Raw genomic sequence first — 57,671 nt, forward strand, 5'->3', positions numbered from 1 at the left:
CTCAGAACGCGTTGGTACGGCGGGTGATTTCGGCGAGGACGGTGCGTACGAGGATCTGGATGTCGAGGCGCAGGCTCTGGTTCTCGATGTACCAGAGGTCGAGGGCGGCGCGGCGCTGCATGTCGGCCAGGGTGGGGGTGGGCCCGCGCGAGCCGTTGATCTGGGCCCAGCCGGTGATGCCGGGCTTGACGGCGAAGCGCTGGCGGTAGGTCGGGATCTCGGCGCCGTAATAGAGGTCGTGGGCCAGGGCATGGGGGCGGGGACCGACCAGGGCCATGTCGCCCTGGAGGACGTTGAGGAGTTGGGGCAGCTCGTCGATGCTGGTCCGGCGCAGGAGGGCGCCGACGCGGGTCACGCGGGCATCGCCGCGGGTGGCCTGGTGCACGACCGCCCCGTCGTCCAGCACGCGCATGGTGCGGAACTTGTAGATCTGGAAGGCGCGCCCGTCCTTGCCGGTTCGGGTCTGGCGGAACAGGACGGGGCCGCGGCTGTCGAGGCGCACCAGCAGGGCGACGAGGACCAGCAGGGGGGCCAGGAGGACCAGGGCGAGGGCGGCCAGGACGGGATCGAGGGCGGGTCGCAGGGCCGCCAGGTTCGGGCGCGGCCGGGCCAGGCCGACGGTCTCCGAGGCGACGGCGACGCTCGTGCGGGCACACGTGCGGGCGGAAGTCGTGTCCATCGTGACGGTGCCCTCAGGATAAGCAGACATCGGTTCCCATCCACCCGCTGGCGCTGACGCGAAATGGGGCAGATCTGTCCCATTTCGCTTCGCTGCACGTCTATCTCTCCTAATGAAGCAGAAACCAAGCCAATTATTCGCGAGCCGGCAAATCGACCTTTCTGTCGTCGCGGACGGCATTGTTCAAATCAACGATGGGCGGCGCGTGCGACAATTGAAGGTTGTCTTGCTGAAATATAGAAAAGTTAACCAAATTTATGGAAGACGTATTCGTGATCTTCACAGAGGAGAAGCGAGCATTCTGAAAGATCAGTGTTCGGCTCTTTTGCTGCAATGCAGCATGTTGGTTGAAGCACACGGAGTGGATGAGTCTCGCGCGGCCGTGATCCTCGACGGGTCGGGATCGTGAACGTCGTGGAAGATTGGATGGAATCCGTCGACGTCCCTCAAAGCCGGTCCGGTTCCGGGATCGGGACCAGCGCCCCAAGGGACGCGCGTCAAATCCTGCGGCTGCGACTCGAGCCGGCATGCCTGCCTCCATCGCGCGTCGGCAAGCCCACGACGTCGGCGGACCGGCGAAGGATTCAGGCCCCGCCGCGCGATGCGGCCCGCACCGTGTGTGGAACCTTCGCGCTCACCCGGCCGCCGGGGGATCGGAAAGATCGGGAACGGCGTTCGGTCCGGGTGTACCGTCACGGGGCGGGTGGGTCCGGCTGGCGTGCCAGGGCGCTCGCCCGTGCGAGTCGGGCCCGCGTTCCGGCCTCGACCCGTGACAGCCCGACCGCCCGGGCCATCAGCCGCACGCGCTCGGCCTCGGAAGCATCCGGACGCACCGTGTCCGCCAGACCGACGAGTTCCGGCATCGGCGTATCGGCATGGCTGCGCAGGCCGGAGGCCGCCGGGCGGTAGGGATGGCGCGGGCGCGGTGCGACGTGAGGCGGCCAGAGGACGGGGCGGCCCTCTTCGTCGCTGCGGGCCACCGAGGTGGGAACCTGCGCGAGGACCGCCTCGCGAAGGACGGGGCTCGACCGCTGGAGGCCGTGAGCGCGGGCGATGCGCCGGAGCAGCACGTCCTCGTAGATCGGGCCCTCCACGGCGATCACGTGCGTCACCAAAGCCGCCAGAACCGGATGGTAGGACGAGTCCTGGAAGCGGCCCTGCGCCAGAGCGACCCCGAGGTCGGCCGGGTCGGCGAGGCGGTAGGCCGGATCAGGCTCCACGGGCGCGCCCGGCGCCTCGCCGCCCGGCTCCGGCGAGCGGTCCGAGCCCGCGGCGTCCGGCGCTTCGGAATGGCGCTTTCCGACCGCATCGGTGTCTTCCGCGTTCCCGAGGGGGGCGCGATCGGACTCCAGATCTTCCCGCAGACGCCGATCGAGCTTGGCGAGGGCGCCGTTCGCGTCCGCCCACCACTCGGTGCTCCAGACCCGCCGGATGCGCCAGCCGAGGTCCGTCAGCACGTGCTCGCGCAGGCGGTCGCGGTCGCGCGCCGTGGCGGACCGGTGATAGGTCGCGCCGTCACACTCGACGCCGGCGAGGTAGCGCCCGGGGGCGTCGGGATGGACGATGCCGAGATCGATCCGGAACCCCGACACGCCGATCTGCGTGTGCACGGCCCAACCCCTGGCCCGCAACGCCGCCAGCACGGCGGCCTCGAACGGCGATTCCACCCCGCCGCCCGTCGGCGCGCAGGCCTCGGCGAGCGCCCGCACGCCGCGGTCGGCGAATTCGAGGAAGTGCTTGAAGTCGCGCACGCCCCGCGCCCGGGTGCGGCTCAGATCGATCTGCTCGGGGCGGAGGGAGCTGAAGACCACGAGCTCCCGTCGTGCGCGCGTGATGGCGACGTTCAGGCGGCGGTGGCCACCGTCCCTGTTGAGGGACGACACCGTGCTCACCATCCGGCCGCCCGGGTCGGGCCCGACCGCGACCGAGAACAGGATGGCGTCACGCTCGTCGCCTTGGACGTTCTCGAGGTTCTTCACGAAGACCGGCTCGTGCCAGCGATCGCGATCGAAGTACGGCTCCAGCTCCGGAGACGACCGTCGCTGCTCGTCGAGGAGGTTCTCGATGAGCCGCTGCTGCTCGCCGTTGAAGGTGACGATGCCGAGGGAGCGCCGCGCGCGTGCGAAATCCGGATCGCGCAGGCGGCGCACGATGTCGGCGACTACCGCCAGGGCTTCGGGCCGGTTCACCCGGCCGGCCCCCCGCTCGTAGACGCCGTCCGGGACGAAGCTCAGGCGCACCGCCCGGTCCTCGGTCACCGGCGCGGGGAACGTGACCAGGCGCCCGCCGTAGTAACGGGCGTTCGAGAAGGCGATCAGGCTCTCGTGGCGGCTGCGATAGTGCCAGTCGAGGGTCCGCCGCGGGATGTTGGCCGCGAGGCACGCATCGAGGATCGATTCCTGGTCGGTGAAGTCGTCGGCGTCCTCGTTGTCGTCGACGCCGCGATCGCCGACCTGGGTCGGCGGCAGCTGCTCGGGATCGCCGACGACGACCACCTGGCGGCCTCGCGCCATCGCCCCGATCGCGTCCCAGGGCGCGATCTGCGAGGCCTCGTCGAAGATGACGACGTCGAACGGTGCCGCATCGGGCGGAAGGTACTGCGCGATCGACCGCGGGCTCATCATCACGCAGGGCGTGAGCCGCGTGAGCGCGTTCGGCATCTGGCTGAACAGCTTGCGTAGGGGCGGGTGCCCCCGCTTCCGCGTCAGCGCGTGCGAGAGCGCGCCCCATTCGGGATCGCGCCCGAAGGCCGTCGGCCCTGGAATGGCGCGGCCCAGCCGGTCGCGGACGACCTGCCTGGCGAGTTCGCCGACCCGCGCGTCGGCGGCGCGGTAGCGGGCGATCACGTCCTCGTGCCGCTCCGGCAGGAAGCGGCGCAGGGCCGGGTCGTCATCAACGACGCGGTCGATCCACCAGCGGGCATAGGCGGTCTCGAAGGCCGCCTCGGCCCGGTCGGGCGTGATCCGGCCCTCCTCCAGGGCCTCGATCAGCGGCCCGAGGCCGGCGCTCCGCGCCCCCTGGGCGGCCGCCTGCCAGGCGCACCAGCCCTGGGCACGCGCAAGACCGGAGGCCCAGCGCCGGGCCAGGGCGATGCTCGCGGCAATCCCGCCCGCCTCCGCCGTCGCCGGGGGACCGGACCGTCCGGCCTGTCGTCCGAGCGCCTTCGTCGCCACGTCCCCCCGGGCGTGATCCTGCGCGAAGGCGGCGTAGGCCTGGGCGATGCGCCCGCCCGTTTCGAGGTCCCGGCCCTGATGCACGACGAGCCGGACGAGGTGGGAGCGCAGGCCTGCGCCGCCGAGAGTGGGCGCCCCGAGGACGGGCAGGAGCCGCTCGACCCTCTCGGCCCAGGCCACGGCCGGCCGGAAGTCGGCGGCCGGCAGATCCGGGGCGCTCCAGGGCAGTCCCAGCCGGGCGAGGGCCGCCTCCTCGGGGCGATCGGCCGTCTCGTGCCGGGCGAGCGCGATCAGCCCGGCGAGGTCCGGCCCGACATCGTCCGGCAGCGCGCCCTCGGCATAGGGCTGGAGCCGCAGCAGGACTTTCCTCGCGCGATGGCGGCGGACGAGGATGTTCGCACTGCGTGCGGCGACCCACGCGGCGAGAAGACCCGCCAGGTCCTGGTCCAGGATGCCGGGCCGGTAGGTGCCGGTGAGCCGGCCGACGTGCTCGGCCCGGATGGCCTGGACGCGTTCGCGCGCGGCCACCGCCCGGCGCAGGTCCCCCGTGTCGTCGGCCAGGAAGGCGATTCCGCACCGGGCCTCGGGACGCAGAAGTTCACTGCCGAGGACCAGGAGGCCGCGGGTTTCCGCCTCGGTCACCGGATGCGACGAAAACCCGATCGCCTCGGCGAAGGCCCCGCCGCTCGCCCCGAGGGCGGTCAGCGCCTCGAGCGTGGCGGTGATCGCCGCATCCAGGCCGTCGCGCCAGACCGGCGACCAATGCGTGGATTCGATGCCCCGCAGCGGGTGGTCGGCGGGGGACCCCACCGCGCCCAGGATCGGTCGCAGGTCGCGGCAGGCCGCCCGCAGGAACGCGAGCGTGTCCGCCCCATGGGCGCGGTAGTCGGGCCAGGCGAGAACGAGGTCGGCCGGTTCGGACCCGGCCGCGATCACGCGCCCGAAGGCCTCGTAAGCCGAAAGCCCGTTCTCCCGCCGCCGGTGCAGGGCCTGAACGAGGCCGTTCAGCTCGGCGCGCAGGTCCGCGAGCGTGCGCGTGGCCTCCTGCCAGTCCACCTGCGTGGGGTCCGCGCGCTCGTGCCAGGCCCGGCGCAGCTGGCCGAGCACGGCCGATTTCTGCGCTCTGGCGGCGTGCACCTCCAGGCAGTGATCGCCCAGGCCGATCTCCTGCAGGCGCCGCTGCACCACTTCCAGCGCTGCCGTCTTCTGGGACACGAACAGGACGGTGCGCCCCTGGGCCAGGCACTGGGCGATCATGTTGCCGATGGTCTGGCTCTTGCCCGTGCCGGGCGGCCCGAACAGCACGAAGTCCTTGCCGCCGGCGGCGGCCAGGACGGCGGAGAGCTGCGAGGAATCCGCCGAGAGCGGCGCGAACACGGTCTCGGGCGGATGATCCCGGTCGAGATGGGCCGGATCGGGGAAGGGCGTGCCGTCGTCGTAGGCGTGCTTCGGCGTCTCGATGAGGTGGCGCACCACCGGGTTGCGCTTCAGGAGGTCGGCCCGGTCGACGAGGTCCTTCCACATCAGGTACTTGGTGAACGAGAAGGACGAGAGCACGACATCCGGCACCACCTCCCAGCCGCGCAATTCCTTCACGTGCTGGCGGACGATCCGGAAGATGGCGTCCACGTCGATGCCGGACCCGTCCCGCGGCAGGTCGCCCTCGAGGTCCGGGATCCGCAGCCGGAAGTCCTGGCGCAGCATCTCGATCAGGGTCGGGTTGATCCGGATCTCGTCGTCGTGCAGCGCCAGGTGGAAGCCGGCCCGCACGCTGGAGCGCCGGAGCGCGACCGGGACGAGCAGCAGCGGCGCAAGGTTCGCGGCCTCCCCCTCCTTGCGCCTCCAGGACAGGAACCCGACGGCCAGGAACAGGATGTTGGCTCCGCCCTCCTCGAAGCCGTTGCGGGCCAGCCGATAGAGATCGAGCAGGCGGCGGTCGAGATCGGCCTCCGTCGCGGTGGTGTGGATCTCCTTCCGGGCCAGGGCCGCCGCGAGTTCGGCGCCGCGCTCGCCGGGTGGGGCCGGCCCTTCGGAGACGGGCTTCAGCCGGAAGTCTTGCCCCGTCGCCAGGCCGTCCTCCAAAGCGCCGGGAGAGACGCATTCGAGGACGACCGAGCCCTTGCCGGGCTTGAAGTTGAGGAGTTTGTTGCGCAGCGACAGGTCGAGGAGCTTGCGCTTCCAGTGCTCCAGGCGCCCGGCCGGGGTTTCGGGGGCCTCGTCGACGGGCGGATGGATCGCCTCGTCGAAGGCCAGCGCCGCCGAGAGGGGCTGGTTCAGCGGCGCGGCCGGTGCCGCCGCCGCGCTCGTGCCGCCGCCGCCGAGATCCATCGGGCGAATGCCGCGCCAGCGGCAGCGCCGGATGTCGATGGCGAACTCCAGGGCGGCCGGAGCGGTGTCCTCGACGAGCCGCCCGCCGTGGTCGGTCGCGGTCCGGAACGCCGCCGGCGGATCGTGGGTCAGCAGCGTCGTCTCGACGAGGATCAGATCCTGCAGGTCGCGCCGCTTGCGCAGATGCTGCTGGTCGTCGACCGTCGCGCTCCCGAAATCCTCGTCCTGCAACCAGACGCCGACGAAGGCGTGGCCGACGGCGAGCACCAGCACCGGGTTGAGGCCGGCCTGCTCCAGGCAGGCGGCGTAGAGCAGGGAGAGGTCGAGGCAGGTGCCGGCCCGGGCCGCGAGCACATCGCCCGGGCCGTGCACCGTCTGCCCGGCCCGCTCGAAGCCGACGGGGGACCGGATGGGGGCGAGCCGGCGGTCGGCCAGGGCGGCCCAGATCGCCCCGGCGATGTCCCAGGCCCGGGCCTTGCGGCCGGACGCGTAGCCATCCAGCCCCATCTCGCGGCCCGCCTCCCCGAGCTTCGTGGCGGCCTCGCGCAGGACGGCGCCGACGGCCGGATCTTTGGGTCGGACGAAGGCGGCGAGGAGTTCCGGCGCGCTGCGGCCGCCCCAGTGCGCGGGCGGGAGCAGGCGCATCGTGGCGTCCGTCCGGGTCCGCTCGCCCTCCGCATCGTCCAGCATCAGGGTGAGTTCGAGGCGCCCCGCCTCGGAGACGCTGGCGAGCCGGCCGCCGTCGAGGCGGAGGTCCGGAGGCTCGACAGTGTGCTGCGTGCCGGCCGCCACCCGGTCGATGCGCAGCATCAGCGAAGGCATCACGGCCGGCCGGCTCTCGATGCGCAGCCGGAGGTCGACGAGGTCCTCCTCCGAAGCGTTCGCGACCACGATCTCCCGGATCACCGGGATTGCGTTCTCCTGATGGGCGAGGCCGACATGTTCCGAGACGGTACAGGCGAGGCGGATGCCGACTTTGGGCTCCGTGCCGGCGTCGGGTTCGTCCGTCGCACCGGTCATGCGGCGTTTTCCCGGCCGGCGCGGCGCGGCGCCGAAGCCGGCATCCGGTTCGCCTGCACCGCTACGGCGGCCGCTCCGTTCGGGGGAACACCGCGCCCGCTGACCCGCGCCATTTCCGTCGCCCACCATCCTGCCGCAGGCTTCTTCGCCTGTCAGGCATGGGTGTTCAAGGTTGCATGCGCGAGGGGCGATGAAAATCTACGATCGCAGGACCGGCCGGCGAACTGACCGGTCGCGCTGCGACAGCCCGGAGCGCGGACAGGCCTCCTCCCCCGGAACCACCCGGTGGTTCCGCATCGCTCCGGATAGATGGACCTGTCCTTCCGGTCGCAACCTCCTACGGCGGCGGGCGATAGGCCCGTGCCGGGAGCTCGCGAGCCATGAGGTCCTCGACCTCGGCGCGGTTCGTGGCCGGTCTCGGCACCGCGATCGCGACGGACCCGTCCGCCTGCCCCGCATCGGTGATGTAGCGTGGGCCCTGCCCCCCGCCCGGCGGCACCGGAACGGGAACCGCGGGCGCGGGCGGCGCCGTGCCGGGCCCCGGCACGAGGTAGCGCTGCGTCTGGCCGGACTGCTCCGCGGCCACGCGGCGCGGCGCGGCCTCCGGGCGCTTCTCCGGGCCCGGCCGCTCCATCGGGCCGGGCGGACGCATCGTGTTCTCCGGCACCTGCGCGGCTTCGCGGGGCGCCCGCGGCCGTGGGGCCGCCGCATCGCGCCGCCGCACCGGCTGCCGGCGAGCGGCCATCTCTTCCTGGGCGCGGGGCGCCGCGTTGGAATCGGCCGAGAACCGCAGCTGCTCCACCGAGCGGGTCAAATCCGCGAGACTGGCCGTCGCCGTGCGACAGAGCTTGATCCGCATGGAGGCGGCCGGTGCCGCGCCGTCGCTACCGAACAGGGAGGACGGCCGACGCCGGCCCGCGTCACCAAGGTCGATCCACTGCCAGGCGTAGAGGCAGTCGTTGCCGAGCGCGAGGCCGACCGGACCGTAGGCGTTGCGGTGGGCCTGGGTCGCGACCCGCATGGTCTCGCCGGGAAAGCGCGCCCGCAGCTCGGCCGCGATTCCCGTCCGGCTCGGCTTTGTCATGGCGAGGGCGGAGCCGGAGCCCCCCTCCCCGTTTCGGACGCTCACCTCGGCGACGCCGCGCGGGTCGTTCTGGAAGGTGATCCGCTGGGAATAGCCGTCGCGGGACGGGTTCTGCGCCACGTCGGACACGGGTCCGGCGCCCGGCAGGTCGAGGGCCGCGCGGCCGGGACGGGCGCTGGCGGGGAGCGCGGGCAGGAGCAGCAGCGCCGCCAGCGCCGCCGCGGTTCCGGAAGGCCGTATCCGACTCATGGCTGCTGTCCGGCGCTGGTGCCGGCCTCGACGAAGTTGGCGCGTTGCGAGCCCGGGACGCCGAAGCGGTCGGATTCGCGGCTCGACCGGGTCTGACCGTTGGCGCTTGCGGCCTGCTGGTCCTGCCACTGGGTGCCGGCGGGCGGATCGGACAGGGTGGAAGCCTGGGTCATGCCGTTGTAGCCCGGCAGCAGCGCGAAGCCGTAGCGCTCGTAGGGCATCGGCCCGGCGCCCGGCACCCGGCGGGCGACCAAGGGCGGCGTACCCGTCGCGGGTTCGGGCAGGAAGCCGCCCGCGCTCCGCTCGGGCGCTTGCCGGGCCATCGCGGCCGGCAGGTAGCGGAACGGGTTCTCGGAGGCGACGGACAGCGGAAACTCGCTGCGCAGGACCGGAAGCGGGCGCACCGCTCCATTGGCCGAGATGTCGGGCTTCGGCACCCGCCCGTAGGCGCCCGCCGCGCGGGCGGCGTTGGCGATCACGGCGGTCGGCGCGGGGCTCGCGGGCTGGCGCGCGCCGGCGGCCGCCGGTGCCGCCGCGACGCTGCAGGCGAGCGGCGGCCCGTCCGGGCCCTCGCGGAACAGCAGGTCGACCACCTTCGGGAACAGGCCGTCGTAGCGGTTCACGATCTCGAGGTACTCGCGCGTGCGCTTCAGGCGCTGCAGCGCCAGGGCATAGCCCAGCACCGTCGATTCGCTCGGGAGCCAGGCGATGCCGTGCTGAAACCACTCCAGGGCGGCGTCGAACTGGCAGGAATTGTAGGCGTACCAGCCCAGCGCCTGAGCGCCCTCGCCGGAACTCGAGGCCAGGGTCACCTTCGCGTAGCGGTTGATGCGGTCCAGGTCGATGAAGGCCGGGTTGGCCTGGGTCAGCTTGCGCTCCAGGAGCTCGATGAAGAGGATGTTGTTGCCGACGTACTTGTCACGCCAGGCATAGGCCACCTCCTCGGCCTCGCGCGCCATGCCGACGGCGCGCAGCGCGTGGGCGAGGCCGTGGGCGGTCATCGCGTCGCCGCCCCGGCTGATCGCGAGCTTGAACCAGTCCAGCGCCTCGCGGAACTGCTGGCGCTTGTAGGCGTACCAGCCGAGGAGCCCGGTCTCCCGCGGATCGCCGGTCTTGCGGGCTTGAGCCTGGAACGCGGCGATGTCGGTGGTGGTCGGCTCTTGAGCGGGGGCGTCGTGCAGGACGGCGACGATCCGCGCGCGGGTGATGTCGATGGCGATGCGGCGGAACTCGGAACTGCCGTCGGAATCCGTCCGGCCGAGGGCGATGAGCTGCTCGGCCGCGGCCATCGGCAGATTCGACATCGCCTTCTGGATGGTGGCCAGCCGGGCGCCGGTGTCGCTGCTGGTGTCGAGGACGGACTTGTAGAGCGTGAAGGCCTGCGCCGTCGCCTCCTCGGCCGCCAGGGCATCGGCGACGATCCAGATGCTCTCGACGTCGCCGGGATCGAGCGCGCTGGGATCGGCGCGGTAGAGGGCGATGACGTCGAGGTTGCGCTTGGCGCTGGCGAGCCCCTTCAGGCGGCTGCGGAAGCCGGCGCGGCGCAGCTTGCGCGCCAGTTCGTCCGAGGGTTGCCAGTTCGGGTCGATCGTGCGCCGACCGGCGATCGCCGCGTAGAGGTCGTCGAAGCGGCCGGCCGTGAAGAGGTCCCAGAGGGGCGCTTCCTCGGGAGGGCTCGGCTGCAGGGTGTCGAGGTCGGTGGGCTCGGTCCAGCCCGGATAGAGCTGCTTCAGCCGCGCGGCCTCCGCCTTCATCCGCGCGGTCTGCTTCTGCGCCGCGTAGTAGCGCAGCGCGCTCTCGTCGACCATGCCGTTGGCCGCCGACCCCGTGGGATCGACGACGATGGCGGGCGCCCGGCTGGCATCCTCGCCGGCCGGACCCTGAGCCAGGGCCGGCAGGGCGAGCACCGCGAGGGCCATGCCCAGCGGGACGCCGAGGGGCGCGGTGCCGCGGCTCAGCCGGCGCGCTAACGCTTCAAGCATGACGGTCCCCTCATCTGCGCGGCCACCATGGCCAGGAGATGCAGCGTGGTCGGATAGTAGTTCTCGTTGTCTTGCACCTGGCTGAAGCCGTCGGGGAGCGGGGTTCCCTTCACGGCACAGAGCAGCAGGCTGGACAAGGCGGCGTAGCCGCTCTCGCCCAGCCACTCGACGGTGCGCCCGTCGCCGGTGTCGACGATGGGCAGGCGCTCCCGGTCCGGCCCGGACCAGAGGACCACGAAGGGCTCGTAATCCTCCCGGCGACCCACATCGGCCCAGGCCATGTATAGGGGAATCCGAATCGCGTTGTAGGAGAACAGCGGCGGGAAGCCGTCGGCCGGGCGGGGCTGGTCACCCTTCAGGGAGATCCACTCGGTGGGTAGATTGGCGCTGCCGAAGCGGGCGCGGCGCAGGAGCCGCAGGCCGCTCCCGGTCAGGGCGGCCCAGTCGTATTCCGGAGCCACCAGGGGCAGGCGGGCGAAGGCCGGGAAGACCCAGTACGACAGGTTGATCAGGGGACCATCGGCGCGTTCCGCCGCCGAGAAGCCCGAGACCGCCGGGAGCAGCAACGCGCCGTTGGGGTCCTTGAACAGGATGGTGCGGCGACCGACCTCGACGGCGATGCGGCGGGCCGCCACGCGGTAGCCGGCATCGTCCCAGGCTTCCGCCGCCTCCGTCAGCGCCCAGGCGACGAGGATGTCGCCGTCGGTGGCGTCGTTCATGTCCGCCACAGCCGGGCGCTTGCCCGGCTCCCAGCGCCAGGCCAGGAGCGAATCCGGGCGAACCATCAGGTTGGCGCGGGTCCAGCCCCAGAGCCGCTCGAAGGTCGGGCGGTCGTTGGCCGCCACGGCGAGCAGCATGCCGTAGCCCTGCCCCTCGCTGTGGCTGATCCCGCCATTGGCGGTGTCGACGACGCGTCCGGCCTCGGTGACGAAGCGGGCGCGATAGAGGCGCCAGCCCTCCGCGCTCCTCAGGCTCCCGGCGAGGGGCTGAGCCGCGCGGGCGAGATCGTCCTTGGCCTGCGGCGCGGCCGGCAGCGCGATGGCGGGCGGGACGGAGGTCGGCAGGTCCGGCATGGCGGGATCGCGTGTCTGGGGATCGCGGGCCTGGCCGGCGGGAAGCGGCGCGGCGCCGCCCTGAGCCAGGGAGGGCCCGGTGACGGATCCGCTCGCGAATCCTACGGTCAGGACCGCCGCGAGGGCGGCGCCTCGGACCGTCGGGAAGGGGCGCCTCGGGGCGGGGCGTCTCATGCATTCCTCCGGCCGACATTGCGGACCATGAGCGTGGTGGTCAGGCCGAGGCAGAGGGCCAGGGTGAGCGCCAGCGCCGCGTAGACGACGGGGTTCATCGAGAGCCACCCGGCCACGACGAGCCGCAGGTTCCAGACCGAGGGCGCCCGCGTCTCGACGATCCGGACGGCGTCGGGCTCGACCGTGTCGAGGCGGCCGTCGGCCGCGTCGAGGAAGGCGAAGCGCCCGCTGATCCGCGACCAGACCTCGGGGTCGATGAGGCAGGCCACGGAAGCCTTGAGCAGGAGCGGGTTCGGGGCGGTGACCAGGGTGGTGGTCTCATCGAACCCGGTGCCCCCGCTCGCCAGGGCCTGTGCCAGGATGAGCGAGGTGCGGGGCGGGACGGCGGATCTCCGTTCCGACGCGTCGGCATCGATCCAGGTGCGCGTCTCGCCGAGCAGGCCGCGCACGGTGGTCGAGGCGCGCTCGACGAGGCCGTCGGCCGCCTCGACCAGGGGGTGACGGGCGCGCAGGGTCTCGTCCCACTTCGTCACGAGATCGCCATCGCTGGCGCGGGCCGTACCGCCGCGGGCTCCGGATGCGGCGTCCGGAGCGTTTCCGCGAGGCGTCACCGGACCGGCGACGCGGAAGTTGAGGTCGGGCAGGCTGCAGCGGGCCGGCACGTTGCGGCGCAGGCGGTCGAGGGTCGGGGCCGGGACCGAGCCGGACTGTCCCGCGGGCCGGGCCGTCTCGGCGCGAGCCTCCCAGATGCGCTGGATCTGTTCCGGATCGAGGCCGAGGCCGGTCAGGGTCGCGGGTGCCACGGCGCGCACCGGGGCCACCACCAGGGTCGGTCCCGTGCCGCCCTGCGCCTCCGTGGCGAGTTCGAAGTCGATCACCCGGCCGGCGGCGCTCGCGAGCCGCGCGGCGATCATGGCGCCCGCCGCCACGGTGTCGCGGTCCAGGACGGGCAGGACGAGGCGGGGCCGCTGCCCCCCTTCCAGGAAGGGGACGGCGCCGCTGGTCGTCGCTGCGAGGTCCGGGATCCGGGCGGCCCGGGCCAGGTTCGGAACGCTCAGGGTCGTGCGGTCGAGGAACAGGAAGCGTTCGCGCTTCGTCTCCGCGGTGCTAGCCGCGCAGGTGGCGTCGCCGGGGGTCGGCACCTGGGCCGAGATCTCGACGCGATTCAGGCCCGGCCGCCACAGGCCGAGGGGCAGCGGGATGGTGTTGTTCTCGAAGACTTCGCCGCGTGCCTGCGGCAGGGGTACGCTGGCGGCGTTGCGGCCGTTGAGGTCGACGAGGACGCGCGCCTCCGACGACAGGCCGGAGGCGTAGGCGCCCGAGAGGTTCAGGAGCATCTTGCCGTAATCGGCGGGCAGGAAGTCCGGCGGAAGCTGGACGTCGAAGCGGGTCGTCAGCAGGCGCCCGGAGAATTCCCGGGTCGCGACGCCGAGGGACTGCAGCGAGACGCGGTCGCCGCTGTCGAGGGGCGCGCCGCGCAGCAGCGCCGCGGCCTTCAGGCCGCGCGGCGTGCCGTAGGGCTCGGTGCCGCGCGCCAGGGTGGCGATGGCGGATTCGATCTCGTCGTAGCTGGTGCCGCTGACGACGAGGGCCGGGGCACGGTCCTCCCGCGGCGGCAGCATCGCGAGCCGGGGGCCGGTGATCGGGCCGATGCTCTCGATGTCCGGCGTGCCGCGCAGCTCCGCCGCCGTGCCGACGATGAGGTTGATGCCCGCGCGGCCGGTCATCACCGAGCCGAACTCCACCACCGGGCGGGCAACGCGCCCCACGAGGCCGATCGCCTCGATGGCGTGGAACATCCGCTCCAGGCGGGGCAGGCTCGGCTTGTCGTTGATCACGACGCGGACCGGCAGGGCGCCGCCGTCGTCGGGCTCGAGGGCGGCAAGGTCCTTCAGCTCGATCCCGGCGGCGGCGACGGGGGCCACCACGAGGCCGGAGCGCGAGGGATCGATCTGCGTCCAGAGCTCGTAGGTCGCGTCCAGGGAGCAGTCGACCCGGTGGCGCTGGCTCGCCGAGAGGTCGATGGCGTTGTAGCCGAGCTTGAGGCTGCCTTCGGGCAGCTCGAACTCCACCACCTTGACCGCGCCGGGGGCCTGGATCCGGGTGCGGCCGACCACGGTGCCGTTGACGCTGGCGACGAGTTCGGAGGTCTCGGGCGCCACGGAGATGGCCGAGAGGTAGGAGACGCGCAGGCGCGGGCGCCCGCGGCTCTGGGCTTCCGTCACGTAGACCGGGAAGCGCAGGACGTCCTCCTCGCCCTCCAGGCGGAACCCGCCGGTGGTGGCGGGCAGGCGTCGGGCGGGCCCGATCGGCGCCAGGGCGCCGTCCCGGACCGCCGGAGCCGGCGTCGGGGCGACGGAGCCCGCAGGGGCCGCAGAGGCTGCCGGCGCGCGCCCGCGGGGGGCCTCTGCCTCCCGGCGCAGGGCATCGCCCGCGGGGGGAACGGAGAAGCGCTCGGCCGGACCGGCCCCGATGAAGCTCTGGGCGCGGGCCTCGGCGGCTCCGCCCGCCAGCGCCAGCGCGAGGAGCCCGCGGGTGATCGTCGTGACACGCATGCGAGCCTCCCTCACGACCGGGCGTGGAGGTCGGCGCCGCGCCCACCGCCGCCCGCCGCACCGCCGAGCAGGCGATCGTTCTCGAATTCCAGCATCAGGCGGACCCAATCGGTGGTCGGCTCGCCGTCGCTGCTGCGCGCGAAGCTCTGCCGGGCCGGCAGGGGATTGTCGGCCGGGCGCGGCCGGGCGGCCGCGGCCCCGCCCGGGCTGCCGCCGGGCAGAAGCGGCGCCCGGGGCGCGGTGCGCGGAAGGGCGGTGTCGGTGGTGGGGGCGGCGGCGGCCTGCGGACGCGGCTTGAACAGGTAGCTGAAGGCGCGGACCGGCTCCACCAGGCCCCACCAGATCAGTTGGAGGGTGCCCGAGACGATGTTCTTGTGCCGGCGCCGGCCCTGCTGGAAGCGCAGCAGGGCGCCCGCATCGCCGTACATCAGGCTCGCCAGGCCGGCATAGCCCTGAGCGTCGAGAGGCTGGAAGCGCAGGGTCACCACCACGTCGTCGCCCGCATGGGCGATCGTCCCGACTTCGAAGGGCAGCACGCCGCCGGCGGGGGCGCCGTCGAGGGGCTGCACCGAGAGCTGGCCGGTGCGGTAGGTGCTGCCGGTACCGAACGGCAGGGCGTCGGCCCCGAACCGGACGGTGCAGCCGACGGACGAGGCGCGGTCCACCGCGACGTCGAGGGCGCGGCCGCCCAGCATCATCCGTCCCTGCCGGTTGATCGCCAGGGACGGGCTCGCCTCGGTGACGCGGCGTTCGGCCACCACGCCGAGGGCGGCGCCAGCCATGAGGAGGTTGAAGAAGTTCCACAGGCCGACGACGAGCATCAGGTTGGTGACGCCGGGCTCGAACAGGTAGCGGTAGAGGGCGGTGCCGCAGCCGAGCAGCAGAAGGCCGTAGACGGCGAAGAACGGCCAGGCCAGGGCCGAGAGGTGGTCCTGCTCCAGGGTGGTGCCCTTGGCGGTGACGTTGAAGGTCGGCCGACGGGGCGAGACGATGACCGAGGCGATGGCGCGGAACAGGAACAGGCCCTGGACGTACTCGTACAGCTCGGAGACGAAGGGCCAGCGGAACTTACCGTAGACGTAGTTCTGCATCATCAGGTTGATGACGACGTAGGTCGCCGTGTAGGCGATGGACTCGTCCACACTGGCGACGAAGATCTTCAGGTCGAAGAAGATGTGCAGCAGCGGCGAGAACATGAAGATCAGCCGCGGCACGGGGAAGAACCAGAACGTCATGCTCGACAGGTAGGCGACCTTCTGGATCGAATGCAGGCCGCGCTTGAACAGCGGGTTCTTCAGGAGAAGGATCTGGAACATGCCCTGGCACCAGCGTGAGCGCTGGCCGATGAAGGCCTCCAGGGTCTCGGGCTGCAGGCCTGCGATCAGCGGCTTGTCGACATAGATGCTGTTCCAGCCGCGCGAATGCAGCTCGAAGGCGGTCTCGCAATCCTCCGTGATGGTGACGCCCGAGAAGCCGCCCGCCTCGTCGAGGGCGCGCCGGCGCAGGAGCGCGGCCGAGCCGCAGAAGAACGAGCCGTTCCACTTGTCGAGGCCGCGCTGCGTCACCGAATAGAACATCTCGTTCTCGGAGGGCATGCGGTCGAAGGTGCGCAGGTTGCGCTCGATCGGGTCGGGATTCAGGAAGGCGTGCGGCGTCTGCACCAGGAACAGGCGCGGATCCTGGGCGAAGTACCCGATCGTGTCCCGCAGGAACGACCGGAACGGGACGTGGTCGGCATCCAGCACCACGATGATCTCGCCGTGCGAATGCTTGAGGCCGTTGTTCAGGTTGCCCGCCTTGGCGTGCTGGTTGCGGGCCCGGGTGCGGTACTCGACGCCGAGGGAGGCGGCCAGGGCCTGGAGCTCCATGCGCCGGCGCATCGCGCTCTGCGCCTTCACCGGATCGGGGTCGGCGCATTTCTGGTCGGTGCCGCCGTCGTCGAGGAGCCACACGGTCAGCTTGTCGGCGGGGTAGTCGATGAGGCGTGCGGCCGCGAGGGTCACCGAGAGGATGCCCGCATCCTCGTTGTAGCTCGGCACGAAGATGTCGACGGTGGGCAGTGCGTCGAGGGCCTCCTGGTCGTCGGCGGCCGCCATCGGCGGGGGCGCGCGCCGGAGCGGATCGGCATTGATGGTTAGGCTGACGAACAGGATGAAGACGCAGTAGAGCTCGCCCAGCAGGAGCAGGAGGCCGAAACCGAAGCTGACCGGGTCACTGACGGAAGGCAGCGTGTTCGTGACGCGCCAGAACATGTAGCGCAGCACGACGAGGCTTCCGAGGGCCAGGAACACGAAGCGCGCCGGCTGATTGTCGAAGAACACCCACAGCGCCACCATCGCCACCATGGCGCAGAGGCTCATGATCAGCTGATCCTGCGTGCTGACGGGTTGGCTCAGCAGGACGAGGACCGCAGCGGCCGACGCGATCCAGGCCACCCAACGAAATGCACTTGCCACGACCCTGCCCTTCCGCAATCCGCGCCGCCCGCGTTCCTTGCGGACCGCCCTGCGCCCAGCGGGCCTTCAGGGCAGCGACCTGCTCGGGAACGGGACGGCGTAATACCTGAGAAACACCTGAGCGATTTGCCTGCCAAGAGAATCCGGGCCACGCGTCGCGGGAATTGCGCATTTCAGGGATTGAACGCGCTCAACTGTTGTAAGATGGCACATATGAAAAAATTGAATTGGCGCGCGACGAAACGTTCCTAACGAGATCTGAAGATCTGGTTAGAATGCGGTTCTCGCTTCGACGGTCGAATAGTATCCGCTGCCCTGGATGCGATCCTTCACGTAGCCGACGCCGACGGCCATCTTGATCGGACCAAAGGAAAAGCCTGTCAGGTGCCCGCCGATGCGGTACTGATTGAAGAAGTTGTCGCCGAGGAACATTGCCTCGGGACCGACATAGACCCCATCGGCGACCATGTAGCCGACCCGGAAGCGTGAATAGTAGGCATTGAACTGGGTCGAGTACGAGCCGTAGGCCGAGACCATCGTGTTCTCGGTCGGCCGGGCATAGAAGTTGGCCGCGAACTTGGCGCCCACGCCGGTTCCGACGACCGGATTGCCCGGGTCGAGGATCGACAACTGGTTGCTGCGCACGTTGAACCCGACAAAACCCGCCAGGGCGGCGTCGCGCCAGATCCACTCGTAGCCACCCGACAGGGCCCCTTCCTGCTGGTAGCCCGTCACCCGCTGCCCCACTTTCTGACCGGGATAGCTGTAGGTGCCGGCCACGCCCTCGACGCGCAGGCGGGGACCGCTCTCGAGGAGCGTGCCCTCCGTGGCGATCGTCCCGGTGACGGAGCCGAAGGCGGAACTGTTGGAGGTCACGGCGACCGAAGCGTCGACCGCCACCGTCCAGTTCTCGTCCAGGATCACCGGTTCCGCACCGGTGTACCAGTCCGCAGCGATCGCGGTGTGCGACAGGACCATAGCCAGGGGCAGGGTCGAGGTGAGAAGGGCGATGCGCGACATCGATGCGGATGATCCGTTCCGGTGAGGCATTCGCGCGCGATGGCATGAAGATCGACGCGTCCGCTCGCGGCAATTCATCGGCCTTCGGGGTTAATCAATTCTTAACGCGCCCGCGAAAGCTGGATGTCCCAAGTCGACAGGCCCAACCATGTGCCCCTAGGCAACACATGTTGTTCGTGCCGAAGACGCATAATCTCTGTCTTGCTGATTATCGTGACAATATAATAAGCAATCGCGCAAATATGTGGCTGCTCGATTCAGTCGCTGCAAGGCTAATTTTGCAGCATCGCGATACGCGGGAGGCGCGGTTTGTCGGACTTATACAACTGGGGCGCGTGACCTGAAGGTCCGCGATGGGTCCGCTTGGCCGAAACCTTGCCGATACGGGTTTGCTGGTCCCTGAAACCGCCTCTCGAAGCGTCGCAGTCGCGACCGAGGCGCGTCCTGATTTTTTCGCGCGGATGGCCCTGTGGATTGTTCCGGCGCGGAGGCCACCGAGCCGCCGGGGCGGTCCGGATTCGCTTCGCGCGGGCCGAAGGGCCGATCGAGCCGTGCGGATTCGGTTCGCCGGGTGATCGCGCGATCGTCCCGCCAACCCCGTCCCGTCAACCCGCTGCACTCCGCTGGATCCCGCGCAGTGCGCAGCGTGCCCCTGCGCAGGAGGTCTCGGATCGAGCCGGGTTCCGATCGGAATCCGGGGGAGCCCTGCCCAGGGCGGCCTCAGGCCGCCTTCGCCGCGGGGTCGTGGGCTGCACGACGCATCACGGCGGCGAGGTCGCCGTACCGGAACGGCTTGTCGATCTGGAGGAAGGCCCGGGCGCTCTCCGGCAGGTGTCCCTGTGGCCCGGCGAGGACAATGCGGATGCCGGGATGGTGGCGGACCACCGTGGCGGCGAGTTGGAGCCCGCTCATCACCGGCATGCGCTGGTCGGCGATCATGACGTCGAACCCTTCCGGCGCATCGAGGAGCGCCAGGGCGTGCTCGGCCGAGCCCGCCTGGGTGACGTGGTGACCGAGGTCCGAGAGGGCCTCGGCGAAGCTCTCGCGGACCAGGGTGTCGCTGTCGACGAGCAGGACGTGCAGGCGCGGCTGGACCGTGGCCGCCTCCTCGTGCCCGGTCTCGCCCGGCGCCTCTCCGGCGGGGATCCAGAGCTCGGCCAGGAAGGCGGATTCGCCGCGGCCGTCCGCAACGAGGCGGAACCCGCCGCCGATCCCGCTGAGGAGGTTCGCCACGGCGGCCGTGGAGCGCTCCTCGCCGGGCGGGGTCGCCAGGGGGGTGACCCGCCCGGGCGTGCCGCTGGCCAGCACGAGGCGCACGTAGCGACCCGGCCGCAGGGCGATCCCGTCCTCCTCCGACAGCACCCGCTCGTCGGCGCCGATCGCGAAGCCTTCGGAGCCGAGATCGCGGACATGGAAGGCGAGGTTCAGCAGCACGGCTTCCAGCATGCCCTCGCTGCACAGGGCGCGGGCGAGCCCGGGGCGGACCCGGATCTTGATGGCGGCCTGGTTCAGCACGTTGGCGCTGAGGAACGGCGCGAACGCCGTCAGGGCGGTCCCGATCTCCGTCTCCTGCAGGGCGGAATCGTCCCGGCGTACGAACCGGACGAGGCGGCGGGTCAGACTCGAGCCGCGCTGCGAACCGGCGAGGGCCGCCTCGACCAGGCGCACCTGCTCCGGGTTGAGGCCACGGCGGCGCTTGAGCGTTCCGAGGTTGCCGCTGATGACGGTGAGCAGGTTGTTGAAGTCGTCGACGATCCCGTCGATGACTTGGCGCAGCATGTTCTCGCCACGCCGCTCCGGTGTCTTGACCCCGGCATCGGCCGTCTCGGTGCCGTCCTGCGCCCCTGTGGCCAATCCCGCTGGAACCTCGCGGCTGAGGGCGTGGAGGCGGGCCGCGCCCGGCGCGGAGACCTCCGCACTGCCGCGGATGAAGCGGACGAGGAGGCGACGCGCTTCCTGGCCGTCCGTCGATTCCGCCCGGCGCAGGACCACGTCGTGCGGGCCCTCGCCGTCCAGGGCGGCCTGCATGGTGAACCGCATCAGGTCGCGATCCTGCGGCTTGATGCCGTCCGTGAGGTCGGTCAGCGCGACGGCACGGTCGGTGGCGGCGACGCCGGGGGGGGCGGAATCCACCCAGGTCACGTTGCCCGCCTCGGTGTCGATCTCCCAGTAGGTCCAGCCCGACATCGCCTCGAAGGTGCGCAGGCGCTCGCGCACCCGGGCGAGCGCAGTCCGCGCCTCGGCAAGGGCGCGGCCGCGGCTGCGCTCGCGGGCGGCGAGACGCTCGGCGCCCGCGCGGAACTCCGCGATGCGTGACGGCACGTTCTCCTCGCCGTCCGAATCCATGATCTTGGCCAGCCGGTGCGTCAGACGTCCGGTGAGGGCGTAGGCGAGGGCGGCCGCGAGCAGGGCGGTGGCGAGCCAGAGCGCGCACAGGCGCGGATCCGGCAGGCCGATCCCGGTGGTGCGCGGCTCGGACGTACGGGCGACCGCGAGCCAGCCGGAGGGGCCGAGGTCGCCGTAGCCGGTACTCGGCGTGGCGTGCTCGACGTTGCGGGCGCCGCCGCCGGCCTGCGGTCCGCCGTTGCCGGCGAGCGCTCGGCCGTCGGGCGCCAGTACGGTGAGGGCCAGGGCGGAATCCGCGGCCGGTCGGGCGCGCAGGATTCCGCTGCGGAGATCGCCGAGCCAGGTGTCGGCCAGGCGGGCGACGAGGTACTCGGCGTTGCGGGAACCCGACCCGACGACGGGAATCGAGACCTCGAAGGGGACGGGATCGCGCGGTGTCGCGGAGGCCGTGACGACGGTGGAGGCCGCGTTGCGCGCGTTGGCGAACCAGGGCTGTCCCGAGACGTCGCGGCCGATCATGTCCTCGCGTCCGGCGGCCCGGATGCGGCCGTTCGCACCGACGAGGAGGATGTCGGCATAGGCCGGGCGCAGATCGGCCCAGGCGCGCAGAACGGCCTGGGGATCCGCGTCCATCAGGCCGGTGCCGGTCTGGCGCAGCGCGACGGCCGCGGTGCGCAGATCCTGCGACACCTCGAAGAGGCTGCGATCCAGGGCGCCCGCGAAGGCTTCGGAGGTCCGCCGGAGCTGCGCGGTGTCCGGTCCGGACCCGCGCGGCGCACCCGTCAGGGCGAGGCTGCTCCAGACCACGACGGCGCTGAGCAGGGCGACGGTGCCGGCCTGAAAGGCCGCCACGGACTTGAGAGAAACGCGATCCATTCCCAACATGTCGCTGATCGCTCTGCTGCCTGCATATCCAGAAACACATCACAAGACGGACGGGTCTCTCGTCGTCTCTGCGGACAAGATGGTTAATTTTCCTTTAACCATCTTGTCCGGGGAAGCGCGGATACAATCGGCGGTCGTGGCTCCGGGACGGGCCTTCAGCCCTCCCGGGAGCGTGCCCCCTGCCCTCCCGCCAGGCAGCGCGATCGGGTGCCGGGAGGGACGGGACGCGCCGGCTTCGGGCTCAGCCCTTCACGAAGGCGAGGAGGTCGGCGTTCAGGACCTCCGCATTCACCGTGAGCATGCCGTGGGCGTAGCCCGGATAGGTCTTGATCGTTCCGTTCCGCAACAGCTTGATCGATTTGAGCGCCGCGTCGGCGATCGGGACGATCTGGTCGTCCTCGCCGTGCAGGACGAGCGTCGGGACGCCGATGGCCTCGAGATCCGCGGTCTGATCGGTCTCGGAGAAAGCCTTGATCCCATCGTAATGAGCCTTCGCGCTACCCATCATGCCTTGACGCCACCAGTTCTGGACCACCCCGGGCATCACCGTCGCCCCGTCGCGGTTGAAGCCGTAGAAGGGGCCACTCGCGACATCGAGGAAGAACTGAGCGCGGTTCCCGGCGGTCGCCGCGCGGAATTCGTCGAAGACGTCGAGCGGCAGCCCTTCCGGATTGGCGTCGGTCTTCAGCATCAGGGGCGGCACCGCCGAGACCAGCACCGCCTTGGCGACGCGTCCGGCCGGCTCGCCGTGCCGCGCGACGTAGCGGGCGACCTCGCCGCCACCGGTGGAATGACCGATATGCACGGCGTTGCGCAGATCCAGAGCCTCGACCACCGCGAAGGCGTCGGCGGCGTAATGGTCCATGTCGTGGCCGCTGCCGATCTGGGCGGAGCGGCCGTGTCCGCGCCGGTCATGGGCGACGACGCGGTAGCCGTGCTGCAGGAAGAAAAGCATCTGCGCGTCCCAGTCATCGGACGAGAGCGGCCAGCCGTGGTGGAACATGATCGGCTGAGCATCCGTGGGACCCCAATCCTTGAAGTAGATCTCGACGCCGTCCTTCGTGGTGACATAGGTCATAGTGATAGCCCCGATCTGAAAGGGAGGGCGATCTTAGCAGTGGCGGGCGGATCAAATCCACGCGTATCAGGAATGGGAGCGCGCGAATCCGGGACGACTGCTTGCATACCTGTCGGTGCGCCAAGCATGAGATCCGCGCGGATGCCACCGGCACCATTGGGCGCTGCCGCATCCGTAGGGACGACGGCGGCGTTCCCCCCGAACTCAGTGAAGGCGCGCGCGGGCCTGCTCCCCCCCCCGGAAGGGCTGCCGGCGATCACCCCGGCCAACGCGCCGGGACGCTCCTCCTGCCCATCGCGATCGAGGATCGTGGAAGCGCCGAGCCCGACGGCGGCGAGACCAGGATATCGTGGTCACACCTCGTGGTCACACCGCTGCATCGTTCGTTGGCGTGGCGAAGGACATCTGCGGTCAGAGGTCGATCTGGGTCGCGATGCGACGGAACCTGGGTGCGAGGCCAAAACAGGCGCCCGCCCGGAGTACCGGGAGGTCGACGATGCCGGCAGGAATCCGAAGTTTGGAAAAATATCAGATGCCGAGGTCTGTGCTTTGCGGACCTTCAAGGCATTCGGACAACAGAAAAAGATTTCTTGATGCGTATGTACCGCGATCGAGAGGCGCGGTGGGCGATGCGCCCGGGTTCCCTCCCGAGCGCATCGTCGTGTCAGCCCGTCACGCACCGGCCGGAGACCGGTGCGAACGGAGCCGGATCAATAGCCGTATCCGTAGGCCGGGTAGCCGTAGCCGCCACCGTAGCCATAGGCGGGCGCGTACCCATAAGCGGGTGCGTAGCCGTAGCCGCCGCCGTAGTAGCCGACCGGCCGTCCGTACCCGTAGCCGCCGTAGCTGTTGGCGACGATGGCACCGGCCGCGAGGCCCGCGATGCCAAGGCCGATGGCCGCGCCGGGACCAATGCCGCGACGATAGCCGTAGCCGCGGCCGTAACCGCCATAGCCACGGTAGCCGCCATAGCCGCCCCGGAAGCCGACGCCGCGATAGCCGCCACCGTGACCGTAACCGCCGTGGCCGTAGCCGCCACCGTAGCCCCAGCCGCGTGCTTCGGCGGGCGCCGACGCCAGCAGGCCGAGCCCAAGCAGGGCGGTCGATGCAAGTGCGAGCTTGCGCATGCGATCTCTCCTATCGTGTGGGATGTAGCCTCATAACAGCCTCGCGCTCCGCGTGTTCCGAGCCAGGCCGTGGTTCAACACGTCACAGGGTCGGTCGCTGTTCCAAGCGCGGCAGGCATCGCCACCCATAACGGGTGCAGATCCTTCACTTTCACGATGGCCTGCGATCGATCGCGGGCGGTTCAGGGATCGAACGGGGGCCGGCGCTCCGAAGCACCGCCCTGCTCCGATGTCCCGGGCGGCTTCAGGAACTCGCCAACATGCTCGTAGATTGAAACACCACGAAGACCAGCGTGACGAGGGCCGCCGCCGCCAGGTACGTGATCGATTTCATGAACTTGGACATAGTTTCGAAGGCTCCATCTGGATATTCTCGTGGACGCGCGGCGGCTGATCGCCAGCGGAGGTTCCGCTGCGCGCGGCCGAGGTTCGAGAACCGGAGCCCCGCGCAGCGTCACGCTGATCGGCTCAGGTCGGCAGTCGGCCGTCGGGCGAGTAGCGGTCGATGGCCGACGGCAGCTCGCGCGACAGCCGGGAGAGGAGCGCGCTGCGGCTCAGGCCGGTCTGCTGCGTGAGGTGGTCGAGGGTGTCCGACCCGATCGCGCGCTCGAGATCCGTTTCGGGGAGGTCGCGATTGGGTCCGTGGTTGACCCAGGACGTCGCCGCCTCGCCGTGGCCGCCCTTGGTGAAGTGGTCGACGAGTTCGCTCAGACCGCTGGCGATCAGACCGCCGACGCCCGCCGTCCCGACGCCGCCGAGGAGGCCGGCCAGGTTGCCGAGGCCGCCACCGCTGGCGGACGTGCCGGTCGCCGATGCGTTCGCGATCGACGGGACCGTGCCGTGCGCCGGGGTCGTCTCGTGGCCCTTCAGCAGCTCGGCGAGCTTGTCGCGGTTCTGGTAGCCGGCCACGGCCAGCAGGCCCAGAAGCGCGGTCATCGAGGGGTAGCCTTTGCTCATCGTCCGTCTCCGTTCGTCGTGGTGGAAGGCATCCGGGCAGACATCTGCCCGAGATCTCGTCGTCAGCCCGCCGCAGCGGTCTGCGTCGATGTCGTGCGCCCGGCCAAGTCGCTCGATTCGGTGGCGTATTGGCTGGCGGCGATGGTTCGTTTGACTGTCGAGCGGGCCGCATCGATGGCGATGGCCGCCGCCGACATGGTGCGGGCCTCGGTCGGGCGTTCGAGGGCGTGCTTGGCGATGTCGCCGGCGAGGTCGTCGATCTCGCGGGCGAGCTGCTCCAGGCGCGGTGCGTCGGCGCTGTCCTGGGCCTCCTGCCGGATCTCCAGCAAGCGGTCGGTGGCCTCTTCGATGCGCTCGCGGCGCAGGCGCGACAGGCGCTGCCCGACCCAGGCGAGCGCCGAACCGATGCCGCCGCCGAGGAAGGCGACGAGATAGATCCAGGTCTCGTAGCGCTCGACGAAACCCTGCTGCTCGCGCTCGAAGAAGTCCACGGCGCCGGGATGGATGGGCAGCCGCGCGCTCGTGGCGCCCGCCGTGCTGTCGTAGCTCGGCGCCTGCACGTAGTCCGCGGCCGGGGTCACGTTGGCCATCCCGCTGCGCATCTCGAACAGGTGCTGTGTCACGTCGGCGGCGACCGAACGGGAGAGGCTGGTGCGGGCCATCAGGCGATAGGAGGCTCCCACGGTGTGGACATCCTCGGCCGGCACCTTGGGACTGCCGCCGAAGGTCTCGGCCGGCATGGTCACGGCCTGGAGGCGCGGCAGGCGCGCGATGATGGCGTCGACGTTCTCCACGTCGACGAAGGCGACCTTCCCAGTCCGGTTGACCGCCTGGACGATGCCGACGATGCGCTGGGCCGTGGGCGAGGTCGGTGCGATCACCGAGACCACCGCGTCGATCCGCTTGCGGGCGAAGGCGCCGGCGAGATCCGCCTCCGTCATCTCCACCAGTGCCACGTGGCGTGGTGGTATCGGACCGTCGGGCTCCTTGTCGAGGAGGGTGAGACCGTAATGCTCCACCATGGCCTTGATCAGGGCCTGGTCGGCGTCGCGGTGGGCCAGGATGGCGAGGCGCTTGCGGTCGAGCTGCGGGAAACGGGTCAGCCCGGAGCCCTCCGGCGAGGCGATGATCATCGCCTGGTCACGCAGGATCGCCAGGGTCAGGCCATTGTCGGGCAGGTCGACGTCCGGGCGCACCACGGCGAGGTCGGCCCGTCCCTCCTGCAGGGCGGCGGCGCTGTCGCGCACGTCGTCCAGGGCCAGGACCTTGAGCCGGATCTCCTTGTGGCGCTTGGCGAGTGCGTCGGCATAGGCCTGGATCAGGGCCGGCTCGGTCCCGTCCCGGGGCGCCACAGCGATCGTCAGCACCGTGGCGCGGGAGACCCAGTAGGCTGCCCCCGCGGCGAGGCCAAGGAGGACGGTGAGCAACAGGAACGCGAGTTCCGGACGCAGAAGGAACTTGGCGAACTTCATCGATGGTCGCTCCCTCCCTCCCGCCGCATTCCGCGAACCGGTCATGCTATCCGCTACGGGCAGGGATGCCACGCGCCGTCGGTGCCGATGAGGCAAGTCCCGCTGGTCGCGTCGCAGGAGCGGAAACGCCGGGCGCAGGCGGCCAGGTCCGGGATGCCGCGCAGGGCGGCCTGGGCCTGCGAGTGCGCGAGGGCGCTGCCCATGATCGCACCGGCGGCCACGCGGGCTCCGACTGCCGCGCCGGCCCGCGGGCCGCGCCGACATCCGCAGCCGGGACGATAGCCACGTCCCCCGCGCCGGCCGTGGCGATGGCCGGACCGGCGATCCCGCACGTAGTCCGTGGGCACCGCGCCCCGCATGAGGGCGGCGACGGCGCCTTGCCTGTTCGGGGCAGCCGTGGCTGGCGGGCTCAGCGGCGATGCGGCCGGGTCGGCTGCGTAGACGAGGGGCAGCTTCACTGGGGAGCCTCGTTCTGGGGGCGAGCCCGGGGTCGTCCCCCGGGACTCGGTCAAGTTCAACCGCGCAAGCTCAACCGCGCAAGTTCAACCGCGCAAGCTCAACCGCGCAAGTTCAACCCCGTCGGCGCGGCGGTGCGGCAGCGCGGCCGCCGAAGCGGCGGCCGGCATAGGCGATGAGCTTCGGCAGCAGGAACGCTGTGAGGATCTTGCGGATCATGGTGTCTCTCCGAAATCGGACGGATCAGCGACGGGGCCGGGCGAGCCAGCCGACCGCGAAGGCCACGGCCGCCAGGCCGAGCAGGGCCGAAGCACGGTTGTCGTCGGCGTAGCGTGCCGCCCGGCGGCCATAGGCAGTGCCGCGCGTGCGGGCGTGGCGAGCCAGGCCGCGCCCCTCCTCGATCAGGTGCCCGGCCCGGTCGCGGCCTTCCTCGATCAGGTGACCTGCGCGGTCCCGAGCTTCGTAGGCGAGGTCGCGCCCGTCCTCGGCCAGGTCCTCCGCGCGGTCCCGGGCCCGGCCGTAGGCGTATTGTGCGCCGCCGGCTACCTGGTTGACGGCTCCGCGGACCTGACGGGCGGGATCGCCGGTGACGCCGCCGAGGGCGGTCTGAGCCCGGCCCTTGAGGTGGCGCGTGGCGCCACGGAACTCGTCGCGATTCATGAGATGTCTCCTGGATTGGCGTGGAGTTGGTGGGTGCGGTCCGGTTGGACCGGCACCCGTGGCGTCAGCGCTTGCCGGTCAGCTTGTCGACCAGCGAGGAGGCGCCCTCCTTGGCCTCGCCGATGCTGCGCTGGGCCTCGCCCTTCAGTTCCTGCGCCTTGCCCGCGACCACGAGGCGGTCGCTGCCCGTAACCTTGCCGGCGGCCTGCTTGACGTTGCCGGCCGCCTCGTTGGCGAGACCCTTCAGCTTGTCGGTGGTGCTGCTCATGAGAAGATCTCCTGCGGTTCTGAGGACCGGCCGATCGCGAAGACCGGCCGGGGCTTGGTTCAGGCGCGGCGGGCGTCGTATCCGGCCACGAGGGTTGCGGCCTTGGGGGCGCCGAGGCGGCCGCCCAGGAAGCCGGCGAGCGCGCCGAGGATCAGCGCCAGCGCGCCGTAGAAGGCGCCCTGCGTGGCCGCCGACCTCGTGGCCAGAGCGGCGGCCTCGGCCTTCTGCTTGGCGCTGGCCACGGCCGCGTCATACTGCTTGCGGTAGTCCTGGATCTGGGTCCGAGCCTGCTCGGCCGGGATGCCCTGCGCCTTGGCCAGCGCGTCGGCCGCGCGGGTCTCGGCCTCGGCCTTCCGGGCCGGGTCGCCGGTGAACAGCGCGCGGATGGCGGCCACCGCCGCGTCCTTGGCCGCCTGCGGGTCCTGGCCGGCCGCCTGCTGGCGCACCGTCTGCTCGATGCCGTCCAGCGGGTTGGTGATCTTCGACAGGGAGGGAGCTGCCGCCTGGGCGGCCGTCTGCACCGTGCCGCCCACCAGCGAGCCGGCCCCGCCGAGCGTGCTGGTCACGCCCGAAAAGGCGCCCCCGATCAGCCCGCCGGCCGCCGAGGTCAGGAGGTAGAGCACCACCAGGGTGGTGACCGCCCAGGAGACCAGCCCGTGCAGGCCGGCCGCGCCCGCGACGGGCTTGCCCGAGAGGCGCCCGGCGATGAGGCCGCCGGCGAGCGCTGCGACCACGCCCGAGGCCACGAACCAGAGGCCGGCGCCCAGCGAGAGGGTGGAGGCGGCCGGGTTGTCGGCGGCGGTGGCGCCGACGCTGGACAGGCCGACGCCCACGCCGACCATGTTGAGGATGACCTGACTCACCAGGGCGGTGACCGCACCGGCGAAGATCGCGCCCCACGACACCTGGTGGAGCAGAACCGTGCGGATTTCGGCTGAGGCGGCGGGAGTCGAGGTCGCGAGAAGGGGAGAGGTGGACACGTAGTGGTACTCCGGATCGTCGGTCGTCCGAGAAGCTCGGTCGTTCGAGAGGTCAGTCGGGGTGGAAGTCCAGGCTCCGGCCGCGCTGTGGGCGCGAGGGCGGCCGGACGCGTTTGCGCGCGGGTCCGGCGCTCAGTCGCGGCCGTGAATGAGCAGGCCGAGGCCGTAGCCGAGAAGGCCGGCCACCAGCAGGGCGGCGATCGGGTGCTCGGCGACCTGATTGCCGACCTCGCGCCCGCCCTGGCGCAGGTATCGCCCACCGTTCTCGTAGGCGTCCTCGGCGCGGTCGTAGGCCTCGTCGGCGGCGTGGCGCACGGCGCGCTCGGCCCGCTCGTAGGTGTCGCTGGCCGCGCCTTGCGCCCGGCGGGCGCGATCCTCGACCTCGCCGGACCCGGTCAGGTTGCCCACCGCGTCACGGACCTGGCCGCCGATCTCGCGCGCCGTCTCGGTGACGTGGCCGACGGCCTCGCGCACACCGTCCTTGGCCTGGCCGTAGAGAGTCTCGGCCGCCCCTTGCGCTTCGCGCGCCCGACCCTCGAGCGAGTCCCGCTTCGAGCCGGTGAGGTCGCCGACGGCGCCCTGAACCTTGCCGCCGAGCTCCTGGGCTGCGCCCGTGATCCGATTGGTATCGACCATGATCCTGTCCTTGTTCGTCGTGGTTGTGACGCGTGTGCGCCGAGGCTCGACGCGGGGGTTGCGAAGCTAGACTTGGGGAGTGACTGCGGTCGGTGACGCGGGGCGAGAGCGCGGGTGCGGACGCCCCTACGGCTTGGCCGGCCTGACCAGCTTGGCCGGCCGCGCTGTCCCGCCAACCTTCGAGGTCTCGGTCTCATCCTCGGATCTGGCGGCGGACGTGCCCTCGGCCTCGCTGCGGCCCTCGGCCTCGACCCGGCCGTCACCGGTCAGCTTGCCGATGGCTTCCTTCACCGAACCTTTGAGCGCCTGGGCGGAGGTGGGCGGCTTGGTGGCGGTCATCGTAGCCTTCTGGCGTGGCGCAGGAGCCGGACCGGACGAGTCGGGTCGTGGCGGACGAAGTTCGGGCGGCGGGATCGTCGGCCCAACGCCCGTTGCTCGAGAGATGGCCCCTGGTCGCGCTCCATCAATGATGCAGACGTACCAGTAAAATGATTTTTTCTACCCGGATGGCGCAGTCGGAAAGCCGTTGTTGCGGCCCCAAACGATCGCCTCGGAGCGCTTGTGCACGTCGAGCTTGCGATACAGCGCGGCCGCGTGGTTGCGGACCGTGTTCTTGGACAGGACGAGGCGCCGGGCGATGACCTCGTCGGAGAGTCCGGCGCAGATCAGGTCGAGGATCTGGCGTTCCCGCACCGTCATGTTGGGTGAGACCGCATCCTGGTGTCCGGCACCGGGCTGGCGCAGATGGGCCAGTTTCTCGATCAGCCCCCGGCTGAACCAGGAGGTGTCGGCCATCACCGCCTCGATGGCCTCGAACAACTCGCGCTCGCTGCGCTTGCGCTCGGTGATGTCCTGCAGGACGAGGAGCGCGAAGGACTCCGCGCCGATCTCCACCCGCTCGGCCGAGACCAGGCAGTCGAGGCTGCTGCCGTCCTCGTGGCGCAGGCAGACCTCCAAGCCCAGCACGTAGCCGGTCCGCACCAAGGCAGTCTCGAACCGATCGCACTGGGCCTGCGAGATCCACAGATCGAGATCGGCCGGCGTTCGGCCGGTCACCGTCTCGGCGGCGAAGCCGAAGACTCTCGTGAAGGCCTCGTTGACGCCGGTGATCGTCAGCCCATCGGCGCGAGCGAGCAGGGTCGGCACGGGTGTGAGCCGGAACGCCTTGGCGAAGCGCTCCTCGCTCTGGCGCAACGCCGTCTCGGCCTTCCGGCGGAGCTCCAGGTCGGCGAACGTGAAGAGCATGCAGGGCTCGTCGCCGAACTCCATCGGTTGACCCGCCACGATGACGAAGCGTGTGCCGCCGTCTGGCAGGTCGAGGCAGGCCTCCATCTGCGGGATGGTCCCGCCCTCGTTCAGCCGCGAGATCGCAAGGTCCCGGCTTCGGGCATTGGCCAGGACGTCCACCTCGTAGACGCTGCGGCCGATGACGGCGTCGCGCGTGTAGCCAGTCATCTCCAGGAAACCGAGATTCACCTTTACGAAGCGCAGATCCGCGAGCCGACAGATCACCGCCGGGGCGGGGTTGGCGTTGAAGGTGGCCTCGAAGCGCGCCTCGGCCTCGAACTGGTCCGAGACGTCCTTCAGGATGAGGGCGAGGCAACTCGGCTGGCCGTCGCGGTCGGTGGCGACCAGGCTGCGCAGGGAGTGCACGAAGTCGGCGTCGGGCCGGTCGGTGCGCGTGACCTCCACGACGACGTCGTGGAAGCGCTCCCCGGCCACCACACGCTCGATCGGGTATTGGTTGGGGGCGTGGTTGTTGCGGTAGCGCAGGGAGAAGCGAGCCCGGTAGGCATCCACCGTCCCGCCGAGCTCCTCCAAAGTCTCGGCGCCGTGCATCTCCAGCGCGGCGGCGTTGGCATAGGCGATGGTCTGGTCCGGCTCGACGAGGATCACGCCCTCGCTCAAGCCCGCCACGATCTGCCGGAGTTCATGCCTGTCGACGCCGAGTGTCACCGGGGCTCCTATGGCGCGTCGCGCCGCTTTGCAAAGTCCAGCTCGTAACAAGTGCGTGGAAGGCCGGTTCCGGGTCCGATAAGCGATTGTCTGGTATATTCGGATCATTGACGTGAATGTGATTGCCCAATCACAAGCCTTCGGATGACCTCCCCTCGTGGAGGGTCGCGCAAGTCATCGCCTATTCGAGACAGGAGGGCACTCATCCGTGCAGCCAGACCTCAAAGTGTTCAGCTCTCCTTCGGATGGCGAGGAAGCGCAGCGCCGGATTCCCGACTGGATCGGCCGTCGGCTGAACGAGATTTTTCCGTTTCCCGACGGTGTCGAGGAGCCGTCCAGGCTCGGCCAGGTTCTGGTCCGGCTCGAAACCGCCTTGTCGGCGGCGCAGGCCGACGGACAGGTGTCCGACTCGTTCCGGGCCGCCCTGATCGCTGCCGTTCCGCGCCTGCGCCGGTACGCCTTCTCCCAGTGCGGGAATGCGGCCGAGGCGGACGATCTGGTTCAGACCACCCTGATGCGCGCCTGGGAGAACCGGTCGCGGTTCGAACCGGGGACACGGCTGATCGCCTGGCTGTTCACGATCCTGCGCCATGCCTTCCTCAACCAGCGCAAGCGGCTTCGCCGCGAGGTCGAGGATGTCGACGGCGCCTTCGCCGCCACCCTGCGCCTGGAGCCCGAGCAGGAGCATCGTGTCGGCCTGATCCAGCTTCAGGCCGCCCTGAACAGCCTGACGCCGGAGCACCGCGAGACCCTGCTTCTCGTGATGGTCGACGGCCTTCTGTATGACGAGGCCGCCGCCGTCCTGGGCTGCCAGACCGGTACCGTGAAGAGCCGCGTCAGCCGTGCCCGCGAGCGTCTGGTCAAGGCCATGGGTACCGCGTGAGCCCGCCGGACGTGGCTTCGCCGCCCTTCGATCCAGCCCCCATTGGCGCATGGGTCGGCGCGGCCATCGACGGGTGCCTGCGCCAGCGCGCACCCGACCAGCGCGAAGCCTTCCGGAGGGCCGTCGCCCTCGGCTACGGCGGGATCTCGACGCGTCCATCCGCATCGCCCCCCGCGAGGTCCCCTGCCCCCGACGGCGTGCCGCCCGTCGCCGGTCAGCCCTGAAGACCGCGCGCGAAGCCCGGCGTGCCGCCACGGCGCGACGGGTCCCAGACCACGCACGGGGCCCGGGCCGCGGATGTCTGTCCCGACAGGGGACCGCTGTCTTTGTCCGCGCTCGCAGCGCGCTGGGCTATGGGTATGGCTGAGAGGGCGGCACGATTCCGTGTGCCGATGCCGAAGTAATCCGCCACGCGAAGTTTCCCAAACCGGGGATCGGCTTCCTCGGCGTCGGCTTCGCCTTCGGACTCACGGTCCTGACGATGGCCTGCACGGTCGGGCACATCTCCAGCGGCCAGTTCTAACTCTGCCGTGATCGTCCTGAAGCCGGGGCGCCCGTCCTCAACCAAGCGCCCTTCCCCGCCTCGGAGACGGTGTCGGACCGACCGGCCGTGTTCCGAAACCTCTCATGGCCCTCCTCGCCGAGGTCGGATGGGTCTCGGCCTGGCAGGCCTTACGCCCCGGAGAAGCCGAGCGTCCGGTCCATCAGACCGTATCCGGGCCGTGGATCGTCCACGGCTCGTCGAACACGTATTCCTCCAGATTCGCACCGAGGCCGCCGCGGTCGACGACGAGGAAGTTCTGGGGGGCGCCGAAGGGGGTGAGCACCCCGTGCCACGTGCCGACGGCGTAGCACACGCCCTGGTCCGGCGCGGTGACGAAGGCGTGCGGCCGGCCGGGGCGGCCGCCCTCGTCGGGGCAGACCACCACGAGGAACGGCGCGGCATTCAGGGGCAGGAAGGCCTGCGCGCCGAGCGGATGACGCTCGACGAGGCTCACCGCGAGAGGCAGGCCGTAGGGTTCGGCCTCGACGTAGCCGATGACCACATGCCCGTCCTCGCCCGCCACCCGCACCTGCGCGAGGTCGTGGAAGCGGCGGGCCTTGCCGCCGTTCATCGGGCGCGGCGCAACGGCCGCCTTGTCGATCACGGTGCCGAACGGAGCGAAAGCCTCGGCCGTCAGCGGCGCGGCGGCGATCCGGCGGCCGCTCATCGGGCTGCCCGGAAGGGCGCGAGCGGGGCGTGCCGGTTGACGTCCTTGTAGAGGAGGTAGCGGAAGGGGCCGGGGCCGCCGGCGTAGCAGGCCTGGGGGCAGTAGGCGCGCAGCCACATGAAGTCGCCCGCCTCCACCTCGACCCAGTCGCGGTTGAGCCGATAGACCGCCTTGCCTTCCAGTACGAACAGGCCGTGCTCCATGACGTGGGTCTCTTCGAACGGGATCGAGGCACCGGGGCGCATCGCCACGATGTTGACGTGCATGTCGTGGCGCACATCGTCGGGGGCGACGAAGCGGGTCGTGGCCCAGGCGCCGTCGGTGCCGGGCATCGGCGCCGGGGTGATCTCCGATTCATGGGTGACGAAGGCCGGCGGCACCTCGATGCCGGGCACCCGCGCATAGGCCTTGCGGATCCAGTGGAGGCGGGTCGGCCCCGCCCCGTCGTTGCGCAGGCTCCAGGTGGCCCCGGGCGGCAGGTAGGCGTAGCTGCCGGGGGTCAGGTCGTGCGCCCGGCCGTCGAGGCGGAGGCGGGCTCGGCCCTCGACCACGAACAGCACGCCTTCGGCTTCCGCGTCGGGCTCGGGCCGTTCGCTGCCGCCGCCGGGGGCGAGCGCCACGAGATACTGCGCGAAGGTCTCGGAGAAGCCCGAGAGCGGGCGGGCCAGCATCCAGGCCTGGGTGCCCTCCCAGAACGGCAGCACGGAGGTGACGATGTCGCTCATCACGCCCTTCGGGATGACGGCGTAGGCCTCGGTGAACACGGCCCGGCCGGTCATCAGCGCGGTCTGGGGCGGCAGGCCGCCGCAGGGCGGGTTGTAGGGCGATGTGGTCATCCGCGGGCTCCGGTGTCGGGCCGATGTGGCGAACTTCGCCGCGGCGCGTCAAGGCGCCGGTGGGCCGGAGGCCCTCGCGAACCGCCGCGGGAAAAAACCTCCGGGACCGTGGATCAAGACACGACGATCAATGCTGATCGCGATCGGAAATTGCTTTGCCGTGACCTGATCGGCGAGCAGATCGCGGGTTCGATTTGCTTTCATCGATCTGTCACGTGGCGGATCTATTGGCTGCCTGAGCCTGATCTGTCCTGATGCGGCGGAGCGGACGTCCTTCCGGTGGCGTGAAGCCCTCGGGAAAGGCGGCCCGCTCGCGCGCCGCCGACCGGACATGCGGGCTCGCGACCAGGTCGCCGGTCACCGGCGCGTCCGCCTCCGCAGAGTGTCCGCATGACCACGACGCCGCACGTTCTCGCGAACGATCCCCTGCTCCAGGCCTGGACCGATACCGGCGCGATCACGACGAACGACGACTGGAGCAGGGTCCCCGCCATCGTCGGATATCTGGGTCAGGACCTCACCACCGTCACCGGCACAGACCCGCAGGGCATCACCGGCGATTCGGCCCTGCCGAACGATGCGGACGTCGTCGCCAACCAGACCAGTCCCGCTACCCTGGGGTCCGGCGGCGTCGCCGAGTTCGAGCTCGCCGACCCGACGATCGCCCTGCAGGGCTCGGGCACGGCGGATGCGCCGAGCCTCGTGCTCTACCTCGATGCCACCGGGCGACGGGACATCACGGTGGCCTTCAACGCCCGCGACATCGACGGCTCGGCCGACAACGCCGTCCAGACCGTCGCCCTTCAGTACCGGACCGACGGCGGCGCCTGGAAAAACCTGCCGGCCGGCTTCGTGGCCGATGCCAGCACCCAGGGCAGTGCCACGCAGGTGACCCCCGTCAGCGTCGCCCTGCCGGCCGATGCCGACGGCGCGGCGGGCCTTCAGGTTCGCATCCTGACCGCCAACGCGGTGGGCAGCGACGAGTGGATCGGTATCGACGACATCGCGGTCTCGAGCCTGAGCGCGTCGGCTACCCTGCCGGCCCTGTCGATCGCCGATGCGCAGGTGATCGAGGGCCAGGCGGGCACGGCCAGCCTGACCTTCACGGTCTCGCTCAGCGCCCCCGCCCCGGCCGGCGGCGTGACCTTCGACCTCGCCACCGCCGACGGCACCGCCCAGGCCGGTTCCGACTACGTCGCCATCGCCCTGGCCGGGCAGACGATCGCGGCCGGCGCCACCTCCGCCACCTTCGGCGTGCTGGTGACCGCCGACGGGGTCTTCGAGGCCAACGAAACCTTCGCCCTGCGGGTGACGAACGTCGTCGGCGCCACCGTCACCGATGGCGAGGCGGTCGGAACCATCGTCAACGACGACGCCGCCACCGTGATCAATGGCGTGGCGGTGTTCGATGCGGCGCCCTCCCTCCAGGGGTTTCAGGGGGCGACCGCGACGACCCCGCCCTCCCCCACCGGCGCGCTGCAACTCGTCCGTCTGGGCAGCTACGCCACCACCAACGACCCGAGCACCACCGCCGCGGCCAATGCCGAGGTGGTGGCCTACGACCGCACCACCGGCAGCCTTTACATCCAGAACACCAACGAGAACCGGATCGAGATCGTGGGCATCGGCGCCGACGGGCAGATGGCCAAATCCGGCGAGATCAGGCTCGCCTGCCTCGACCAGTATGGGTCCGTGAACTCGGTGGCGGTCTCGAACGGCCTCGTCGCCGTGGCCTACGCCAATGCCACCGGAGATCAGCCCGGCCGCGTCGCCCTGTTCGACCGGGCCGGCACCCTGCTCAAGTCGGTGACGGTCGGTGTCGGCCCCGACCAGATCGTCTTCACCAGCGACGGCACGAAGCTCCTCGTCGCCAACGAGGGCGAGCAGTTCACGAGCGCCGTCAACCCGGTCGGCAGCGTCTCGATCCTCGATCTCTCCGGGGGCGCGGCCAGTGCCGGCGTCAGCGCCACCGTGGGTTTCGATGCCCTCGACGGCAGCGAGGCGGCCCTGCGCGCCAAGGGCCTCGCGATCACCGCGGGCAAGAGTGCCGCCGCCGACATCGAGCCCGAATACATCGCCCTCTCCCCCGACAACCGCTTCGCCTACGTGACCCTTCAGGAGGTCAATGGCATCGCGGTGATCGACCTTACCAATCCCGGCACCGCCCCGATCGCGATCCAGCCGCTCGGCTCCGTCAACCATTCGCTGCCCGGCAACGAATTCGACGCCTCCGACCGTGACGGTGCGGGCGGCACGGCCTCGATCCGCATCGCCAACACGCCGGCCAACGCGCCGATCTACGGCCTGCTCCAGCCCGACGGTGCGGCGAGCTTCGCCCTGAACGGCGTGACCTACGTCGTCACCGCCAACGAGGGCGACCAGCGCGTCATCGGCGGCGCCGACGATTCGGCGGACGTGGCCCGCCTCTCCAGCATCGCCAACAGCCGCCTCACACCCGAGCTGCAGGCGCTGAAGGCCGATCCCGCCTATGCCCGCCTCAACGTCCTGCTGCGCACGGGCGACACCGACAACGACAGCGTCATCGACCAGCTCAACACCCTCGGCGGCCGCGGCATCTCGATCTTCCGCCAGGAGGCCGACGGCGCGCTGATCAAGGTGCGCGAGACCGGCGGCGAATTCGAGAAGATCTTCGCGAGCCTCAACCCGCAGCGCTTCAACAACGACCAGGTGGTGGCCAACACCCCCGACGACCGCTCCGACAACAAGGGTCCCGAACCCGAGGGCGTCACGATCGGCACCGTCGCTGGCCGCACCTACGCCTTCGTGGGCCTCGAGCGCCAGAGCGGCGTGATCGTCTACGACGTCACCGATCCCGAGAACGCGGCCTACGTCTCCTACGTGCCGCCGCTGCCGGGCGTCTCCGCCGATCTCGGCCCGGAGGTGCTGACCTTCATCGCCGCCGACCGCAACCCCACCGGCACGCCGCTCCTCGTCACCACCAACGAGGCCGGCGGCGGCGCGACCCTCTACGCCGCCCTGCCCCAGGGCTACGCCCAGGCGATCGCCTTCCAGCCGGGCTCCTTGGCCGTCGCCAAGGCCGAAGGCGATGCCGGCACCACCACCTTCGCCTTCACGGTGGAGCGCACGGGCGGCACGCTGGGCAGCCTCGCCTTCACGGCGGAGCTCGGCGGCGCGGGGGCGGACGGCGCCGATTTCGCTGGCGGCCCCAGCCTGCCGGCGACCATCGCGGGCACCATTCCGGCGGGCGCGGCCTCGGCTGTGGTCACCGTCACGGTCCAGGGCGATGCGCTTCCGGAGGCCAATGAGGGCTTCACGGTCACGCTGAAGGGCGCCAGCGCCGGCCAGAGCGGAGTGACGGCAGCCCTGGCTACGACCGGCATCGTGGCCACCGGCACCATCCTCAACGACGATGTCACCCTGGTCTCCGCCGTGCAGGGCACGGGCAGCGCGAGCCCGATCGCCGGCCGCACCGTCACGGTGGAGGCGATCGTCGTCGGCGACTTTCAGACCGGCGATACCGACGCCAAGCGCAACCTCGGCGGCTTCTACCTTCAGGAGGAGGCCGCGGATGCGGACGGCAACCCGCTGACCTCCGAGGGCGTGTTCGTCTACGAGGGGGCCGGCAACCTCCTGAAGGATCTCCAGGAAGGCGATCGCGTCCGGGTCACCGGCACCGTCGGCGAGTTTAGCGGCGAGACGCAGATCACGGTCACCGACGCGGCCCAGATCCAGGTCGTCCAGGCCGGTGCGCTCTCGGTTGCCGCCCTCAAGGCCGCCGCCACGGTGGTCGACCTTCCCGCCGCCGCCACGATCGGCACCGGCACCACGGCGCAGCCCGACCTCGAGCGCTACGAGGGCATGCTCGTCCGGTTCGGCCAGGCGCTCACCATCACCGAGCAGTTCAACCTCGACCGCTTCAACGAGATCCGCCTCGCGGCCGGCGGGCGCCCGGAGACCTTCACCAACGCGTTCGAGCCGAACGCCGCCGGCTACGTAGCCTACTTTGCGCAGGTCGCGGCGCGCTCGATCACCTACGACGACGGGCTCAACGTCCAGAACCAGCCCGTCGATCTCCTCGACGGCTTCGGCCCGGCCTATTCCACCGCCACCGCGCCCCGGATGGGCGACACGGTGACGGGCCTCATGGGCGTGCTCGGCTACGGCCCCGCCAATGCCTACCGGGTCCGAGCGATCGACGACGGCGACAATGCTTTCGTGCACGCCAATCCCCGCCCGGCCGCCCCCGACGATGTCGGCGGCAGCCTGAAGGTCGGCAGCCTCAACGTGCTGAACTACTTCCGCACCCTCGACAGCGACGGCTCCGCCACGGGCGTGAAGACCGCCATCGGCCTCGACCCGCGCGGCGCCAACAATGCCGCCGAGTTCGACCGCCAGACAGCCAAGCTCGTCACCACGGTGATCGCCTCCGGGGCCGACGTGTTCGGCCTGACCGAGCTGGAGAACCAGTTCCAGCCCGGCAACCCGGGCAACGCCCTCGAATACCTCGTCGGGCAGCTCAATGCCCGCGCCGGCGCCGGCACCTACGACTGGGTCCGGCCCGGCGCCCAACTCGACCAGGGTCAGTTCCTCGGCGGCGACGCCATCGCGGTGGGCTTCGTCTACAAGCCCGGCAAGGTCTCGGTGGCGCTGAACACCACCGTCGAGAAGCTCGACGACTCGGACGTCCAGGTCTTCGATCCTGCCCTGCTCCAGCAGAGCACGATCGGCCACATCTTCAACGGTGCCAACACCAGCCGCGCCGCGCTCGCGGTGACCTTCCGCGAGACCGCCACGGGCGAGGACTTCACGGCGGTCATCAACCACCTGAAGTCGAAGAGCGGGGCCGGTACGGGCGCCGATGCCGACCAGGGCGACGGCCAGGGCGGCTGGCAGCAGCAGCGGGAGCTGGCTGCCACCGCACTCAAGGAATGGCTCACCCTCAAGCCGACGGGAACGCAGGACGGCGACGTCGTCCTGCTCGGCGACTTCAACGCCTACATCAAGGAGGACGCCCTCGACGTCCTCAAGGCCGGCGGCTTCACCAACCCCGCCGAGGACCGCCTCGCCAACCCGTATTCCTACGTCTTCGACGGGGCCTACGGCGCTCTCGACCACGCGCTGGCCAATGCGAGTCTGAACCGCCAGGTCACCGGCGTCACCGAGTGGCACATCAACGCCGACGAGGCGGATGCCATCGACTACAACCTCGATTTCGGCCGCTCCGCCGCCTATTTCGACGGGCTCGTTCCCGCCCGTGAATCCGACCACGACCCGATCCTGGTCGGGCTGCGCCTCGACCAGACCGCGCCGCGCCTCGTCTCCGCGACGCCGGCCGACGATACCCTCAAGGTGGCGGTGGGCGCCAGCATCGTCCTGACCTTCAGCGAGGCGGTGCGGGCCGGCAGCGGCACCCTCACGATCACGGACGGGACCGGCGACACCCACGCCATCGCGGTCGGCGACACCTCCCAGGTCTCCATCAGCGGCACCACGGTGACGATCGACCCAGGCACCGATCTCAGGGCCGGTACCGCCTACGACGTGATCGTCCCGGCGGGCGCCCTCCTCGACACGGCCGGCAACGCCTTCGCCGGCATCCCTCAGGACCAGCTCGACTTCACGACGGAGACCCCGCCGGCCATGACCTACACGCTCCAGATCCTGCACGCCTCCGACTGGGAGGCCGGCCTGCTCGCCACGCAGCGCGCTGCGAACTTCGCCGCCATCGTCGACAAGCTCGAAGACGCGACACCGAACTCGATCACCCTCTCCACCGGTGACGGCTGGATCCCGAGTCCGTTCTTCATCGCGGGCGCCGATCCGCAGCTCGCCGCGACCTATAACGGTGTCTACAACCAGCTCTACGGGCTCACCGGGTCGGCCGCCTACACCAAGCTCGCGGCCTCGGTGGGCCGGGCCGACATCACCATCCAGAACATCATCGGCGTCCAGGCGGCGGTGTTCGGCAACCACGAGTTCGATTCGGGGCCCACCGAGGTGGCCAACATCATCGGGGCCAATCTCGGCACTGCGGCGGGCAATGCCGACGACACCTGGGTCGGCGCGCAGTTCCCCTACCTCTCCGCCAACCTGAACTTCTCGCGGGAAGCGGCGCTCTCGGGGCTGGTCAACCCGAACCTCTCGAACGCCACCTTCGCCCAGACCGGCCCGGCCTCGACCCAGACGGGCACGGGGGCGGACAAGATCGCCAAGTCCACGATCCTTGTCGAGAACGGCGAGAAGATCGCCTTCGTGGGCGCCACCACCCAGCTTGAGCCGCTGCTGACGACCCTCGGCAACGTCACGCTGGACGGTTTCACCGGCCAGGACAACATCGCCCTGCTGGCCCAGCAGATCAACGCCGAGGTCGATCGGGTGCTCGCCGCCAACCCGGACGTGAACAAGGTCATCGTCGGCACGCACCTGCAGCAGCTCGCCAACGAGCAGGCCCTGGCGCCGCTGCTGCGCAACGTCGACGTGCTCATCGGCGGTGGCTCGCATACTCTGCTGGCCGATGGCGACGACCGCCTGCTTCCCGGCGACACGGCCGCGGGCGGCTACCCGCAATTCTACACCAATGCCAGCGGCCAGACCCTGCTCCTGGTGAACACCGCCTCCGAATATTCCTATCTCGGCCGCCTCAACGTCACCTTCGACGAGCGGGGCAACGTCATCCGCGAGTCGGTGAACCCGGCCACCAGCGGTGCGGTCGCGGTGGACGACGCCACCGTGGCCGGGCTCTACGGCTCGACGGCCGCCGCGTTCACCCCCGGATCCAAGGGTTTCCTCGTCCGCGAGGTGATCGAGGGGCTCGACGCCGACAACGACGGCGTTCAGGAGACCGCCGGCATCGCCGACGTGATCCGCCAGCAGGACGGCAACATCCTCGGCCGCACCAGCGTCTATCTGGAGGGCCGGCGCGGCGAGGTCCGCACCGAGGAGACCAACCTCGGCGACCTCTCGTCGGATGCGAACCTCTGGTACGCCAAGCAGTTCGATGCGGGCGTCACGGTCTCGATCAAGAACGGCGGCGGCATCCGCGATTCGATCGGCTCCTTCTCCACGGCCGGCGGCGGCACCAGTGAGCTGCCCCCGGCGGCCAACCCCTCGGCCGGCAAGCAGGCCGGCGATATCTCGCAACTCGACGTCACCAACTCCCTGCGCTTCAACAACAACCTCGCGGTCGTCACCGTCACGGCCGCCGAGCTGGAGCGCATCCTCGAGCACGGCGTCGCCGCGGTGGCGCCGGGAGCGACCCCGGGCCAGTTCGCCCAGGTCGGCGGTATCTCCTACAGCTTCGATGCCACGAAGCAGGCCCAGACCCTCGATGTGAACGGCAACGTCAGCCGTGAGGGCCAGCGCATCGTCAACGCGGCGATCATCGATGCCGACGGCCGCGTCCTCGACACCCTGGTCCAGAACGGCCAGGTGGTGGGCGATGCCGGCCGCGCCATCAAGGTCGTGACGCTCGACTTCCTCGCCACCGGCACCGCCTCGGCGCCGGGCTTAGGGGGCGACAACTATCCCTTCCCGGCCTATGGCGAGAACAAGATCGCCCTGCGCGACGCCGCCCCGGTCACCCTTCCCGACACCGAGACCTTCGCGGCCAAGGGCTCCGAGCAGGACGCTTTGGCCGAGTACCTGAAGGCGTTCCACGCCGTCACGCCCTACGGCACCGCCGATACCGGACCGGCCGGCGACCTGCGCATCCAGAATCTCTCGGCTCGGGCCGACACCGTGTTCCAGCGCGGGACCGCCAAGACCGGCACGGACGGCGGGGACACCCTCCAGGGCACGGCCTTCAGCGACATGCTGGCGGGCGGCGCCGGGGACGACATCATCGTCAACAGCCTCGGCGACGACATCTTGATGGGCGGTGGCATCGCCGGCGCGGTCGGCAACGACACCTTGATCTTCCAGTCGCGCCTCGCCGACGCGCAGGTCACGCAGGACGGCAACTTCACCATCGTCACCGGGCCGGAGGGCCGCGACACGATCGGCGGCTTCGAGCGCATCCTGTTCTCGGACACGACCATCGTCCTCAACGACGCCAATCCGCTGGTGAACGACCTCTACTACCTCGCCCGGTACAAGGACGTCCTGGCCTCCGGCCTGGACGCCGACGACCATTATGCCCAGTTCGGCGCCCGCGAGGGCCGCGACCCGAACGCCTTCTTCTCGACCAAGGGCTACCTCGCCGCCAACCCGGACGTGGCCGCCTCCGGCGCCAACCCGCTGACGCAGTACGCCCAGGGCGGTTGGAAGGAGGGACGCGACCCGGGCGCCGCCTTCGACAACGAGGCCTACCTCGCCCGCAATCCCGACGTGAAGGCGGCCGGCGTCAACCCGCTGGCGCACTACCTCGAGTTCGGCCAAGCGGAAGGGCGCGCCACCTTCGCGGCCGTGGGCCGGCCCACCGACATCAAGGGCGGCTTCGATGCGGAGTACTACCTGCTCGCCAATACGGACGTGGCCCTCGCGGCCTCACGGGCGGGCGGCGACACCTTCGCCTTCGCACGCCAGCACTTCGACGCCACGGGCTGGAAGGAGGGCCGCGATCCCAACGCGATCTTCGACACCAAGGGTTACCTGGGGGCCTACACCGACGTGGCCCGGGCGGGCATGAACCCGCTCGACCACTACGAGACCTTCGGCGTCAAGGAGGGCCGGGATCCGGCGGCCGACTTCGACACCAAGGCCTACCTCAAGGCCAACCCGGACGTGGCCCAGGCCGGCCTCGACCCGATGCAGCACTTCCTGCAGTTCGGCTTCGTCGAGAACCGCACCGTTCTCAACGACGGCATCTTCGGCTGATCCGGGGCGTCCACACCGAACCCCGAACCTGCGTTTCGGCCGGGCTAAGCCCCGGCCGATCGGCCTGCCGCCGGTCAGCCGGCGGTGCGCGGATCGGGCGGAAACACCGGCGCCGTCGGTTCCTGCCGGACCGTGGGATCACGACTCTCGAAATCAGGATCGATCGAGATAGGTTGACCGACGCAGGACTTCGTCGGCGTCCAGAGTCTGTCGGTCGATGGGCGATAGAGCTTCGTGTTTCAACGTAGCCTGCGACAGAAAATCCCGGATGATCAGCTGAGGATATCTTGGCAGATCCTTTTGCAGAACGATCCGTCGCGGCCGGGAACCGAACTCCCAGTGCGGAATTATACTTCGCGATACCATCTTCGGAGGAACGCCAAGTGAAATTCTCGACGATTGCCGGCGCTGCTGCCATCTTCGCGCTCACCGCCGGGACCGCGCTCGCCGCCCCCTGCAATACCGGTTCGACGAAGGGCAACAGCCCCGGTCAGCAGGCTGCGAACGACAAGAGCTCGGCCGCCGATCAGGGCAGCAAGAACCTCGCCGGTGGACAGCAGCCCGCCTCGCCCGGAACCGTCGGCGCCATGAACAACGTCGGTGCCAACCAGATGGTGGGCGACAAGCCCGGCGCGGACGCCAAGAACGATCAGGGCGGCGGCGTCGGCACGTCCAGCAAGAACCTCGCCGGCGGCCAGCAGCCCGCCTCGCCCGGGACCGTTGGCGCCATGAACAACGCGGGCGCGAACCAGGAGCTCGGTAAGAAGGGCGACGATTGCTGATCGCCTGATCGTTACGGTTCGATCCCGATGCCTGCCCGGTCTCTGATCGGGCAGGTTTTTTTCTTGGGCGATGCCGCCTCCCAGACCTTCCTGTCCACGAGTGGCGTCTCTTCAGGTATCCCGCGTATTGCCGACCAAGGCATCCGTCCTGCTGCGCAGGGCCTGAAGGCTCCGGTAGCCGACCGATGCCGCGACTTGGCGCGGGTGCCGGCCGTCGGCGGCCAGGGCCAGGGCGCGCACCACGCGGGCCCGCGCCCGCCATTGTCCGAAAGTCAGGCCCGTCTCCCGGCGAAATCCCCGCGTCAGGGTCCGACGGCTCAGGCCCGCCTGCTCGGCCCAGGCGTCGAGGTCGAGCGCTCGGGCAGGATCGCGGATCAGGCCGAGGCAGACCCGGCGAAGCCGAGGATCGCGCGGCAGGGGCAGGGTCAGGCGAGTCTCGGTGGTGCGGCCGATCTCATCGAGGATCAGGGCCGCCAGGTGCCCGCCCCGCCCGGACTCGTCGTAGAGCACGGGCTCGTTCGTCAGGGCGACCAGGGCTGCGGCCAGCAGTGCCGAGACCTCGATCACCCGGGCCCGGCGGGGAAAGCCGGAGATCGCCCCCTCCGCGAGGTAGGCCGAGCACATCGCCACATCCCCGTGCATAACGACCGCGTGCGGCAGGCCGGGTGGGATCCAAAGGGCATGCCCCTCAGGCACGACCCAGGTCCCGTCCTCGGCGGTGGCCATCATCAGGCCCGCGGTGGCGTAGAGCAGTTGCGCCCGTGGATGCTGATGCAGGTCCGTAATGCTGCCGGCCGCGAAGGTCTTGGGCATCACCGCGACGGCGCGCGGGACATCCTGGTAATCCTCCGCCCGGATCGAACGCACGGCTCCCCCCCCCCCCCCCCCCTGGCCCGATTGCGTACATCTTCGGCCCGACGCCATTCAACGGGTCAGTTAGACAGGAGGCAAGCCCCCCGCAGAGGGCGGCCGGAGTCGGGATTCGAAAGGGTCCCTGCCAGAGGAGATGTCCGACCGATGGATGCCGAAACCCTGTCCCGTCGCACCCTGCGCTTCGTCAACGTGGCGCATGCGCTCGATCATTTCGTCCTGCTGATCTACCCGACCGCCGTGATCGCGATCGCGGCCCAGACCGGCCTCGGCTACGGCGAGCTGATCAAGCTCGCGACCGGCGCCTTCGTGGCCTTCGGCCTCTGCGCCCTGCCGATGGGCTGGCTCGCAGACCGGTTCGGGCGCCGCAACATGCTGGCGGTCTTCTTCTTCGGCTACGGCCTGTCCTGCCTCGGGGTGGCCCGTGCGACCAGCCCGACGGCATTCACCGGGTGGCTCTGTGTGCTCGGGCTCGCCTCCGCGATCTACCACCCCGTCGGTTCGACCATGCTGGTGACCCATGCACGCCGCCTCGGCCGCGACCTCGGCGTGAACGGAGTCTGGGGCAATCTCGGCGCCGCCACGGCCTCCGGAGTGACGGCGCTCCTCGCCACGGCCTTCGGATGGCAGGCAGCCTTCATCGTGCCGGGCCTGTTCTGCCTCGCCTGCGGGGCGGCGTTCCTGGCTCTCGTGCCCGGGGACGGTGCCGGATCGCAGGGCAAGGCCGGGGCGAAACCCATCATCCCGGTCGCGCGCCCGATCCCCCTCCTCGTGGTCTTTGCCTTCGCGATCGTGGCGGGCGGAATGACCTTCAACATCACCACGATCGCCTTGCCCAAGGTGGTCGACGAGCGCGTCGGCGACGGCCTGCCCCTCGTCCTGATTGGTTCCGTGGCCACCCTGGTCTTCGTCTTCGGAGCCCTGACGCAGCTGCTGATGGGACGCCTGATCGACCGCTACAGCTTGCCGGCGCTCTTCCTCGGCCTGTCCGTCCTGCAGCCGCTGGGCCTCGGCATTGCGGCGTCGAGCACGGGCCTGCCGCTCCTGGCCGGCCTCGTGCTCACGATGGCGGCCCTCTACGGGCAGGTCGTCATCAACGATGCGATGGTGGCCCGGTACGTGCCCCCGCTCTACCGAGCCAGAGCCTACAGCGTGCGCTACTTCCTCGGATTCACCGTGAGCGGGTTCGTGGTGCCGATGATCGCCCTTCTGCACGACCGCGGCGGCTTCAGCTTGGTCCTGGGGATCGCCGCCGCCTTCGGCGCGGTGATCTTCGCCGCAGCCCTGAGCTTCTACGCGCTTGCGCGACAGGCCGGATCTCACGCGATCGCTCCAGCGGCTTAGGCGGTCTTACAGCGTCGGAGCCGGAACGCTGTCAAACGGGGCCGTCGCTTCACTCCGTCCCCACGACGGAGCGGAAGCCAGCGTGGGCGTTTTAGGGGATTCCCTCCTGAATGAAGGCCCGGGTCGCTCGCCGAAGAGGCTGAGCCGCCGTCCAAGACGCACCATCAACGCGACTGGGCCGTCTCCCGGCCGAAAAATCTGTTCGACGCGACGAACAGCCCAATCTCGCGAAACCGGGACATCACCCGACCGCAGAAGCCCCGATCCCCGACCTTTTGACGCGGCCCGGACCCAACCCCGGCATACACCTGCAGGTGGCGCGGCCCGATTGCGGACCTCAGTCATCGGACCTCGCAGGACATGGGACCGAGGCGAGATCCTTTGGGGTTATCGTCGCGGCAGACTGTGCAGGCCTTTCAGGAACGCATCGACATCTGCACGCGTGTTGTAGAAGGCCAGGGAGGCCCGCACCGACTGATCGACGCCGAAGCGGCGCAGGGCGGGAAGGGCACAGTGATGGCCCGAGCGTACCGCGATGCCGCTTGCGTCGAGGTGGCGGGCCACGTCCTCGTTGGCATGGCCATCGATGACGAAGGACATCACGCTCGCCTTCTGCCGTGCGGTGCCGATGAGGCGAAGTCCCTTCACGTCGACAAGTCCGGCCTGGGCATATTCGAGGAGGTCATGCTCGTAGGCGGCGATGCCGGGAAGCCCGACGCCCTCCAGATAGTCGAGGGCGGCGCCGAGGCCCACGGCGCCGGCGATGTCGGGAGTGCCGGCCTCGAACTTCTCCGGCGCGCCCTTGTAGACGGTTCGGGCGAAGGTGACGTCCTCGATCATGTGGCCGCCGCCCTGCCAGGGCGGCATCGCCTCGAGCAGGTGTGCCTTGCCGTAGAGGGCGCCGATGCCCGTCGGTCCGAACACCTTGTGGCCGGAGAAGACGAGGAAGTCGGCATCGAGCGCCTGAACGTCGAGGGGGATGTGCGGCGAGGACTGCGCCGCATCCACCAGCACCGGCACGCCGTAGGCATGGGACAGCGCGATGATCTCCGCCACCGGATTGATGGTCCCGAGCGCATTGGCGACATGGGTCACAGAGACGATCTTGGTGCGGCCCGAGAGCAGAGCGGCGAACTGCTCGAAGATGATCTCGCCGCGGTCGTCGACCGGGATCACCCGCAGGGTCGCGCCGGTGGCCTGGGTCAGGAGCTGCCAGGGGACGATGTTGGCGTGGTGCTCGATCTGGCTGACGATGATCTCGTCGCCCGGTCCCACATGAGCGCGGCCGTAGGAATTGGCCACGAGATTGATCGCCTCGGTGGTGCCCCGCAGGAAGACGATGTCGTCCTTCGACGGTGCGTTGAGGAAGCGCCGCACCCGCTCGCGGCCACCCTCGAACAAGTCCGTCGCGCGGGCGGCCAGGGTGTGGGCGGCCCGGTGGATATTCGAGTTGTGACGGCCGTAGAACTCCGACGTGGCGTCGATGACGCTCTGCGGCTTGTGGGTGGTCGCCGCGTTGTCGAGCCAGACCAGCGGATGGCCGTTCACGCTCTGATGCAGGGCCGGGAAGTCCTTGCGGACGCGCTCGACGTCGAAGGGCGCCGCGACCGGGCTCGACCCATGGGAGGTCACGCGCGGGGCCGGCCCGCCGTGCCGTGAGGGCTCGGCGCGCGGGGAGGCGTGCGGCTTCGACGGGTGCCGCGAGGCCGTCTGGAAGGAGTCCGTCAGGAAGTAATAGTCGCCCGACGCGGACGCCGTGTCGCCGCCCCGCTGCGCCGCGTGCACGGGTTCACCCGAGAGCCGCCCCGAGCGCTGGAGGTTTTCGCGCTTGAAGTTTTCCTGGGCGACGTCCCCGCCGCGCTGCGATGGATCGGCCGGCACGAGGCTCGGTGCGATCGCATGTGCGAAAGCGTTCGCGCGCGGATGGTCCTGGGCGATCGTCCGGTGCAGGTCCGAGCCGCCGGGCAGGAAGGCGGCCACCTCCTGGACGGTGGGCACGAAGAACTCCGGCAGGCCGCGCCGCGCTGACAATGGGTCGCGCCGCGCTGACAATGGGTCGGCGAGGGGATGGACCGAGGGGATCGCCGCCGTCTCGAGGAAGCCAGCGCCCGCCGGTGCGGGCGTTGCGCCGAACGGGTTTGCGGCCGACGGTCCGGTCAGACCCGGCAGCCCGACGCTCGGGCCACCGAAGTTGCGCGCCCCGAGCGCCGAGGCGTCGGGTTGGAAGCCCGCCGGCAGGGTGCCCGAGGGCGTACCGATGGCGGTACTCGGCAGCGCGGGCTGCCCGGGGCCCTGGGCAAGGCTCTCCAGACCCTGGGGAGCTTGCTGGGGAATCTGCGGCGCGACCGGCAGCGCGGGAGCCAGGAGCGCGGACGCCGCCTGCTCCTGGCCGTAGATCTCGCGGGCGAGGCGCCCGACCAAGTCGGCATGCGCCGTGTCGCCGGCCGCGCCCGTGGGGAGGCCGAAGGCGGACGATCCCAACACGCCAGCCTCAGGCGTAGTCATGGTAGTTGCCCAGGAGCACGTTATCGAGGCGGGCGATCGCGTCCTCCACCAGCACGGCGGCGGAGAAGTAGCGGGTCACCAGGTGCGAGGCGATGGAATGGTCGTTGGTGCCCATGTAACGCACCGACAGGCCGGGCTCGATCTCGCCCGTGACACCGGATTTCTGCAGGCCGACCACGCCTTGCTCGCCCTCGCCGACCCGCAGCAGCAGGATCGAGGTGGTTTGAGCGCCGGTGACCGGATCGGTGTCGATCGGCAGTTTGTCGCTCGGCACCAGCGGCACGCCGCGCCAGGTGATGAAGGGCGCGCCGAACAGGTGGATCACCACTGGGGGCACGCCGCGCCGGGTGGCTTCCCGGCCGAAGGCCGCGATGGCGCGGGGGTGCGCGACGAAGAAGGCGGGCTTCTTCCAGACCAGCGTCAGCAGCTCGTCGAGGTCGTCCGGGGTGGGCGGGCCGCCGCGGGTCGGGATGCGCTGGCGACCGCCGACCTCGTTCAGAAGGCCGAACTCGGAATTGTTGAGCAGCTCCCACTCCTCCCGCTCCTTCACGGCATCGACCGTGAGGCGGATCTGCTCGCGCAGCTGGTCGATCTCGTTGGAGTAGAGGTCGGTGACGCGGGTGTGGGTGTTGAGGATCGTCTGGATCGTCGAGAGGTGGTACTCGCGCGGGTCGATCTCGTAATCCACGAAGGTGGTCGGCAGGCGGGGCGCGCCGGTGTGCACGGCGAGCAACTCGATGCCCTGCTCGCCGTGGCTGTTCGTGTGCCCCTTCAGGCGGTCGCGATCCTCGACATACTGCGCGATGCGGTTCTTGACGGCATCGTCGTCGAGGGCCGCCCGGTCGAGGGTGAGCAGCGTGACGGCCGAGAGCGCCGTGACGGCGGGAGCGGGCTGGCCGGCTCCCGTGAGGGTGTCGTCGCCGAAGAAGTCGCCGCGGGTGGCGAGACCCGAGCGCAGGCGATTCTTGTAGGGACCGGACAGCGACAGCTCGACGGTGCCGTCGGCGACGATGGTCAGGCTGCGGTCGCCCGCGCCGCCTTCCGAGATCGTTTCGCCGGCCTTGTGCTTGCTCTCGGTGAACCGGTCGGCGAGGGCCGCGAGCTCGGCATCGCCCAGCCGGCTGAAGGGCGGCACTGCGCGCAGGGAGGCGGGGCTGATCGCGCGCGCCTTGTCGGCGGCGGCGAACTCGATGCGGCCGGGCTTGGCCAGCACGACGGCGCGTCGGTTCACGCGGTAGACGCCGCCATCCACGTTGACGAAGGGCAGGAGCCGCAGGAGCCAGCGCGGGGTGTTGGCGAGGTTCTGGACCGACGTGACGGTCGCCGTCGATAGATTGCGTGCTGCGGATGCGCCCACGCTTTGCCCCTGTCCGCTCATGGTTCGTCGTCTCCGTCTGAATTGTCGGGTGATGCCGTGCGCATTCGGCCATGCATCGGCACGAGCACAATCGAGTGACTGCGCGTTCGAGAACAGCGCTGTGGCGACCGCGATTAAGTCTTACTCTGTCCGGAATGAATATTTGTAAAGTTCCGGAGTGACGCGGTTCTAGACGTCGTGCCAACGCTGCGTCAATGGAATAATATTCCATATTTGGCGGCATAAAAGTTAAACGAACTCTCCACCGAGACGCTTATAAAATTACATGCTACTAATCTGGATTAAAAAAGGAGATTTATCTCCAAGAATAGATTCCCGGGGGAATTGTTGGAAAGATTTGGCCTGAGATCCGGCCCGCCCAGCAGGGGAGCCCCGCGCGCAGCAGGTCACAGGGGCTTGCCGGAAGTCGGAAGACGGGTCCGCCGGAGTCCCGCGAAACGCTGGTCCGGCCTTCGAACTCGCTAGATCCCGTCGCCGAAGAACTGATCCATGGTCTGGGCCGGGTCCTCGGCGGCACTGATTCGCGACACGACGCGAGCCGGTACGCCCGCCACCGTGGTGTGGGCCGGCACGTCGTGCAGGACGACCGCCGCAGCCGCTACCTTCGCGCCCTCGCCGACCCGGATGTTTCCGAGCACCTTGGCACCGACGCTGAGCAGCACGCCGCGCTCGATCTTCGGGTGGCGGTCGCCGCTCTCCTTGCCGTTGCCCCCCAGCGTCACCGACTGCAAGATTGAGACGTCGTCGGCGATCACCGTGGTCTCGCCGATGACGACGCCGGTGGCGTGGTCGATGAAGACGCCCGAGCCGATCCGCGCCGCCGGGTGGATATCTGCCCCGAACACCTCGGAGATCCGGCTCTGGATGTGGAGTGCCAGGGTGGCGCGGCCCTGGTGCCAGAGCCAGTGCGCCACCCGATAGCCCTCGAGAGCCGCCAGCCCCTTGTAGAACAGGAAGGGGTCGAGGTAGCGCCGGCAGGTCGGGTCGCGCTCGCGGATGGCCACGAGGTCGCGCACCGCGTGCTCGCCCGCATGCGGGTCGGCCTCGAAGGCCGAGAGGCAGAGGTCGCGGGTGGAAAGCCGCGCCAGGTCGCCGTCGCCCAGGCGATGGGCGAGGCGGTAGGCGAAGGCGTGGATCAGGCTCGGCTGGTCGAGCACCGTCGCCTGGATGATGCCGGCATAGAGCGGCTCCTCGATGAGAGCCGCCTCCGCCTCGGCGCGCATCGCCCGCCAGACGTCGGAGCCGGCCGTGGTCTGGCTCACGCTGCGCAGGGGCGGGCGGAGAAGATTGCTTTGAACGCGCGAGGCCTGGCTGCCGGCGGTCATGCGGATCGGGACGTCCGGGTGGCGCGTGGCGGCATCGGCCTCAACCGATGCGCTGGAAGAGGGCGGCGATGTAGCCCACCAGGAGGCCGTGTCCCTCGAACTGGACGTCCACGACCTGCGCTCCGTCCCAGGCCGGCAGGACGTCGACGATGCGCCCGGTGGCGTGGCGCCAGATTCCGAGGGCATCGGCTACGTCGAGCCGGGCGAACACAACCTGATCTCCGAGAACCATCGCTTTCTCCGGTCTGTACGTCGTCGCTCGAGGGTGGTGACTAGGGAGGCGTCGTTGGCGCGATCCGGGGCCCGCGAGCGGGCCGTCGCGAGGCACCGACGGGTACGTCGAACCTGAGGGAAGTGTGCCGATCCGGGTCGTCCCGGGTCAATGACAGCGGTTTCCAAAGATCGACCGCTTGCGGGCACAGCCTTCCTTCCGGACGGCTCCCGGAAGCAAGCTTGTCCTGCGCGGCCGATTCCGGCCGGCTCAACGGGCCGCCACCGGGATGTCGGGGCGTGCTTCTCCGGTGAAGCCGTGCCGGTTCGGCATCGCCACCTTCGGGAGCGTGCCGGCGTCCAGCACGGTGTCCTCGGGGAGGAGGCCGTTGAGGTGGAGGACGTAGGCGCTCAGGGCGTAGGTCTCGTCCGCGCTGAGAGATTGCGGCGCATCGACGGGCATGGCGCGACGGATGTAGTCGAACAGGGTGGTGGCGTAGGGCCAGTAGCTGCCCACCGTCCGGACCGGTTTCGGCGTGGCGAGCGAGCCCTGGCCACCGGCGAGGGCGTCGGCGCTGCCGCCTTCGCCCTTCGTCCCGTGGCACGCCGCGCAGCGCGCCTCGAACAGGACGGCGCCGTCGCGGACGTTGCCGTGGCCCGGGGGCAGGCCCCGACCGTCGGCGCGGACGTCGATGTCCCAGGCAGCCACGACCTCCGGCGTGGCCACGCGGCCGATCCCGAGGCGGGCCGACGAGCCGTGCAGGCCCGCGGCGGGTCCGCCGGGATCGGCCAGGGCCGCACCGGTCAGGACGAGACAGGCGAGGGATCCGAGGAGGCTAACCCGCATGGCTGACGCCTCCATCGGCGGCGACCCGCCAGCCGAACGTCGCGTTGTTGTGGTAGAAGGATTGGGTGCCCCGCACCGAGACCAGGGCGGCGCGGTCGGGCTGGACGTAGCCGGTCTCGTCGGTGGCGCGGCTGAGGAGCTGGGCCGGGCCGCCCTCCCAGCGCCAGGGCAGGCGGAACCGGGTGAGGCAGCGCGGCAGGATCGGACCCTCGAGGGCCGCCGGCTGCCAGCGGGCACCCCCGTCCGTGGAGACCTCGACCCGAGCGATCCGGCCCCGCCCGGTCCAGGCGAGGCCCCGGATCTCGCGGAAGCCCGGCTCGCCCAGGCGCTCGCCCCCCGAGGGCGCGGTGATGACGGATTTGGCCTCCATCACGAAGGTGAACTGCCGCGCCGTGCCGTCCGGCATCAGGTCGGTGTATTTCGCGGTCTCTTCGCGGGTCTGGAACGGCTGGTCCCCGACCTTGAGGCGGCGCAGCCACTTGACGCTGAGGTTGCCCTCCACGCCGGGCACGAACAGCCGCAGGGGATAGCCCTGCTCCGGCCGCAGCCGCTCGCCGTTCTGGGCGTAGGCCAGGATCGCGCCGTCGCGGGCGAGGTCGAGAGGAAGGCTGCGGGTCATCCCAGAGGCGTCGGCGCCCTCGGCGAGGATCCAGGCGGCGCCCGGCCTCACGCCGACCTCGTCGAGCAGCGTAGCGAGCTCGACCCCGGTCCACTCTGAGCAGGAGAGCAGGCCGTGGCTCTCCTGCAGGGTCCAAGACGGCTTGGCACCGAGCCAGGGCGTATTACCCGAGCATTCGAGGAAGTGGATGCGCGACACGGCGGGCATCCGCAGCAGGTCGTCCATGGTCAGGACGAGGGGGCGCTCCACGAGGCCATGGATTGCCAGCCGGTGCCGCTCCGGGTCGATCGCCGGCACGCCGGCATGGTGACGCTCGAAGTGGAGGCCGTTCGGGGTGATGATGCCGTGCAGATGCTGCAGCGGCGTGCCGGTCGAGGCCGCTCCCGGAAAAGGCGGCGGCGTCCGCGGCCGGCGTCCCAGCCGCTCGAACGGAGACGGCTGACCATAGGCCGGCGAGGCCACCGGCGCCCCGGGGGTACGGCTCCACGGGGGAACCTCCAGAGGTTCGATGCCGCCCGCCGCGCGGGCCGCCGCAGCGACTCCGACCCCGCCGACGGTGGCGCCGGCGAGGCGAAGAAAACCGCGTCGATGCGCAGGCCGGCGCAGGGCGTCAGGGGGCATGGGACGGAATCCGGACGAGGGTGGGAGGATCGAGGCGCGGAGGCCGCACGCGACGGAGCGCGAGCGGACAGGATCGACGGTGCCGCGAAGGCCGATATTCAACCGTATTCGGAGGGGGCGATCAACGAAACAGTCTTTTTTTCTTCGATCCAGGACGAGAGAAACAGCCTCCAAGTGGGCCAGGACGGAGAGTATTCTTAGTCGGGACGCCCAATCGAATTTCGGCTCGGCAGATGGCAGGAGCGCCGGGGGAGCGTTTCCCCCAGATTGGCCGCGCGGCCGGTAAGACTGGCCGGCAAGACTGAACAGCAAGAGAAAGCGGCACTTTCCCGCGTCAGAGCACGGCGTCCGGCGCTAAATTGCTCGCCGGGAGAAATGCTCTCCGGAGCCCGAGCCCTGGAACATGAACGGTCTCCGGCAACTCCACAATAGAGAGTTCGCTTTTATTGACCCGGCTCGGTCCCAGGATAAGATCTTCGGCATCGATCCGGAGCGCAATGTCGACCTGGATTGTCTAATTCTCTTCAGACGAAATGGCTCCTCCGAGCAAGACGTCGTCTCCAAAATAAAATCGCGGCGGGCAAGATGACAATCAGGCAACACACCATCCTCTCGCGACGGCTGGCGGGTGCCCTGCTCGGGGGGCTGGCGCTGTGCACGGCGCTCTCCGGCGTCGCGGCGGCGGCCGAGGGCCAGTTGCGGATCGCCAAGCAGTTCGGCGTCGTCTACCTGCTCCTCAACGTGGTCGAGGACCAGAAGCTCATCGAGAAGCACGGCAAGGCGGCCGGCCTCGACATCAAGGTCGACTACGTCCAACTCTCGGGCGGGTCCGCGGTCAACGACGCGTTGCTGTCGGGGAACATCGAGGTCGCCGGGGCCGGCGTCGGGCCGCTCTTCACCCTCTGGGACCGCACCCGCGGCCGGCAAAACGTCAAGGGCGTCGCCTCTCTCGGCAACTTTCCCTACTACCTCGTCACCAACAATCCCGATGTGAAGAGCATCGCCGACTTCGGCGAGAAGGACCGGATCGCGGTCCCGGCGGTGGGCGTTTCGGTGCAGTCGCGCATCCTGCAATGGGCTTCGGCAAAGCTCTGGGGCGACCAGGAATTCGCCAAGCTCGACCGGATCAGTGTCGCGGTCCCGCATCCGGAGGCGGCGGCCGCGATCATCAAGGGCGGCACGGAGATCTCCGGGCATTTCGGCAACCCGCCCTTCCAGGAGCAGGAGTTGGCCGAGAATCCGAAGGCCCGCATCGTCCTGAACTCCTACGACGTCCAGGGCGGCCCGGCCTCCTCGACCGTGCTGTATGGGACGGAGGCGTTCTACAAATCCAGCCCGAAGACCTACAAGGCCTTCCTGGATGCGCTCGACGAGGCGGCGAAGTTCATCACCGAGAACCCGGAAAAGGCGGCCGAGATCTACATCCGGACGACCAACAGCAAGCTCGATCCGGCACTGCTGAAGACGATCATCACCAACCCGGCCGTGACCTTCAAGGTGACGCCGGAGAATACCCTGGGCCTCGGCCAGTTCATGCATCGGGTCGGGGCGATCAAGACCGCGCCCCAGGCGATCGGCGACTACTTCTTCGCCGATCCGCGCATCACCACCGGCAGCTGAGCGGCCGGCCATGATCTCCGCCGCCACCCTGTCCGACCTGTCCGTCCTCGAACTGGCCGAACCGCCTCCGCGCGGCGGCGTCCGGCGCGAGGCTGCCCCTGCCCGACCGGCATCGGAGCGCGCGCCTGCGCCCGCACGCGACCCGTCGCCCCTGCTGCAGATCCGGGGCGTCACCCTCGAGTACCGCACGCCGCAGCGGGTCGTTCGTGCCACACACCGGATCGACCTCGACATCTATGGGGGCGACCGCTTCGTCCTGCTTGGGCCATCGGGCTGCGGCAAGTCCACCCTGCTCAAGGCGGCGGCCGGCTTCATCACGCCGGTGGAGGGCTCGATCACCCTGGCGGGCGCGCCGGTGCGCGCGCCTGGGCCTGACCGTATCGTGGTGTTCCAAGAGTTCGACCAGCTGCCGCCCTGGAAGACGGTGGCGCAGAACGTCGCCTTCCCGCTGCGGGCCGCCAAGGCGCTGGGCCGGCGCGAGGCGCAGGAGCGCGCGCGCCACTACATCGACAAGGTCGGACTCACCTCCTTCGCCGATAGCTACCCGCACCAGCTCTCCGGCGGAATGAAACAGCGGGTCGCCATCGCCCGCGCCCTGGCGATGCAGCCGCGGGTGCTGATGATGGACGAGCCCTTCGCGGCCCTCGACGCCCTGACCCGGCGGCGGATGCAGGAGGAACTGCTCGCCCTCTGGGACGAGGCTCGCTTCACCCTGCTGTTCGTCACGCATTCCATCGAGGAGGCCCTCGTGGTCGGCAACCGGGTGGCTCTGCTGTCGCCCCATCCCGGCCGGGTACGGGCCGAGTTCAACAGCCACGCCTTCGATCTCTCCAGCATCGGCAGCGAGGCCTTCCAGGCGGCGGTGCAGCGCCTGCACGCGCGCCTGTTCGACACCGACGTCCCGGCGGAGGCGGTCCGATGACTGTCTTCGCGACCCGCTCCGATCTCGTGTCCGGCGCTCTGGCGCCGCCGATCCGCCCGGAATACGACCGGGTGCTCGCGCCGTTCGTGGAGGCTCCGTTGGAGCGCACGCTGCCGCTCGGCACGCGGCTGTGGCAGCAGGACTGGCTGCGCAAGGGCCTCATCATCGCAGCCCTGGCCCTGCTCTGGGAGGGGCTGGCGCGCTGGCAGGACAACGACCTGCTGCTGCCCGGATTCCTCGCCACGATGACCGCGCTCGCGGATGGCCTCGCCAACGGTGAGCTGCTGGACCGGGTGCGGATCTCGCTGACCGTGCTGGTGCAGGGCTACGTCGCCGGTATCGCGCTCGCCTTCGGGCTCACGACCCTCGCTGTCTCGACCCAGTTCGGCCGCGACCTGCTCTCGACCCTGACGGCGATGTTCAACCCCCTGCCGGCCATCGCCCTGCTGCCCCTGGCCCTCCTGTGGTTCGGTCTGGGCTCCGGCAGCCTGATCTTCGTGCTGATCCACTCGGTGCTGTGGCCGATGGCGCTCAACACCTATGCGGGCTTCCAGGGCGTGCCCGAGACCCTGCGGATGGCGGGGCGCAACTACGGCCTGCGCGGGCCATCCTACGTCCTGCAGATCCTGATTCCGGCCGCCCTGCCGGCGATCCTGTCGGGCCTCAAGATCGGCTGGGCCTTCGCTTGGCGCACCTTGATCGCGGCCGAGCTGGTGTTTGGCGCTTCCTCGGGCCGGGGCGGCCTCGGCTGGTACATCTTCCAGAACCGCAACGAGCTCTACACCGACCGGGTCTTCGCCGGCCTCGTCCTCGTCATCGTCATCGGCCTCGTGGTCGAGAATCTGGTGTTCGCGGCCTTCGAGCGGCTCACCGTGCGGCGCTGGGGCATGGCCCGGTGAGGGATTGACGCGCTAAGGGGCGACATACGGTGGCGGAGCGGGGTCGATTCCCATGAACAGCTATGCGTCTGGGTTCGCGGGCGGCGCGCTGATCGGCCTGTCGGTCGCGCTCTTGATGCTCCTCCACGGGCGCATCGCCGGGATCAGCGGCCTCGTGGCCGGCCTCGGCCGGGATCGCGGCCTTCGCCGGTGGGTCGATGGCGCCTTCGTCGCTGGCCTGATCGCCGGCCCGGCGGTCTTCGCCCTCGCCACCGGGGCCTGGCCGGCGATGCGCTTCGTCGCTTCCCTGCCGGTGCTCGTGGTCGCCGGCCTCCTCGTCGGGTTCGGCACCCGCCTCGGCTCGGGCTGCACCAGCGGTCACGGCGTCGCCGGCCTCGCCCGGCTCTCGCCACGCTCCCTGGCCGCGGTCCTGACCTTCCTGGGGGCCGGCATGCTGACCGTGGCGCTTCTGCGGGGGCTGGCATGAGCGCGGCGCTCCGCCTGCTCTCGGCCCTCGCCGCAGGGCTGATCTTCGGGCTCGGCCTGTCGCTCTCGGGCATGCTCGACCCGGCTCGCGTCCAGGGCTTCCTCGACGTGACCGGCGCCTTCGACGGGCGGGCGACCTGGGACGCGACCCTCGCCTTCGTTCTCGGCGGTGCGGTGAGCGTCGCAGGCTTCGGCTACGCCCTGGCCCGACGCCTGCCGCGCCCAGTCTTCGCGGCGGCCTTCGACCTTCCGACGAACCGACGGATCGACGGACCGCTGATCGGGGGCGCGGCCCTATTCGGCATCGGCTGGGGCCTGTCGGGCCTCTGCCCCGGGCCCGCCGTCGCGGCCCTGTCGACGGGGGTGTTACCGGTGTCGGTCTTCGTCGCCGCCATGCTGGTGGGCATGGCCGTCCACCAGCGGTTCGTCGCCCGCGCCTGAGTCTCAGCGCACCCGGGGCAGGACCTGCTCGGCGAAGCGTCGCATCTCGGCTTCGAACGGCTGGAATTGCAGCATGAACAGCTCGATGCCGGCGGCATGGAAGGCGCGGATGCGGGCCGCGACGGTGTCGTAGCTGCCGACGAGGCCGGCGGCGGTACCGCCGTTGGTCCCGACATGCCGGGAGGCCGCCGCGTCGGTCTTGGCGAACATCACGCTCGCCGTATCCGTACGCGCCCGCGTGTCGGCCCGCAGCACGGCGTCGCGGTCGGCCAGGGCCAGCAGGCGCGCGTGCTCGCTCTGCGCCGCCGCATCGGTGTCGCGGGCGATGACGAAGGCCGAGAGTCCGTAGCGCAGGGGCCCGTTGACGGCGGGCCGGCGGGCGACGTCGGCGATCAGCGCCTCGACCTCCGCGAGGGGCTGGCCGTTGATGAACCAGACGTCGGCCCGCTCCGCCGCGAGGGCGCGGGCCGGCTCGGATTCGCC

At 70.3% G+C, this 57,671-nt stretch carries 39 protein-coding genes (1 of these 39 running past the window's edge); 9 read left to right on the plus strand and 30 right to left on the minus strand.

The features are described 5' to 3' along the window. Position 1: 1 nt before the first annotated feature. The 20 genes from ACLBWX_RS16610 to ACLBWX_RS16705 all read right to left on the minus strand — a co-directional run bounded on the left by ACLBWX_RS16610 (position 2) and on the right by ACLBWX_RS16705 (position 30,614). Positions 2 to 709, minus strand: a complete 708-nt coding sequence (locus tag ACLBWX_RS16610) for an exopolysaccharide biosynthesis polyprenyl glycosylphosphotransferase (protein WP_447678118.1) — start codon at positions 707 to 709, stop codon at positions 2 to 4. Between the two features lie 662 nt (positions 710 to 1,371). After that, a complete protein-coding gene (locus ACLBWX_RS16615; protein ID WP_447678119.1) occupies positions 1,372 to 7,200 on the minus strand; it encodes a DUF3320 domain-containing protein in 5,829 nt (1,942 codons plus the stop codon). Positions 7,201 to 7,537: 337 nt separating this feature from the next. Beyond that, positions 7,538 to 8,533 carry a cellulose biosynthesis protein BcsN gene (bcsN, locus tag ACLBWX_RS16620; protein WP_447678120.1) on the minus strand — a complete coding sequence of 332 codons (996 nt, stop codon included), beginning with the start codon at positions 8,531 to 8,533 and terminating at the stop codon, positions 7,538 to 7,540. Then, positions 8,530 to 10,515, minus strand: coding sequence for a hypothetical protein (locus ACLBWX_RS16625; protein WP_447678121.1), 1,986 nt, complete (start codon positions 10,513 to 10,515; stop codon positions 8,530 to 8,532). Before ACLBWX_RS16625 ends, bcsN begins: the two co-directional genes overlap by 4 nt. Then, positions 10,500 to 11,762 (minus strand): glycosyl hydrolase family 8, encoded by a 1,263-nt coding sequence (locus ACLBWX_RS16630; protein ID WP_447678122.1) that lies wholly within the window; start codon positions 11,760 to 11,762, stop codon positions 10,500 to 10,502. The genes ACLBWX_RS16625 and ACLBWX_RS16630 overlap by 16 nt, the downstream gene beginning before the upstream one ends. Next, positions 11,759 to 14,317, minus strand: a complete 2,559-nt coding sequence (locus tag ACLBWX_RS16635) for a cellulose biosynthesis cyclic di-GMP-binding regulatory protein BcsB (protein ID WP_447678123.1) — start codon at positions 14,315 to 14,317, stop codon at positions 11,759 to 11,761. The genes ACLBWX_RS16630 and ACLBWX_RS16635 overlap by 4 nt, the downstream gene beginning before the upstream one ends. An 11-nt stretch (positions 14,318 to 14,328) precedes the next feature. After that, a complete protein-coding gene (gene bcsA, locus ACLBWX_RS16640) occupies positions 14,329 to 16,773 on the minus strand; it encodes a UDP-forming cellulose synthase catalytic subunit (protein ID WP_447678124.1) in 2,445 nt (814 codons plus the stop codon). A gap of 270 nt (positions 16,774 to 17,043) precedes the next feature. After that, a complete protein-coding gene (gene bcsS / locus ACLBWX_RS16645) occupies positions 17,044 to 17,793 on the minus strand; it encodes a cellulose biosynthesis protein BcsS (RefSeq protein WP_447678125.1) in 750 nt (249 codons plus the stop codon). Between the two features lie 720 nt (positions 17,794 to 18,513). After that, positions 18,514 to 21,015, minus strand: a complete 2,502-nt coding sequence (locus ACLBWX_RS16650) for a response regulator (RefSeq protein WP_447678126.1) — start codon at positions 21,013 to 21,015, stop codon at positions 18,514 to 18,516. Between the two features lie 250 nt (positions 21,016 to 21,265). Continuing rightward, on the minus strand, positions 21,266 to 22,102 hold the full coding sequence (locus tag ACLBWX_RS16655; RefSeq protein WP_447678127.1) for an alpha/beta fold hydrolase: 837 nt from the start codon (positions 22,100 to 22,102) through the stop codon (positions 21,266 to 21,268). 710 nt (positions 22,103 to 22,812) lie between these two features. Further along, complete coding sequence (locus ACLBWX_RS16660; RefSeq protein WP_447678128.1) at positions 22,813 to 23,229, minus strand: hypothetical protein; 417 nt, start codon at positions 23,227 to 23,229, stop codon at positions 22,813 to 22,815. Between the two features lie 468 nt (positions 23,230 to 23,697). Beyond that, complete coding sequence (locus ACLBWX_RS16665; RefSeq protein ID WP_447678129.1) at positions 23,698 to 24,186, minus strand: YidB family protein; 489 nt, start codon at positions 24,184 to 24,186, stop codon at positions 23,698 to 23,700. 62 nt (positions 24,187 to 24,248) lie between these two features. Then, positions 24,249 to 25,658 (minus strand): TAXI family TRAP transporter solute-binding subunit, encoded by a 1,410-nt coding sequence (locus tag ACLBWX_RS16670; protein WP_447678130.1) that lies wholly within the window; start codon positions 25,656 to 25,658, stop codon positions 24,249 to 24,251. 53 nt (positions 25,659 to 25,711) lie between these two features. Continuing rightward, on the minus strand, positions 25,712 to 25,879 hold the full coding sequence (locus ACLBWX_RS16675; protein WP_447678131.1) for a hypothetical protein: 168 nt from the start codon (positions 25,877 to 25,879) through the stop codon (positions 25,712 to 25,714). Between the two features lie 478 nt (positions 25,880 to 26,357). After that, positions 26,358 to 26,774 carry a CsbD family protein gene (locus tag ACLBWX_RS16680; protein WP_447678132.1) on the minus strand — a complete coding sequence of 139 codons (417 nt, stop codon included), beginning with the start codon at positions 26,772 to 26,774 and terminating at the stop codon, positions 26,358 to 26,360. Between the two features lie 64 nt (positions 26,775 to 26,838). Next, positions 26,839 to 27,042 carry a CsbD family protein gene (locus tag ACLBWX_RS16685; RefSeq protein ID WP_447678133.1) on the minus strand — a complete coding sequence of 68 codons (204 nt, stop codon included), beginning with the start codon at positions 27,040 to 27,042 and terminating at the stop codon, positions 26,839 to 26,841. Positions 27,043 to 27,101: 59 nt separating this feature from the next. Further along, entirely contained in the window at positions 27,102 to 28,022 is a 921-nt protein-coding gene (locus ACLBWX_RS16690; protein ID WP_447678134.1) for a PhnA-like protein, read from the minus strand. 132 nt (positions 28,023 to 28,154) lie between these two features. Further along, positions 28,155 to 28,658 carry a CsbD family protein gene (locus ACLBWX_RS16695; protein ID WP_447678135.1) on the minus strand — a complete coding sequence of 168 codons (504 nt, stop codon included), beginning with the start codon at positions 28,656 to 28,658 and terminating at the stop codon, positions 28,155 to 28,157. Between the two features lie 126 nt (positions 28,659 to 28,784). Then, positions 28,785 to 28,997 (minus strand): CsbD family protein, encoded by a 213-nt coding sequence (locus ACLBWX_RS16700; protein ID WP_447678136.1) that lies wholly within the window; start codon positions 28,995 to 28,997, stop codon positions 28,785 to 28,787. Positions 28,998 to 29,156: 159 nt separating this feature from the next. Continuing rightward, the gene (locus tag ACLBWX_RS16705) at positions 29,157 to 30,614 is read right to left on the minus strand and encodes a helix-turn-helix transcriptional regulator (protein ID WP_447678137.1); all 1,458 of its coding nucleotides are present in this window, start codon (positions 30,612 to 30,614) and stop codon (positions 29,157 to 29,159) included. 226 nt (positions 30,615 to 30,840) lie between these two features. Here ACLBWX_RS16705 and ACLBWX_RS16710 point away from each other — a divergent pair, with 226 nt between their 5' ends. Continuing rightward, positions 30,841 to 31,497 (plus strand): sigma-70 family RNA polymerase sigma factor, encoded by a 657-nt coding sequence (locus ACLBWX_RS16710; RefSeq protein WP_447678138.1) that lies wholly within the window; start codon positions 30,841 to 30,843, stop codon positions 31,495 to 31,497. A 704-nt stretch (positions 31,498 to 32,201) separates the two neighbouring features. On the opposite strand, the gene ACLBWX_RS16715 is transcribed toward ACLBWX_RS16710, so the two are convergent. Then, on the minus strand, positions 32,202 to 32,708 hold the full coding sequence (locus tag ACLBWX_RS16715) for an ureidoglycolate lyase (RefSeq protein WP_447678139.1): 507 nt from the start codon (positions 32,706 to 32,708) through the stop codon (positions 32,202 to 32,204). Beyond that, positions 32,705 to 33,544, minus strand: coding sequence for a bifunctional allantoicase/(S)-ureidoglycine aminohydrolase (locus tag ACLBWX_RS16720; protein ID WP_447678140.1), 840 nt, complete (start codon positions 33,542 to 33,544; stop codon positions 32,705 to 32,707). Before ACLBWX_RS16720 ends, ACLBWX_RS16715 begins: the two co-directional genes overlap by 4 nt. 390 nt (positions 33,545 to 33,934) lie before the next feature. Between ACLBWX_RS16720 and ACLBWX_RS16725 the strand changes: the two genes are divergently transcribed. After that, the gene (locus ACLBWX_RS16725; RefSeq protein WP_447678141.1) at positions 33,935 to 42,340 is read left to right on the plus strand and encodes an ExeM/NucH family extracellular endonuclease; all 8,406 of its coding nucleotides are present in this window, start codon (positions 33,935 to 33,937) and stop codon (positions 42,338 to 42,340) included. 383 nt (positions 42,341 to 42,723) lie between these two features. Continuing rightward, a complete protein-coding gene (locus ACLBWX_RS16730; RefSeq protein ID WP_447678142.1) occupies positions 42,724 to 43,122 on the plus strand; it encodes an exopolysaccharide production protein YjbE in 399 nt (132 codons plus the stop codon). Positions 43,123 to 43,233: 111 nt separating this feature from the next. On the opposite strand, the gene ACLBWX_RS16735 is transcribed toward ACLBWX_RS16730, so the two are convergent. Continuing rightward, a complete protein-coding gene (locus ACLBWX_RS16735) occupies positions 43,234 to 43,989 on the minus strand; it encodes a helix-turn-helix domain-containing protein (RefSeq protein ID WP_447678143.1) in 756 nt (251 codons plus the stop codon). 150 nt (positions 43,990 to 44,139) lie between these two features. Between ACLBWX_RS16735 and ACLBWX_RS16740 the strand changes: the two genes are divergently transcribed. Further along, positions 44,140 to 45,336 carry an MFS transporter gene (locus ACLBWX_RS16740; protein WP_447678144.1) on the plus strand — a complete coding sequence of 399 codons (1,197 nt, stop codon included), beginning with the start codon at positions 44,140 to 44,142 and terminating at the stop codon, positions 45,334 to 45,336. 387 nt (positions 45,337 to 45,723) lie between these two features. Here ACLBWX_RS16740 and ACLBWX_RS16745 read toward each other — a convergent pair whose 3' ends face one another. From ACLBWX_RS16745 to soxC, 6 genes are all read right to left on the minus strand, one after another. Continuing rightward, positions 45,724 to 47,841: a family 2A encapsulin nanocompartment cargo protein cysteine desulfurase gene (locus ACLBWX_RS16745; protein WP_447678145.1), complete on the minus strand. Its 2,118-nt coding sequence runs from the start codon at positions 47,839 to 47,841 to the stop codon at positions 45,724 to 45,726. Beyond that, entirely contained in the window at positions 47,828 to 49,219 is a 1,392-nt protein-coding gene (locus ACLBWX_RS16750; protein WP_447678146.1) for a family 2B encapsulin nanocompartment shell protein, read from the minus strand. Before ACLBWX_RS16750 ends, ACLBWX_RS16745 begins: the two co-directional genes overlap by 14 nt. Before the next feature lie 461 nt (positions 49,220 to 49,680). After that, the gene (gene cysE / locus ACLBWX_RS16755) at positions 49,681 to 50,544 is read right to left on the minus strand and encodes a serine O-acetyltransferase (protein ID WP_447678147.1); all 864 of its coding nucleotides are present in this window, start codon (positions 50,542 to 50,544) and stop codon (positions 49,681 to 49,683) included. A 40-nt stretch (positions 50,545 to 50,584) separates the two neighbouring features. Next, complete coding sequence (locus ACLBWX_RS16760; RefSeq protein ID WP_447678148.1) at positions 50,585 to 50,776, minus strand: hypothetical protein; 192 nt, start codon at positions 50,774 to 50,776, stop codon at positions 50,585 to 50,587. 249 nt (positions 50,777 to 51,025) lie between these two features. Further along, positions 51,026 to 51,601, minus strand: coding sequence for a c-type cytochrome (locus tag ACLBWX_RS16765; protein WP_447678149.1), 576 nt, complete (start codon positions 51,599 to 51,601; stop codon positions 51,026 to 51,028). Beyond that, a complete protein-coding gene (soxC, locus tag ACLBWX_RS16770) occupies positions 51,591 to 52,841 on the minus strand; it encodes a sulfite dehydrogenase (RefSeq protein WP_447678150.1) in 1,251 nt (416 codons plus the stop codon). Before soxC ends, ACLBWX_RS16765 begins: the two co-directional genes overlap by 11 nt. Before the next feature lie 585 nt (positions 52,842 to 53,426). On the opposite strand from soxC, the gene ACLBWX_RS16775 reads away from it, so the two are divergent. Genes ACLBWX_RS16775 through ACLBWX_RS16795 form a run of 5 tightly spaced genes read left to right on the plus strand, consistent with a single transcriptional unit; the run spans position 53,427 to position 57,188 of the window. Continuing rightward, positions 53,427 to 54,461, plus strand: a complete 1,035-nt coding sequence (locus ACLBWX_RS16775) for an ABC transporter substrate-binding protein (RefSeq protein ID WP_447678151.1) — start codon at positions 53,427 to 53,429, stop codon at positions 54,459 to 54,461. Between the two features lie 10 nt (positions 54,462 to 54,471). After that, entirely contained in the window at positions 54,472 to 55,383 is a 912-nt protein-coding gene (locus tag ACLBWX_RS16780; RefSeq protein WP_447678152.1) for an ABC transporter ATP-binding protein, read from the plus strand. After that, the gene (locus ACLBWX_RS16785; RefSeq protein ID WP_447678153.1) at positions 55,380 to 56,282 is read left to right on the plus strand and encodes an ABC transporter permease; all 903 of its coding nucleotides are present in this window, start codon (positions 55,380 to 55,382) and stop codon (positions 56,280 to 56,282) included. The genes ACLBWX_RS16780 and ACLBWX_RS16785 overlap by 4 nt, the downstream gene beginning before the upstream one ends. Positions 56,283 to 56,334: 52 nt before the next feature. Further along, positions 56,335 to 56,748 carry a YeeE/YedE family protein gene (locus ACLBWX_RS16790; RefSeq protein WP_447678154.1) on the plus strand — a complete coding sequence of 138 codons (414 nt, stop codon included), beginning with the start codon at positions 56,335 to 56,337 and terminating at the stop codon, positions 56,746 to 56,748. After that, positions 56,745 to 57,188 carry a DUF6691 family protein gene (locus ACLBWX_RS16795; RefSeq protein ID WP_447678155.1) on the plus strand — a complete coding sequence of 148 codons (444 nt, stop codon included), beginning with the start codon at positions 56,745 to 56,747 and terminating at the stop codon, positions 57,186 to 57,188. The genes ACLBWX_RS16790 and ACLBWX_RS16795 overlap by 4 nt, the downstream gene beginning before the upstream one ends. A gap of 3 nt (positions 57,189 to 57,191) precedes the next feature. Here ACLBWX_RS16795 and ACLBWX_RS16800 read toward each other — a convergent pair whose 3' ends face one another. Next, positions 57,192 to 57,671: the 3' portion of an LLM class flavin-dependent oxidoreductase gene (locus tag ACLBWX_RS16800; protein WP_447678156.1), read on the minus strand. 564 nt of this gene lie beyond the right edge of the window; only the last 480 of its 1,044 coding nucleotides appear in the window; the start codon falls outside the window, past its right edge; it ends in the stop codon at positions 57,192 to 57,194.

The organism is Methylobacterium sp. M6A4_1b (genome assembly GCF_053345175.1).

Excerpts from the sequence above, each read along its gene's own strand:
- ACLBWX_RS16745 (WP_447678145.1), bottom strand. The coding sequence starts at position 47,841 with ATGACTACGCCTGAGGCTGGCGTGTTGGGATCGTCCGCCTTCGGCCTC.
- ACLBWX_RS16685 (WP_447678133.1), bottom strand. The coding sequence starts at position 27,042 with ATGAGCAGCACCACCGACAAGCTGAAGGGTCTCGCCAACGAGGCGGCC.
- ACLBWX_RS16715 (WP_447678139.1), bottom strand. The coding sequence starts at position 32,708 with ATGAGCGGCCGCCGGATCGCCGCCGCGCCGCTGACGGCCGAGGCTTTC.
- ACLBWX_RS16750 (WP_447678146.1), bottom strand. The coding sequence starts at position 49,219 with ATGAGCGGACAGGGGCAAAGCGTGGGCGCATCCGCAGCACGCAATCTA.
- ACLBWX_RS16700 (WP_447678136.1), bottom strand. The coding sequence starts at position 28,997 with ATGACCGCCACCAAGCCGCCCACCTCCGCCCAGGCGCTCAAAGGTTCG.
- ACLBWX_RS16670 (WP_447678130.1), bottom strand. The coding sequence starts at position 25,658 with ATGAAGTTCGCCAAGTTCCTTCTGCGTCCGGAACTCGCGTTCCTGTTG.
- ACLBWX_RS16610 (WP_447678118.1), bottom strand. The coding sequence starts at position 709 with ATGTCTGCTTATCCTGAGGGCACCGTCACGATGGACACGACTTCCGCC.
- ACLBWX_RS16775 (WP_447678151.1), top strand. The coding sequence starts at position 53,427 with ATGACAATCAGGCAACACACCATCCTCTCGCGACGGCTGGCGGGTGCC.
- ACLBWX_RS16655 (WP_447678127.1), bottom strand. The coding sequence starts at position 22,102 with ATGACCTATGTCACCACGAAGGACGGCGTCGAGATCTACTTCAAGGAT.
- ACLBWX_RS16785 (WP_447678153.1), top strand. The coding sequence starts at position 55,380 with ATGACTGTCTTCGCGACCCGCTCCGATCTCGTGTCCGGCGCTCTGGCG.
- cysE (WP_447678147.1), bottom strand. The coding sequence starts at position 50,544 with ATGACCGCCGGCAGCCAGGCCTCGCGCGTTCAAAGCAATCTTCTCCGC.
- bcsS (WP_447678125.1), bottom strand. The coding sequence starts at position 17,793 with ATGTCGCGCATCGCCCTTCTCACCTCGACCCTGCCCCTGGCTATGGTC.
- ACLBWX_RS16720 (WP_447678140.1), bottom strand. The coding sequence starts at position 33,544 with ATGACCACATCGCCCTACAACCCGCCCTGCGGCGGCCTGCCGCCCCAG.
- ACLBWX_RS16625 (WP_447678121.1), bottom strand. The coding sequence starts at position 10,515 with ATGCTTGAAGCGTTAGCGCGCCGGCTGAGCCGCGGCACCGCGCCCCTC.
- ACLBWX_RS16665 (WP_447678129.1), bottom strand. The coding sequence starts at position 24,186 with ATGAGCAAAGGCTACCCCTCGATGACCGCGCTTCTGGGCCTGCTGGCC.
- ACLBWX_RS16790 (WP_447678154.1), top strand. The coding sequence starts at position 56,335 with ATGAACAGCTATGCGTCTGGGTTCGCGGGCGGCGCGCTGATCGGCCTG.
- ACLBWX_RS16615 (WP_447678119.1), bottom strand. The coding sequence starts at position 7,200 with ATGACCGGTGCGACGGACGAACCCGACGCCGGCACGGAGCCCAAAGTC.
- ACLBWX_RS16760 (WP_447678148.1), bottom strand. The coding sequence starts at position 50,776 with ATGGTTCTCGGAGATCAGGTTGTGTTCGCCCGGCTCGACGTAGCCGAT.
- ACLBWX_RS16630 (WP_447678122.1), bottom strand. The coding sequence starts at position 11,762 with ATGAGACGCCCCGCCCCGAGGCGCCCCTTCCCGACGGTCCGAGGCGCC.
- ACLBWX_RS16725 (WP_447678141.1), top strand. The coding sequence starts at position 33,935 with ATGACCACGACGCCGCACGTTCTCGCGAACGATCCCCTGCTCCAGGCC.
- ACLBWX_RS16780 (WP_447678152.1), top strand. The coding sequence starts at position 54,472 with ATGATCTCCGCCGCCACCCTGTCCGACCTGTCCGTCCTCGAACTGGCC.
- ACLBWX_RS16695 (WP_447678135.1), bottom strand. The coding sequence starts at position 28,658 with ATGGTCGATACCAATCGGATCACGGGCGCAGCCCAGGAGCTCGGCGGC.
- ACLBWX_RS16795 (WP_447678155.1), top strand. The coding sequence starts at position 56,745 with ATGAGCGCGGCGCTCCGCCTGCTCTCGGCCCTCGCCGCAGGGCTGATC.
- soxC (WP_447678150.1), bottom strand. The coding sequence starts at position 52,841 with ATGCCCCCTGACGCCCTGCGCCGGCCTGCGCATCGACGCGGTTTTCTT.
- ACLBWX_RS16765 (WP_447678149.1), bottom strand. The coding sequence starts at position 51,601 with ATGCGGGTTAGCCTCCTCGGATCCCTCGCCTGTCTCGTCCTGACCGGT.
- bcsN (WP_447678120.1), bottom strand. The coding sequence starts at position 8,533 with ATGAGTCGGATACGGCCTTCCGGAACCGCGGCGGCGCTGGCGGCGCTG.
- ACLBWX_RS16740 (WP_447678144.1), top strand. The coding sequence starts at position 44,140 with ATGGATGCCGAAACCCTGTCCCGTCGCACCCTGCGCTTCGTCAACGTG.
- ACLBWX_RS16680 (WP_447678132.1), bottom strand. The coding sequence starts at position 26,774 with ATGAATCGCGACGAGTTCCGTGGCGCCACGCGCCACCTCAAGGGCCGG.
- ACLBWX_RS16660 (WP_447678128.1), bottom strand. The coding sequence starts at position 23,229 with ATGCGCAAGCTCGCACTTGCATCGACCGCCCTGCTTGGGCTCGGCCTG.
- ACLBWX_RS16650 (WP_447678126.1), bottom strand. The coding sequence starts at position 21,015 with ATGGATCGCGTTTCTCTCAAGTCCGTGGCGGCCTTTCAGGCCGGCACC.
- ACLBWX_RS16635 (WP_447678123.1), bottom strand. The coding sequence starts at position 14,317 with ATGCGTGTCACGACGATCACCCGCGGGCTCCTCGCGCTGGCGCTGGCG.